This is a genomic window from Bradyrhizobium sp. 132, from assembly GCF_023074185.1.
In the GTDB taxonomy this organism is placed as follows: Bacteria; Pseudomonadota; Alphaproteobacteria; order Rhizobiales; family Xanthobacteraceae; genus Bradyrhizobium.
On sequence record NZ_JADPKY010000097.1, the window covers coordinates 1 to 55042 of the forward strand.

Below are 55042 nucleotides of genomic sequence, written 5' to 3' on the forward strand. Positions count from 1 at the left end.
TGGCAAAGCGCGAGGCGGCAACGACACGTTCCGTTTCAATTTCAACAGCGGTCACGACAGGATCGAGGATTTTGGTCAGGGCGCACAAGGTGTGGCAGGGTCAAATTCGGGGACCGACCACATTGATGTGAGCGCCTTGGGCATCACAAATCTCAGTCAGCTCAGCATCTCTGCGTTCGATCCAACAACTCACGAAAGCACGATCGCGTTCAGTCCTGGCAACGACGTCATTGTGCATAGCCAAGTCGCACTCACGTCGCACGATTTCCTTCTTGCATAGAGCTTTTGGGGGCTGCACCTGATCCCATGGCAGTGCACGCCGCGTCGCGCGCGTTGCGAACGTTTCGACGATGGCGAGCAGAAGAGCGAGGGGACTAAAGATCCGACCCGACAGCCTGACCTGCACGACGACCAAGTTCGCCCTCGCCCTTTACGCGCTGGCTGTGCTGGTACTGCTCGGATGACGCGATCGTGAGATCGCGGGCCTGACAATCGCGGCGCTATGCCGCGCGCTCCGGTCGGTGCATTTACCAGAAATTTACCCCTGCTCGCGAGCGCCGGTATCATTTGCTTAGAATTTGATCGCTACCGTGGATCTACGGAAATATTCCGAAACACGATTGGCGCCTATGTCCGTCGCAGACTTCCTCAGGCAGCGTGCAGTGCAAGTCACCGTGAGCGGCAGCTACTCGCTGCCGCGCTGGTACGATTGCGAGGGCAAGCTCCGCACCTTCGCCTGCCGCACCAGCCGCGTCTCGCCCTTCCGCATGATGGTCGACGTTCCCGTGGTCGGCAGGATCGGCGAGCGCGTGACCTCCTACTTCCAGGATTTTGGTGAATTCCAGTGCACCATCAGCGCGACGCTGAAATCGGGTTTCCTGATGGAGCTCGACATGACGCGGGCCCGGCGCGCCTGGATGTCGGAAAAGCTGACCTGGCTCGAGAAGAAGCAGAAGGACGCCAGCGTCCTGGAGCTGCGGAATGACGCGCGCTTCGTTCCGCAGGTCGCCCATACTTTCCTGGCGCTTGCCGACGGCAGCACCCATGCCTGCTTCATCATCGACGTTTCCACGGCCGGCGTTGCGATATCCAGCGAGTACGACCCGCCGATGGGAACGCCGCTTGCGGTCGGCGCCTGCGGCGGGCGCATGATCCGCAAATTCGAGCACGGCTTTGCGGTCAAATTCGCCGAAAGGCAGTCGCGGGACGACCTCGTCCGGCTGATTGTCCGTACGCCCATGCTGCAATCGGCCTGATCCTCCGCCTCGCTGCCCTATCGCGGCCCCATTCCGGGATCAGCTTTTGAGGGTCCGCCCTCGTGCCGGACATCATTTGCAGACCTGCGATCGGGGGACCGAATGGCAGTCGACAAGATCGGACTCGGCAAAACCAGACTCGACAAGATCACTTGGGACAGGGTCGGCCGGGTCACCGAGCCCGGACGCTACATGTACACGTTCGGCTGGCTCACCATCACCGCCGGCGATCTCGATATCTGGAAGCAATACCCGCAGGCTGCGTTCACGCTGATGGCGGAACATTCCGAGCCGAACGCATCCATCGGCGAGGAATTCCACCTCGGCGCCTTCGACATCGCGCCCAACGCGCCGCCGCCGTTCACCACCCACTGAAGGCCGCAATGGCGGCCACCGACGGAACGGGAACGCATGGCATGGCCGTTGCTTTATCAATGCCATGGTACAGACCCCCGCCGTTGATCAGGCCTTCCTGCTGCTGCTCATCGTGTTCTGCCTGGGCACGTGCCTCGTGCGCGCCTTCTGGGAGCTTGAGCAGGTCCGGGCACGCCGGATCGCGTCGCCACCCCCGCGCACGCACGACGAAGCGTGACCAGGCCGGCCGCCCGGCCCCGCGTTGCTCTGGACTTCCCGCGGGGACACGTGCATCGTGAATCGAAGAAACCTGCGCATTTCGTTGATCTGGCTCATCAATCGCGCCGCGATATCTGGCGCGCGACCGTTGCCATGGATAACGAACATGTCCTGCCATGCAATTGATTGCGCTCCGCATTCTTGACCTCACCAGCGACGCGGATGAACGCAGGCTGTCACGCCTGTTAAGCGAGCCGACAGCAGGCGCATGACACATGGTCGCATTGGTGAATGTAGATAAGCGGATCAAGGGGACCTATTTTCGGCGCCGATGTACCTGATTGAAGCGTTACCCACGGTCATCGGAACGGCCGCCATCGCCCCGGCGCTGCTGATGCTGTGGCTTGTCATTGCCGCCGAGGAACGGCCGGGACCGCCGGCCCAGGTCTGGACCGCGTTCCTGCTCGGCGCAGCCAGCATTTCGCTGCTGGGCCTCGCCCGCGCCCCCTTCGCCAAGATGGTCGCGGCCCCCGACAATCCCTGGGCGGCGCTGGCCATGCATTCGATCTTCGGCGTCGCGCTGCCGGAGGAAGCGGTCAAGGTGATCGCCATCGTGCTGGTCGCCTCGACCAAGCGGCGGACCTTCGCCAATCCGATGGACACCGTGGTCTATGGTGCCGCGGTTGGCCTCGGCTTTGCCGCCTACGAGAACCTCGCCTATCTCGTCCAGCACGCCGAGATGTGGCGCTCGCTGGCCGCCTTGCGCAGCGTGCTGACCGTGCCGTTCCACGGCGCGCTCGGCATCATCGCCGGCGCCTATCTGACCATCGCGCGTGCCGGCACGGCGCTGGGTGCGAACCGCCATCATCGCGACTGGGCCCGCCTCTCCAGCCGCCTGCTGATCTTCGCAGGCCCGCTCGCCCTGCATTCGGCCTTCGACTTCCCGCTGCTGACCCTGCAGCGCATGCCGGATCTCGATCCGACACTGCGGATGTGGCTGGGCGGCGCGAGCCTGCTGATAGGCTTCAGCTCGATCGCCTTCGCCATCCGCCTGGTGCGGCGCGTCGCGCGCCATCACGCGCCCCGGACCGACGTCGCGCGCGAGCGGCTGAGCCAACTGCGCCGGATGTGGGCGCTGCTGCTCGCCGGCGGCGGCGTCGGCTTTCTCGGGCTCGCCTTCGTGCTGACCTCGATTCATCACTGGCTCGTCAACCCCGAGCGCAATCTGACGCTGGCCCTGATCCCGATCGGCCTGGTCTCTATCCTGCTAGGCCTCGCACTTCTGATCGTCACGACCGCGATCTATGTTCTCGGCCGCAACCGCATCCGCACCAGCGGGGAAGGTTTTTCGTCAGCGCACGGCGGCGGCTGAACCGCGGGATGGCAAGCGCGATGTGCGCGTACTAGATTGAGCGCACGCCTGTCGATCTGGAGCCCGCCGATGACATCACCTGAGGATTTTTCCCGGCTGCAATCCGCCATGAGCCGAACGGTCAAGGCACATTGGAAAGCCTTCCTGTTCGAAGGCATCCTGCTTGTCGTTCTCGGCGTTGCCGCACTGATCCTGCCGCCGCTCGCAAGCCTTGCGATTACGATCTTCCTTGGCTGGATGTTCCTGGTCAGCGGCATCGGCGGATTGATCGCGACCTATTGGGCACGCAGCACGCCGGGCTTCTGGTGGTCGCTGATCTCGGCCGCGCTCGCCGTGCTCGCCGGCATGTTGCTGCTGGCGCGGCCGATGCAGGCGGTGCTGACGCTGACCATCGTGCTCGGCGCCTATTTCCTCGCCGAGGGCGTCGCCACCATCATGTACGCGCTGCAGCACCGGCGCGAGTCGGGCGGCCGCTGGTCGTGGCTCCTGATCGCGGGCCTCGTCGACATCGCGATCTCGTTCATGGTGATCACGGGATTGCCGAGCTCGGCGGAATGGGCGATCGGCATCCTCGTCGGCATCAACCTGCTGTTCGGGGGCGCCACCCTGATCGGCATGGCTTTGGCGGCACGCAAAAGCAACAGTTGAGGCGCCCCGTGGCCCTCACCTCGCTTGGGGGGTGACAACCCGCCGATCGCGCGCTATATGACTGACCATGATCACCGTCGCCACCAGCTTTTATTGGTACTTTAGCTACGACAGCTCGCTGGCGGTGGGAGGATCACGCTCAATCTGACAAATTGCAGCATCTAGTCCGAACAGCCGCCAGACCTGGCGGCTTTTTTATTGGCCGGCAGGTTCTCAAAATGACAGGAGCCCGCCGTGCTGAGCACGACCGACGATCTTCGTATCCGCGAACTGAAAGAGCTGAGCACGCCGGAAGAGGTGATGCGGGAAGTCCCGCGCACGCTCACCGCGACGCGCGTGGTGATGGCGGCGCGCAACGCCATCCATGCGATCCTCAATGGCCAGGACGACCGGATTCTTGTCGTGGTCGGCCCCTGCTCGGTGCATGATCCCAGGGCCGCGCTCGAATACGCCGAGCACCTCGCGAGCTTGCGCGAAGAGCTCGCCGACCAGCTCGAGATCGTGATGCGGGTCTATTTCGAGAAGCCGCGCACCACTGTCGGCTGGAAGGGCCTGATCAACGATCCTGATTTGGACGGCAGCTTCGACATCAACAGGGGTCTGCGGCTGGCGCGCAACGTGCTCTCTGCGGTCAATAATCTCGGCCTGCCCGCAGGCACCGAATTCCTCGACATGACGACGCCTCAATACATCGCCGACCTCGTGTCCTGGGCCGCGATCGGCGCCCGCACGACCGAGAGCCAGATCCATCGCGAGCTGGCCTCGGGGCTGTCCTGCCCGGTCGGCTTCAAGAACGGCACCGACGGCAACGTGCGAATTGCGGCGGACGCGGTGAAGTCGGCCTCGCATCCGCATCATTTCATGGCGGTGACCAAGCTCGGCCGCTCGGCGATCGCCTCGACCGCGGGCAACGAGGATTGTCACATCATCCTGCGCGGCGGCAGCAAGCCGAACTACGATGCGGCAAGCGTCGCGGAGGCGTGCAACGATCTGGCGAAAGCGAGCGTCGCGCCGCTCGTGATGGTCGATGCGAGCCACGCCAATTCGAGCAAGAAGCCGGAAAACCAGCCGCTTGTGACGGCCGACATCGCCGGGCAGATTTCCGGCGGCGAGAACCGCATCATGGGGGTGATGATCGAGAGCAATCTCGTCGCCGGGCGCCAGGACGTGGTACCGGGCAAGCCGCTCACCTATGGCCAGAGCATCACGGACGGATGCATCGACTGGGCGACCACGGCAATCGTGCTCGAGCAGCTCGCTGACGCGGTCGAGATCCGCCGCAACACCAAAAGCGCCGGACTGCACGAGCGTACAGCGTAGGGCCAAAGCAAACGCGGGCGGGGTGAGGCTGTCGCACCCTGCCCGCTGCTCCGGCGCCTAGCAGCCGCGGCAGATGCTCTTGATCTTTTTGTCGAGCGCCTGATTTTCCTTGCTGAGGGGATCGTTCGGGTCGCTCAGGTTCTTCTCGTTCGGTACGTCGCCGGCGCGCGGCTGGCGATGGCCCACCGGCGCCTGTGGCACCGATCCGGAGGCCGCACCCCCAGACGTGGATCCCTTGGTGCCGCCGGTCTGCGCAACCGCCGCGCCGCCGAGCAAGACCACGAGCGATACTGCCATCATGATCTTCTTCATGTCTCTCCTCCATTCCTCAAGCCGGCGTCTCCTCTGCCACCGCTCAGGTCTCGGGCGGATAGAGATGACTGTCGCCGCAATAATCCACGATACGATAGCGCGTTTCCGACGCCGCATCACCCGCATCAGGTGCGGTATTTTGCATCGGCAACACGTAATTCGGCCCCACCGGCGACTTGCCGGCGCCGCCGGGAATGTCGATGACATAGTCAGGCTGACACAGCCCTGACACCCGTCCGCGTAGCTGCCGCATGAGGTCCTGCCCCTCGGCGAGCGTCGTTCGCAGATGCGCGGTGCCGGGCGCGAGATCGCCGTGATGCAGATAATAGGGCTTGATCCGGCATTCGACGAAAGCTCGCATCAAATCCGACAGAGCGGTCAAATTGTCATTGACGCCGCGCAAAAGCACGGACTGGCTCACCATGGGAATTCCGGCATCGATCAGCCGCGCGCAGGCGGCGCGCGCCGGCCCCGTCAGTTCGCGCGCATGGTTGGCGTGCAGCGCCACCCAGGTGGTCGCGCCCTGAACCTTCAGCGCCGCGACCATCTCGTCGCTGATGCGCGCGGGATCGGCCACCGGCACGCGGGTATGAAGGCGGATGATCTTGACGTGATCGATGCCGGCAAGATCGGCCATGATCTCGCTCATTCGCCGCGACGACAGCATCAGGGGATCGCCGCCGGTCAGGATCACCTCCCAGACCTCGCTGTGCGAACGGATGTAGTCGATCGCCGCGCGATAAGCGCCGTCCGAGAGCGCGTTCTCCTTGCCGGGCCCGACCATCTCGCGGCGGAAGCAGAAGCGGCAATAGACCGCGCAGACGTGAACAAGCTTGAACAGAACGCGGTCGGGATAGCGATGCACGATCCCGGGGACCGGCGAGTGCGGATGATCGCCGATCGGATCGGCGTTCTCGCCCGGTTGCATCTCCAGCTCCGCGGCAGTCGGAACGAATTGCCGCGCGATCGGATCGTCGGGACTGGATTTGTCGATCAGTTCGACCAACGCCGGCGTAATCGCAACTGCGTAGCGCGCGGCGACACGTTCGAGCGCGGGTAGCGCTTCGGCAGATACAAGCTGCTCGGCCACAAGTTCGGCCGGCTCGCGCAATGTGCGTGCAAGGTTGGTCTTCGTCATGTCTCACTTAACGTTTCATTTGCAGGCGGCGTCCAGACCACCTGATCAATTCGCGATGCGCCGCTCGCCAGCATCACCAGCCGGTCGAAGCCGAGCGCGACGCCGCTCGCCTCCGGCATTGCGGCGACCGCGGCCAGAAAGTCCTCGTCCAGCGGATAGGCCTCGCCGTAGCGGCGCTGCTTCTCAGCCATGGAGTCCGTAAAGCGCTTGCGCTGCTCGTCTGCGTCGGTCAATTCGCCGAAGCCGTTGGCGAGTTCCACGCCACAGGCATAGACCTCGAACCGCTCGGCAACGCGGGGATCACCGGCCTTCACACGCGCCAGCGCCGCCTCTGGAGATGGGTATTCGAACAGAATGGTCAAACGCCCCTGCCCCAGATGCGGCTCGACATGCTCGACCAGGACCTTGCTGAAGATGTCCGACCAGGTGTCGTCCCCGGCCACACGGACCTTGCCGGCAGCCGCCTGAGCGAGCGCGGCGCGGTCGCCTTGGTCGCCGGAAATGGTCGCAAGCAGATCGATCCCCGCAAACTGCTCGAAGGCGCCGGCAACCGTCATGAGCTCCGGCTCGGCGAAGGGATCGGCGGTGCGGCCGCGGAAGGCGAAGGTGCCGATACCGGTCGCCTGCGCCGCGCGGGCGATGAGAACGACGCAATCGGCCATGATGGCGTCATAGGGGGCGTCTGCCCGATACCATTCCAGCATAGTGAATTCGGGCAGATGCAGGTCGCCCCGTTCGCGGTCGCGGAACACCCGGGCGAATTCGAAAATCCGGGTCTCCCCGGCCGCCAGCAGCTTCTTGCAGGCGAATTCCGGCGAGGTCCGCAAGTATCGGCTGGCATGGCTGCCGTCGGGCCGCATGATCTCCGTCCGGGGGGCGTGCAGATGGGTCTCGTTGCCCGGGGAGACCTGCAGGACGGAGGTTTCGACCTCGACAAAGCCCTGCTCGACGAAAAAGCCCCGGAGAGCGCCGGTGATGGCCCCCCTGGCCTGAAGGAACGGCCGGCGGTCGAGATGCCGCCCGGGCGACCAGAACGGTGAGATCGGCTTGTCCCCAGCCATTAACCGGCCGCCCCCGCTTTGAGCAAAATGCTGGCATCCACCGGCAAAATCAGTATGTTGCGGCCCGAAACGGTCGCCGAGGTCCGATTTGAGACCCCGAGTCCCCCCGAGATTTGATCACGTCCTGGCCGGAGCCGGGCCAAGCAAGCAGGAAATTTAGCTTTGAGAGTCATCGCCAGTTCTATTCGCAAGGGCAACGTGATCGAGCAAGACGGCAAGCTATATGTCGTCGTGACCGCCGAGAACATCCATCCCGGCAAGGGCACCCCGGTCAGCCAGATCGAAATGCGCCGAATCTCGGACGGGGTAAAGATCTCGGAGCGCTACAAGACCACCGATCAGGTCGAGAAGGCCACGATCGAAGAGCGCAACTTCACCTTCCTCTATGAAGATGGTGAGGGCTTCCACTTCATGAACCCGGAGACCTATGACCAGGTCCAGGTGTCCAAGGACGTGATCGGCGACGCCGCGGCCTATCTTCAGGAGAGCATGACGGTCAAATTGTCGACGCATGACGTCAACGTGGTGTCGATCGCGTTGCCGCAGCGCGTTACGCTGGAAGTGGTCGAGACCGAGCCCGTGACCAAGGGCCAGACCGCCTCTTCGTCCTACAAGCCCGCGATTTTGTCCAACGGCGTGCGCACCACCGTTCCGCCGCACATCGCGGTCGGCACCCGCATCGTGGTGATGACTGAAGACGGCTCCTACTCCGAGCGCGCCAAGGACTGACGGGGAACAGAGCGAGCGCAACAGGTGCCGCCGGGAGGCGAGACAGTGGTTGGGAAGGGTTTCCGCTTCGTCTCGCAACTTCTGGCGTCGCTTTCGCTCCTCATTGCCTCTCCGCTCGCTGCGGATGAATTCCGCAGCCCCTCGCTCACGGCCCTGCGCGTCGATTGGCGGGCGGCGCTCGACCAGCTCCGCACCGAAATCAACGCCCGTCGCCGGGCCGCGGACGATTTCATCTTCGCGCCTCGTCGTTCGGTGCCGCGCTACGATCCGCGCGCGATGCCGGCGCTGGTGCAGCTCAACGCGATCTCCTCACAATTCTTCACCGGCATCGCCCGCAGCTCCGTGCCCGTGCTGCTGCCGTTCGACGCCGCCGCCTATTTCGAGGCGCTGCGCAATGGCGCGCCGGCGACTCTCGCGCTATCGCGCTACCAGGCTGACTTCAATTCTGTCGACATGTTCGATGCCGGCCCCGCCGGCTACAGCGCAACCTTCTCGTTCGAGCCCGGCGCCGGCGACGGCATGCCGAGCCGGGTGTTCGCAAGGCCGGTCGAGGTGCAGATCACGGGTTCGGCGCTCGTCTACGACGTCGCCGATCCCTCGGGCGGCAAGGGCGAGCAGGTCAAATCGCTCGCAGCGCTTTATCCGGACCTGCGCAAGTTCATACGGGAAGGCTATGTGCGCTACGCTTTCACCCGTTTCGGCGTCGCCTATGTGGTGTCGATCCAATGCCTCGACAGCGTCGCCAAGCCGCGGCGGCTTGCCTGCAAGGAAGCCTATCCGGTCGCCGAGCGTTTCCTGAAGGCGCTGCACGTTGCCGGCGGCCAGCGCATGCGGCCGCTGACGGACATTGCTTCCAACATTCTCGATCGTCCCACGCAGCGTTCCCCGGACTTCACCTATCGGCCAAGCGGCGACATCATCCCGAACACCGGCTATCGCAAGCAGGGCGGACATCCCGACGTGATGGCCTATGCGCAGATCCGCTTTCCTCTCGAGAAGGCGCCCGCGTTCGTACGCTCGCAATCCTATGCCAAGCGCGACAAGATGGAGAGCACGACCGGCTATCCCTGGCGCGACAATTTCTGCGAATCTCGCAGTTTCGAGGTCTGGCAATGCGGCGGGGGGTTTGGCCACCAGGGCGAGGACATCCGCGCGGCCGAATGCCCACCGCCCGGCGAAGGCCGCGAAGCCTGCGATCCCAAGCAGCGCGGCGTCGTCGCCGTGCGCGATGCGATGGTCATTCGCGCCTCGAAGGACCAGGCCGTCACGCTTCAGGTCAACAGCCGGAACGAGCACATCCGCTTCCGCTATATGCATATGAACCCCCAGGCGTTGAACGCTGACGGCCTGCTCAATGGCCGCATCGTCTCGGAGGGCGAGAAGATCGGCGTGGTCTCGAACTATCTCGACCATCCCGCCGGCACCTCGATGCACCTGCATTTCGACGTGCAGTTGTTCACCCGCGACGGCTGGATCTGGGTCAGTCCTTACGTCACGCTGGTCTCGGCCTATGAGCGCCTGATCCGCGCCCGCGGCCGTGAGGTTGGCCCGGAGATCGCGGGTGCTCCGCAGCCGGTCGCACATGCGCTGCCGGAGGACGTGATCAAGCCGGACCTGCGCGAAGGATCGGGCGGCGAAGAGAATTGACGGCTTGCTCGTTCCAATGCCGGGCAGTGCAAAAGCGTGATGTCGCACACCTCGCCGGCTCGAAGGCCGAAGGAACAGGGTTGATGAGTGTCGGACTGATTGGTCTTCTCGACGATATCGCGGCGATTGCAAAGGTGGCAGCAGCCTCGCTCGACGATGTAGCGAGCCAAGCGGCCAAGGCGGGAGCAAAGGCGGCTGGCGTGGTCATCGATGACGCAGCCGTCACGCCGAACTACGTGATCGGCTTTGCCTCGAAACGCGAACTGCCGATCGTGGGTAAGATTGCTGTTGGATCGCTGCGCAATAAATTGCTGATACTGTTGCCCATTGCCCTGTTGCTGGGTTATTTCCTTCCCGCCGCGGTGACGCCGCTGCTCATGCTGGGCGGAGCCTTTCTCTGCTACGAGGGTGCCGAGAAGGTGCTCGGAGCCGTGATGCCGCATCATGCGCGCCACCACGAAGCTCAGCTCCAGCCGATTGCGTTGAACGCGCGGTCGGTCGAGGACGAGAAGGTCGCGAGCGCCATCAAGACGGATTTCATCCTGTCGGCGGAGATCATGGCAATCACGCTGGCGGCAATTCCGGCGGGCAACATCTGGACGCAGGCGCTCGTGCTGGCGCTCGTCGCCATTTTCATCACAGTTGGAGTCTACGGCGTGGTTGCCCTGATCGTGAAGGCGGACGATGTCGGCGTGGCCCTTGCGCGGTATGACGGCGCATCGGTCATTGGCAGCGCAATCCGCTTGCTTGGACGTGCGCTCGTCCGCGGCATGCCTACTTTCCTGGCGGTGCTGAGCACCATCGGCACGGCGGCGATGATCTGGGTCGGCGGCGGCATCATCCTGCACGGCATCGAGCAATACGGCCCACCCGTGGTCGGCCACACGGTCCATGCCGTGACCGAGGCTGCCGCGCACCTCCTTCCCTCCATTGCCGGTATCGTCGAATGGTTGGTCGTGGCAGCCATCTCAGGCGTCATTGGACTCCTTGTCGGCGCAGCTGCGATTCCTGCCGTCGAATACGGTCTTTCACCGGTATGGAAACGGTTGAAGCGATCGCAGCCGACTTGAACAACGGCGGTTGCGGATTGCGAGTGCCAGCTACTCCAGCAACGTCGTCAGCTGCGCGCCCTCGTCCGCCACGAATACCGCGATCAATTCCGCCGGCTCCGTGGTGCTGGCATTGGCCGAGACCAGATGGGTCGAGCCGGGCGGCTCGAAGAAAGACTGGCCGACGCCAAACGTTTCGACCGGACCGCCGCCGAGCTGGGAGCGGATCTCGCCCTTGGTGATGTAGGCGGTCACTGAGCCTGCGTGACGATGCGGCCGCGAGAACCCGCCAGGACCATAGAACACACGCACGATGGTGACGCGCTTGCCCGGCACGTTCGGCAGCGCGTAGGAGCCAATCGGTTCGACTTTGTCGAGCGGCGAACTTTCGGCGGCGGTGGCACAAAGCGGCGCCAGCGCGCCTGAAACAGCATCCATCGTCACCGGTAACGCCTTGCCGATCGCAAGCGCGCAGGCAAGCCCGCCGGCGACGGTAATCGCGATCGAACGCGATGGCACCCGGCACTGCATGGTGGCCAAATTCATTGCAGTCATGACAACCTCCCCTCTTTGCAATCAGGACGCCGCGGCATTCGCTGCAACCGGCCGCTTCGCCGGCGTCCAGCGAAACGCTGCGCCAAAACGGTTCCAGACGTTGATCGAGGCGACCGCCGAGGTCAGGTAGGTCAGCTCGGTCTCGGAGAATTCACCGCTCGCTTCGGCGTACACGTCTTCGCCGACGCCATCAGGCAGCAACGTTAGCGCCTCGGCCCAGGCCAACGCGGCGCGCTCGCGCGCGGAGAAGATCGGCGCCTCGCGCCAGACCGCGACCAGATTGAGCTTGTCGACGGGCACGCCGATCCGCTCCGAAAGCAGGATGTGATGCTGCACGCAGAACGCGCAGCCGTTGATCTGCGAGGCACGCAGCTTGACCAGCTCGAGGAGCTGCCTGTCGAGGCCGGCCTTGGCCGCGAGCTGTCCCAGCGCCAGCACGAGATCATAGACGTCGGGCGCGATCTGCTTGAAATCCTCGTATTCGCTGCGGGCGTGTGACATTGCCGTTCACCTCGTGATATTGTAAGAGCGCTGACACATTATAAGAGCTCTTACATGACGCGCAAGCCGGCCGATATCACGAGATCGCAACCCCGGCGGAAGGCACCCACGACGGCCGCCCCGGTGGTGCGCGTGCCAGCCGCGGGGGAAGGCAAGCGCGGCGAGCAAGGTTATCTCGGCTATCTGCTGCGCCAGGCCCACGCCGCGGTCCGTCTGACGACGGAACGGTCGCTGGCCGATCTCGGCGTGACCTCGCCCCAATTCGCGGTGCTGACCATGCTCAATGCCTATCCGGGACTGTCCGGCGCCGATGTCGCCCGTCTCACCTTCCTGACGCCCCAGACTGTGGGCGTCATCATCCGTAATCTCGAACGTGACGGCGCGATTGTGATGACGCCGCATCCTGTCCACGGCCGCATCCAGCAATGGACGTTGACGCCGCGCGGGGCGACGCTTTTGAAGGCGTGCCGGGAACGGGTGATCGCGCTGGAGAAGCGCCTCGCTCGGGATTTGGATACTAAGGCGGAAACCGCGATCCGGCGTTGGCTTGCGGGAATCGCGACGGATCTACAGGAGGATTAAGCGATCTGCGATTGCCGCGGGCGCGTCTAGTCGCCGGTCTCCCTCGCCGCAGCCGCCATCGGAATCCGAGAAGTTGCTGACGGCGCCGTCGCCTCGAATGCAGCGGCCAAAATTCTCGACAATGATCATCAGGATCACGACGAATAGCCCCGCGCCAAACGGCCAGGGATTGGCGCGGATGATGTCGAACAGCTCTCGCATGTTCGTATTATGCGCAGATGGAAACGAACCGACCGTAAAGTGACAGGCTCAAAACTGGGTATATCCGACCCGTTGCAGGAACGCTCTACCTGCCCTTCAACACTTTCTTAACCTCGCCATCAGACCAGGTTTCGCCCGCTGCAATCACCCGCACGCGGCTTTGGTCCGCCGCGTTCACCAACTCATGCGAACTCACCCGGTGGCCGCTTGGCTCCAGATGCAGATCGGTCTCAGGCTTCCAGCTCAGCGTGGTCGCGAGATCGCCGGGAAAGATCTGCCATTGTGATCCGTCATCCAGCTCGACCACATGGCTTTCCGTATGCGCGTTTATCTTCATTCCACCCCAAATTCTCGATGAACGGACTGCGTGCGGCGGCGGGCCCCGGCGATCGGCCGGGGCCCCGCTCCGTCAGTCATTGTCGTGATGAATCACGGTCTTGCTGCGGTTGCCGAGTTCATCTTCCTTCTTGATCACCGTGGTGCGGTCGGCAGGCTCGCGCTCCTTGACGACCGTGGTGCGGTCGCGGTCGCGGTCCCGCTCCCGATATTCGTGAGATTGTCCGACCGTCACGCCGGCACCGACCGGACCGACGTGAACGCCGACTTCGTCGGCAAATGCAGGCGCGGCGATGGCGGTGACCATGGCGGCGGCAAACAGATATTTCCTCATCTTCTCCTCCTCAATTTGGTGCGGGGAAAATGCGGGAGTGCGACAGTTTGTTCCGGCGAACGCATGGAAGGCGGCTTGTTCCTCCAGTTCCAGGAACCGGGTCACAAAGCGCCATGTTTCCCGCTAGACTACGTTCATGAAACAAGCTGATTCCTCGGCCCATCGCAGCCGCCGCGCTCTGCTTCGATCCACGCTCGGCGCAGCCGCACTCATCGCCATTCCAACGCGCATCCTCGCCGCGCCTTCGGGCTTCGAGGAATGGCGGGAGGGTTTTCGCGCTCGTGCCATGGCGAAGGGAATTTCGGCCGCGACCTGGCAGCGCGCGATGGCGCGGGTCGAGCCCGACATGAGCGTGTTCAAGCAGATGCGCAACCAGCCCGAATTCCATGAGCAGGTCTGGCAATACATCAACCGCCGCGTCTCCGACTGGCGCATCATCAACGGCAAGATCGCGCTGAAAAACAACGAGGCGCTGCTCGCGCGCATCGAGCGCGATTTCGGCGTCGAGCGCGGCACGCTGCTGGCGCTCTGGGGCGTCGAGTCAGCGTATGGCGATCCGCTGGTGCAGCAGAACCACATGACGCCGGTATTTCCCTCGCTCGCCGCGCTCGCCTGGAATGAGCCGCGGCGCAAGGCTTATTGGGAGACCGAGCTGATCAACGCGCTGCGCATCATCGACAAGGGCTGGAGCACGCCCGAGCAGATGCAGGGATCCTGGGCCGGCGCGATGGGGCATTCGCAATGGATGCCGGAGGTCTGGCTCAATGTCGGCATCGACTATGACGGTGACGGCAAGGTGTCACCGTTCGGCAAACCCGACGACGCGCTGGGCTCGACTGCAAAATATCTGGTCAACCGCGGCAAGTGGCACCGCGGCGAGCATTGGGGCTACGAGGTGCGCGCATCCGGCGAGGCGAGCGGCACCCGGACCTATGCGGCCTGGCAGGCGGCCGGCGTCACCCGCGCCGACGGCCAGCCGTTTCCGCAACCCTCCGCGTCCGCGCGGATGTGGACGCCGGTTGCGGGCGGACCGACGTTCCTGCTGGGACCGAATTTCAGCGCGGTGAAAAGCTACAATCCCTCGATGAACTATGCGCTGGCGATCTGCCATCTCGGCGACCGCTGCCTCGGCGGGCCGCCCTTCATCCAGCCCTTCCCCGGCTCCGAGCGCGCGCTGACACTCGCAGAAGTGCAGGAGATGCAGACGCGCCTGACCAAGGCCGGTTTCGACACCGGCGGCACCGACGGTCGGGTCGGCAACGACACCATGAAGGCGATCAAGGATTTCCAGCAGCGCGCGGGGATCGCGCCTGCGGACGGCTATGGCGGGCTGAAGGTGCTGGCGAAGCTGCGCCAGGGGTCGTAGCCGGCTCAGTGCCGGTACTGCGGCTCCTCGGCATCGAGCTGGCGGCGGATCGCGGCAAGATGCAACCGCGCGGATTCGGAATCGCCTTCGCGCATCTGCCTGTAGGTTTCGGCCGCAATCGCGGCATCGACCGGCAGCACTTTCCTTCCCGTCGACATCGCCAGCACCTGTACCTCGGCGGCGCGTTCGAGGTAGTAGAGATCGTCCCAGGCTTCCGCGATAGTCGGCGCCAGCACCATCACACCGTGATTCTTCATGAAGACGATGTCGGCATCCCCGACGGCTGACGCTATGCGCGCGCCTTCGCTGTTGTCGAGCGCGAGGCCGTTGTAGTCGCGGTCCACCGCCGTGCGACCGTAGAATTTCAGCGCGGTCTGGCCGGCCCAGATCAGGGGGTCGCCCTCGGTCATCGACAGCGCCGTGGCGTAGGGCATGTGGGTGTGGAAGGCGACCTTGGCGCGCGGCAGGCGCTTGTGCATCTCGGCATGGATGTAGAACGCGGTCGCCTCGGGCACGCCCTCGCCGTCGAGCACGTTGCCGTGGAAGTCGCAGATCAGCAGTTTTGACGCGGTCAGCTCGCGGAAGGCGTAGCCGTAAGGGTTGACGAGAAACAGATCGTCATGGCCCGGCACCACGGCCGAGAAGTGGTTGCAGATGCCCTCCTCGAAGCCGTTGCGCGCCGCCATGCGGAAGCAGGCAGCGAGGTCCTCGCGCGCGCTGCGGATCGCGTCGCTGACGAGATCCGGCCGGTTCGAGCGGAATGGCGCCGGCGTGGATGACGAAGAGTGAAGGCTGTGCGCCATGGCGGGAGGACACCTCTGTCGGTCGGGAGAGCTGCCCGCGTTGTACAGCGGCTGCGCCTGCGCGTCAGCCCCTGCGGGCGCCACCCTGCCCTTCGCAGCCCGCGCGGCGGCTTATTGCCGCCGCGGCACGCCGCCGGCGTTCATGCCGCCGTCGATGACGAGCTCGCTGCCGGTGACGTAGCGCGAGGCATCGGAGGCCAGATACAGCACGCCAGAGGCAATCTCGGCGGCCTGGCCGGCGCGGCCGAGCGGCGTGACGACGCGCGCACGCTCGTCCGGATCGATCGGCGCGTTGCCCTGGTTACCGGTCGCGCCGGTCGGGATCTTGCCCCAGATCGGCGTGTCGATGATGCCGGGATGGACGGAGTTGACGCGGATGCCGTCACCGGCGGCCGCACACTCCATCGCGATCGATTTTGCGAACAGCCGCACGCCACCCTTGGTCGCCGAATAGGCCGACAGCCCGGGCGAGCCGCGCAAGCCTGCGAGCGAGGACATCATGACGATCGAGCCGCCGCCGGTTTTGCGCATCAAGGGCAGGCAATGTTTGACGGAGAGAAACACGCCGTCGAGATTAATGGCGTTCTGCTTGCGCCAGTCACCGAGTGTCATGTCGACGATCGAGGGCACGGCAATGCCGATGCCGGCATTGGAGACCATGATGTCGAGCCGGCCATAGCGCTTTGCGATCTCGGCGACGATCTCGATCCAACGCTCTTCGCTGGTGACGTCCTGCTCCAGGAAAATCCCCTTGCCGCCGGCCTTGGTGATGCGACTGGCGAGTTCGGGGCCGCGCAACTCGTCGATGTCGGTGGCAATGACGGTGGCGCCCTCGCGCGCGAACAGCTCGACGATCGCTTCGCCAATTCCGGATGCGCCGCCGGTCACCAGCGCGACCTTGCCCTCAACCTGCCCTGCCATGTTCACTCCCTTTTTCGTTGTTTGCTTTTTGGTTGTTTGCCGGACCTATCTAATCATGGATGGCCCTTGGTCGGGTAGCGCGACGTCGATGACGCGGAATTGCACGCGCTCCGCGCCCTGGTAGCGATCGACCGACAATGATCCCGCGACATGCAATTGCTGGCCGCGATTGGCAACAAGCGCGTTGCCGAGCTTCTGTCCGATCGAACGGAACGCGATGCCGTTGACGATAGCACCGTCGCCCGACTTGAAGCGCAGCCTCAAATGCGCCTGTCCGACCTCGTCGGCATAGACGAGCTGATGCGCCGGCAGCGCCAGCACGGCTTCCGGATTGCCGCTGCCGAAGGGACCTGCACGGTTGAGCGTGGCGGCAAGCTCCGTCGTCACCGCGCGCGCGGAAACCGCGCCGTCGATGTAGAGCTCGTTGACGTGGCGGGCCTCGGCAACATCGCGTGCCAACGCATTCTCGAGGTAGGCACGGAATTCGGCGAGCTTCTCCTTCCGCAGCGTCACGCCCGCAGCCATCGCGTGGCCGCCGCCCTTGAGCAGAATACCATCGGTCACTGCCTGCCGAACCGCCTTGCCGATGTCGACGCCGGCGATCGAGCGACCCGAGCCGGTACCGATGCCGCCGGGCTCCAGCGCGATCGCGAAGGCGGGTCGCGAGAACTTCTCCTTCAACCGGGACGCGACAAGACCGACCACGCCGGGATGCCAGCCTTCGGAGGCCGTGACGATGACGCCGAGTTTGTCCTCGAAGCCGATCGAGGCGAGTGCCTCGGCTTCGGCCTGCGCTTCGGCGCCCTGCTCGATGACGCGGCGCTCGCTGTTGAGGCGGTCAAGCTCGGTGGCGATCCGCGCGGCCTCGACGCTGTCACCTTCGAGCAAGAGCCGCACGCCGAGGTCGGCGCGGCCGATGCGACCGCCAGCATTGATGCGCGGCCCCAGCATGAATCCGAGATGCCAAGCCTCCGGTGGGCCGTTGAGCCGCGACACGTCCATCAGCGCGGTGTGGCCGACATGGTCGCGCCGCCGCATCGCGATCAGGCCCTTGGCGACGAAAGCGCGGTTGAGACCGATCAGCGGCGCGACGTCGGCAACCGTGCCGAGCGCGACGTGATGCAGCATGCCGAGCAGATCAGGCTCAGGCAGCCCCGCACTCCAGAAGCCGCGCCGGCGCAGCTCGCGATTGACCGCGACCAGCGTCACCAGCACGAGGCCAACGGCGGCGAGATGACCGAGGCCGGAGAGATCGTCGAGCCGGTTCGGATTGACCAGCGCATCGACCTCCGGAAGCACGTTGCCGGCCTGGTGGTGGTCGATCACGACAACGGACATGCCGAGACGTTTTGCCTCGGCGAGCGGCTCGATGCTGGTGGTGCCGCAATCGACGGTGACGAGCAGCGTGGCGCCCTTCGCGGCCAGCCCGCGAACCGCTTCGACGTTGGGGCCGTAACCTTCAAAGATGCGGTCGGGAATGTGGATCAGCGGATCGAGACCGCAATGGCGCAGATGCCAGCTCAGCAGCGCCGCCGAGGTCGCACCGTCGACGTCATAGTCGCCGAAGATCGCAATCTTCTCGCCATTCGCGGCGGCATCCGCGATCCGCTTCGCGGCGGCTTCCATCTCGGTCACCGTGAACGGATCCGGCATGAGCTTGCGGATGGTCGGATCGAGGAAATCGGCGACCGCATCGGTGTCGACGCCGCGGCCCGCCAGCACCCGCGCCAGCAGCTCGGGCAATTGGTGCTGCTGCACGATGGCGAGCGCCTTGGCCGCCCCGCGCGCGTCCAGCCGGTCGCGCCAGAGCTTGTCGGTGAGCGAGCGTGCCACTCCCAGGAACGCCTGGGGTGCTTCGACAGGCAAGGCGGTGGCGGGCGGCGTCATGAATAGCTGTCGGTTTGAGGAACCTGGGAGCCGGAGCCATCGCATCGCCCGGCCAGCGGGACGATTGACCCGGAATCGCCCGGGCTTGGCAATGTCTGCGCCGCACAAAGCGGTGGATTGCTGCTTTGCTACGCGGACTGACTATCATTTGAGCATTCCGCAAAACAGCAAATTAAGCAGGCGTTAGGCGGAATCTTCGAAAAAGACTCGTATTCGATCTGTCAGTGATTGTTCCGGGTTCGTTGCAGATCAGACCTCATTGCCAAGGGAAGTCCCCCGATGTCTGCTGCGCTGGGTCTCAAAGCCAAGCCGATCGCGACCGAACCCGCCGACGATGATTCCGACATCTCCGCGCTGATCAACCGCCTCACGGCGGAGGTCAACCAGATCGCGGTCGACAAAACCAAGGCGATCCAGCAGATCACCAACCAGATGAAGATGCTGGCGCTGAACGCGCTGATCGAGAGCTCGCGCGCGGGTGCGCAGGGTGCGGGCTTCGCAGTGGTGGCGCAGGAGGTACGCGGCGTCGGCCAGCAGGTCGAGACCATCGCCCGCGAGCTCGAAAGTCAACTGACGAAACGCACCGGCGATCTCGTCGCCTCGATCGACCGGATGAGCCAGCGCTCGCGTGGCGAGCGCATGGTCGATCTGTCGCTCAACGCCATCGAGCTGATCGACCGCAACCTCTATGAAAGGACCTGCGACGTGCGCTGGTGGGCGACCGATTCCGCCTTGGTCGATTGCGCGGCCTCGCCCGGCGCCGCTGCCGTGTCCCATGCCTCGCAGCGCCTCGGCGTGATCCTCGGTGCCTACACCGTCTATCTCGACCTCTGGCTCTGCGACCTCGACGGCGATGTCATCGCCAATGGCCGCGCCGACCGCTTTCGCGCCGTCGGCCAGAACGTCGCCCACACCAAATGGTTTCGCGAAGCGAAGACCTTGCGCTCCGGCGACGACTATGTCGCCGGCGACGTCGAGAACCAGCCGCTGCTCGGCAATGCGCAGGTCGCGACCTATTGCGCCAGCGTCCGCGCCGGCGGTCAGGCCAACGGCGCGCCGATCGGCGTGCTCGCCATACATTTCGACTGGGAGGCACAGGCCCGCTCCATCGTGCAAGGCGTGCGCGTCGGCGACAGCGACAAGGCGCGCGTGCTGCTGGTCGATTCCAATCTTCGCATTATCGCCGCCTCGGACGGCCAGGGCATTTTGAGCGAACGTATCTCGCTCTCGCTCAACGGACAGCGGTCAGGCTTCTACCAGGATCGCTCCGGCGCGCTGGTCGCCTTCCACGCGACGCCCGGCTACGAGACGTATCGGGGGCTCGGCTGGTACGGCGTGATCGTCTGCGGGGCGTAGTGCCGATCGGTCAAGCCGACGACGGTCCGGCTCGCCTGCCAGACAAAAAACCGGAAAACAACCCCATGCAAAGTAGCGCAGGGTGCAGGCATGATGCATGCTCACGCTGCATAAGCGTTTGACACGTCAGGCAGAACGATGGCAGCTGCGCATCGCCCGCGAGGTGCGGCGATCATATGCCTTCATCAGTTGAAGTGACCGATGCATGGATCACGACACCATGCTGCTCGGCGATCGTCGCGACGGCCTGGACAGGCGGCATGCCTCCGCTGCGTCGTCCAAGCTCGTCGAAGGCGGCAAACATGCGATCGAGACCGGCGCCCGGCATCGCGAACACCAGCAGGCGCGCCGTATCCGTGCCGACATTGCGATAGCCGTGACGCCGATGGCGCGGAGCGAAAAGAAATGCACCGGTGCCAAGACGCAACGGACCGGTCGCACCTTCGATGTCCATAACCACCTCGCCGCTCAGCACATAGAATGCCTCGTCCTCGCGGCTGTGCGTATGCGCTGGCGCCCCGCGACCCGGCGGCACGATCGATTCCCACACGGAGAATTGTTGGCCGGTATCGCTCGCCATCGCCTTGTAGCTATGCGTCACACCGAGCACGTCGAGCGTGGGTCCGCTCCCCGGCGCCCGGAACAACGCGCTCAATGACGGATAATTGCGAGTTGCATCGCTGCTCATGGCAGTTCCCTCCAAGGATCGGGTTGCGATGCGCTGTCTTCCAGCGAAAACGAACCCGCCCGACGCCATAACGTTCCGCACCCGAAGATGGGCTTCGCCCACCGATATCGCGCAGCGGCGGAACCGGCGTATCCCCTGCTGGAACGACACTTGCCGCAACTCCAGCGCTTCCCAAATGAACGGGTGGTCGCACCGCTTGAATTCCGAAAAAGCGGGAGGCCCGTCTCAGGATCTCCTCCGAGGAGACCAACATGCCGTCACCGGCGCCCACAAACGAAACAGAACGGCTCGCCGCCCTGCGCGCACTCGACATCATCGACAGTGCGCCGGAGGCCGCTTACGACGAAATTACCGAGCTTGCGGCGCAACTCTGCGGCTGCCCGATCTCCTATATCAGCTTCATCGATGACGACCGGCGGTGGCTCAAGGCGAGATATGGCCTGCCGGCCGAAGTCACCGACGCACCACGCGAGAGCGCCATCTGCGCAACGACAATTTGCGGCGCCGAACTGCTCGTCATTCCCGACTTGAAACAGGATCCGCGATTTCAGAACAGTCCGATGGTCGCGCTAAGGCCATCCTGCCGGTTCTATTGCGGCATGCCGCTGATTACCGATGAAGGCTATGCGCTCGGAACGCTCTGTGTGATGGACTTCGAGCCGCGGCAGCTGTCCTTCGAGCAGACGGAAGCGCTGCGAATGCTTTCGCATCAGGTGCTGGCGCAACTGGAGCTCCGCCGCAAGCTGCTCGAGTACGGCCAGACCATCAGGGAGCTCGAGCAGGCACGACTGGAGGCCGCTGCTGAGCGCGCGCGTGCTGAAGCCCTGCTGCGCAATGTCCTGCCGACGCCGATCGCCGACGAACTCAAGCGCAGCGGCAGGGTCCAGCCCAGATACACGCGATCGGCGACCATCCTGTTCGCAGATATTCAGGGCTTTACGCTGCTGGCCGAACGGACCGAGCCGGCCCGGCTCATCAATCTCCTCGATGAGTATTTCTCGACCCTGGACGAAATCGGCGCCCGATATGGTCTGGAGAAGGTCAAGACCATAGGCGACGCCTACATGGCGGTGGCCGGCGTGCTATCGCCCGGCCGGCGGCACTCGATTGATGTTTGCCTGGCGGCGCTGCAGATGCGCGCCCGGCTTGATCGCCTGAAGGCGCAATACGAAGCAGTTGGCGAACATGGCCCGCAACTGCGCATTGGTATCCATACCGGGCCCGTCATTTCTGGCGTCGTCGGCCTGCGCAGGATGACCTTCGACATCTGGGGCGATGCGGTCAACACCGCATGGTTCATGGAAGCGTCTGGAGTCGCAGGACGGATCAACGTGTCGGAAACCGTGGCCGGACATGTCCACGGGCTGTTCGCGCTGGAGTCACGCGGCGCTGTCGAAGCCAAGCACGAACGCGCCCATCAGATGTTCTTCCTCAATGGCTTGAAGACGGAGTATTCGCGCGATGGCGACGGCCATTTGCCGAATGACCAGTTTCTTGCCGAGTATCACCGTATCGGCGGTTCCCGGTTGGCGCCGGATTGACGGGAGCGCGCATGGTCCGTCTGACACGTGGGGCAAAACAGCGGCAACCTGAGATTGTCGTGCAGTCCGCAAACGCGGCCGTTCACCTCGTCTAAAGTCAGGCGCCTGCGTGGACACCCCGACGATGCGACGCTTATGTGCGCTTCTCCGCGAGGTGGGCTGACGTCGCCAAAAGGGGAACAATCCCTTACCAATTGTCGTATCGCGACGAAATCTCTGGAGCATTTTCCGGCAAGGCAGGCCCGTTACAGGCAAGAGCTTGCCCCATTGCTCGGGTAAGAGTCGCTTCGCATTGCGTTCATCGACGTGAGAGCGTGAGTACCCGTTGGCTTTGACCATCCCACACTCGCAAAATACCGAGGAGACATGCCATGAAGATCGTCGTGATCGGCGGGACCGGATTGATCGGATCCAAGCTCGTAGCGAAGCTCAAGCAGCAGGGCCACGAGGCCGTGGCAGCTTCGCCGAAATCAGGCGTGAACGCCGTGACCGGGGAAGGCCTCGCAGCAGTGCTGGCGGGCGCGGATGTCGTCGTTGACGTCGCTAACGCGCCGTCGTGGGAGCCTGCCGCCGTGCTGGAATTCTTCGAGCGTTCGAGCAAGAACCTCGCCGCGACCGAGGCGGCCGCCGCCGTGAAGCATCACGTGGCGCTCTCGATCGTGGGAACCGATCGATCGCCCGACATCGCCTATTTTCGTGCAAAACTCGCGCAGGAGACCATCGTCAAGGCATCTCCGGTGCCCTACTCGATCGTCCGCGCCACCCAGTTCTTCGAATTCCTCGGCGCCATCGGCGATATGGGTGCGACCGAGGACCGGATTGTCGTTCCATCGGCGTTGTTTCAGCCGATCGCGGCCGAGGACGTCGCCGATCGCCTCGTGGAGGTCGCGATGGGCGAGCCGCTCAACGGCACGATCGATATCGCAGGGCCCGAGAAGGCTCCTTTCAATGAATTTATCGCACGGCGCCTGAAGGCGTCTGGCGACGCCCGACCTGTGGTGGGAGATCCAAAAGCAACCTATTACGGCGCTCCCATCGACGACAAATCGCTGAACCCGCTCGGCGAGGCGCGGCTCGGAAAAATGCCGCTCGCGAAATGGCTCGAGACGCTCTGAAGACTCGCAAGTCCCACAGATCACGACAGAAACGGCAATAAAGGGAATCCCATGCGCAGATTGCTGATCGCAACCGCGATTTATACCGCATCTCTCCTGACGGCACACGCCGCCGAGACCGCTACGCCATCGGCCAAAGTGACGGTCGTGTTCGATCAGGCGCTGCCGAATGTCCCCGGCAAGAGCATGAAGGGCGTGCTGGTCGAATACGGCCCTGGAGGCTCCTCGCCGGCCCACATGCACCCGCGCTCCGCATTCATCTATGCCACCATCCTGGAAGGAGCGATCCGCAGTCAGGTCAATGACGAGCCTGCCAAGGTTTATCACAAGGGAGAGAACTTTTCCGAAAGGCCCGGCGACCGCCATGCCGTCAGCGCCAACGCCAGCGACACCGAGCCTGCGAAGCTGCTGGCGGTCTTTGTGGTGGATACAGCGGACAAGGAGCTCGTGACGCCTGTCGCGAAGTAACGCCAGGTCAGCGCGTGCAATCAGGCAGCACGCGGCGCGGCCATCTCCGCCGCGAGCAGCACCGCGGCGCGACTGGCGCCGATCGACGCGGTGCCCTGGCCTGCGATGTCGTAGGCAGTGCCATGCGCCGGTGTGCAGATCGGGAACGGAAAGCCGCCGAGCAACGTCACGCCGCGATCGAAACCCATCAGCTTCATCGCGATCTGGCCCTGGTCGTGATACATCGTCAGCACCGCATCGAAGGCGCCGCCCTTGGCGCGCAGGAATACGGTGTCGGCGGGAAACGGTCCCTCCACGGCGATGCCATCCCGCTGCCCGGCTGCGACGACCGGCGCAATAACATCGATCTCCTCACGGCCGAAATTGCCTCCGTCGCCGGCATGCGGATTGAGCCCGGCGACCGCGATGCGCGGCCGCGCGAAGCCCGCATTGCGCATGCAGGAATCGGTCAGCTTGAGCGCGCGATGGATGCGTTCGCTGGACAGTCGCGCGGCGACATCCTTGAGGGGGATGTGGGACGTCACGCGTGCGTTCCAGATCCGGTCCAGCACATTGAATTCGCTTGCAGGGGTTTTGAGTCCGACCACTTCCGCGGAGAACGCGATCTCGTCGTCATACTCGGCGCGGGCGAGCCGCATCGCCTGCTTGTTGAACGGGGTGAAGCAAACGGCATCGACGCGGTTGTCGCGGCCGAGTTCGAGCGCGTGCTTGTAGTTGGCAAGCGCGAACCTGCCGCCGGCAAGGCTGGCAACTCCCCGCTGGACGTCGTTGGGATCGAGGTGGCCGAGATCGACGAACAGCGTCTCGCCCTTCGCTGCGCGGAAGTCGGCTCCCTGCTCCATTGTCTTCAGCTCGGGCTTGACGCCGGCAATGCGCGCGCCCTGGTCGAAGATGCGGCGGTCACCGACCACGACGATCCGGCTGCAGGCGCGGATATCGTCCTGCACCACGAGCCTTGCAGTCAGCTCCGGGCTGATGCCGGCGGGATCTCCCATTGCCAGTGCAATGAGCGGCTTTGCGGTCATATGATCACCTTCTCTCGAGCTGTCTCTTGAGCTGTCTCTTGAGCTTTCTCTTGGGCCGTTGTCCCGGTCGCGGCAGATGCGGGTTTGCGCCAGAGGCGCGGGAGCTGCAGCACGAGCGGAAGCAGCAACAGCGTGATGCCGGCCACGATCAGGCACGTCACCAGCTTGTTGGCAAAGAAGATTCCGAGCGATCCCTTGGACATCAGCATCGACTGCCGAAACGCGTCCTCGGCCTTGTCGCCGATGACGATCGCGAGCACGAGTGGCGCCAGCGGATAGAACAGCTTCTTGAAGAGATAACCGACGATGCCAAAGCCGAGCATCATGACGACGTCGAGATAGGAGTTCGACACCGAATAGGCGCCGACGACGCAGATGATCACGATCAGCGGCGCGATGATCACGAAGGGAATCCGCATCAGGGCGGCGAAGACCGGGACGGTCAGCAGCACCAGCGCGACGGCGACGATGTTGCCGACATACATCGAGGCGATCAGGCCCCAGACAAAGTCCTTCTGGTCGACAAACAGCATCGGCCCGGGATTGAGACCCCAGATCATCAGCCCGCCCATCATGACTGCCGCGGTCGCCGAGCCGGGAATGCCGAGCGAAAGCATCGGCAGCAGCGCGCTGGTGCCGGCGGCGTGATCTGCCGTCTCCGGCGAGATGATACCTTCGACCTCTCCGGCGCCGAAGTATTTACCACGGCGCGAGAAGCGGCGGGCGATGCCGTAGCTCATAAAGGATGCCGCGGTCGGGCCGCCCGGCGTGATCCCCATCCAGCACCCGATCGCCGCGCTGCGCAGCAATGCAACACTATGCCGTGGCAGGCGGCCGATCGCGCGAAACACCTCGCGCCACTCGATCTTCGTGGAGACCGCGCGGGCATGAAATTCTTCCTCGACCGCGACCAGCAGCTCGCCGATGCCGAACAGGCCCATCACGGCGACGACGAAGTTCACGCCCTTGACCAACTCGTCGACGCCCATGGTGAGGCGCACGCTGCCGGAGACGGTGTCGATGCCGATCGCGGCAATGGCAAAACCGATCGCGAGCGCCACGAGGGTCTTGCTCGGCGCCGCGCCGCCCATGCCGACGAAGCTCGCGAAGGCGAGGAAATAGACCGCAAAATATTCCGCCGGCCCGAAGGCAAGCGCGACCTGCGCCACCCATGATGCGAGGAAGGTGATCAGGATGACGCCGACCAGCGCACCGAACGCCGCCGAGCCGAAGGCGGTCGCGAGCGCCGTGGTCGGCCGGCCGTCGCGGGCCATCGGATAGCCGTCGAAGGTGGTCGCGACCGACGACGGCTCGCCCGGAATGTTGAACAGGATCGAGGTGACCGAGCCGCCGAACAGCGCGCCCCAGTACATGCTGGAGAGCAGGATGATCGCCGATACCGGCTGCATGCCGAAGGTCAGCGGCAGCAGCAGCGACACCCCATTCGGCGCACCAAGCCCTGGCAGCACGCCGACGAGAATGCCGAGCAGCACCCCGACCACCATCAGCACCAGATGCGGCACTGTGATCGCGATGCTGAAGCCGTGAAGGAGTTCCCCAAAATTGTCCATCGGCCTCTCCGTCAGAAGCCAAGCGCCGCGGCGAGCGCGCCGTGCGGCAAGCTCACTTGGAACATGCGCTCGAACACGGCATAGAGCGCGAGCGCCGTTGCCGCAGCCATGGCCAGAGCACGCGGCACGGATTGGTACTTGGGGATCGCAAGCACTGCGAAGACATAGAGCGACGAGGCGACATACATCCCGGCCAAGGGGATTGCGGCGACGAAAATCGCGGCCGGCACGAACAGGCCGGCAAGCCGGCGCAGCTCGATCGGCGTGATTGCGATGGGAACATTTGCGAGCGCCGTGGCCGGCAGAACGCCTCGCACCAGATTGTAAAGGCTTCCGAGCACGATGATGATTCCGGTCAGGAACGGGAACGTCCCGGCATCCACGCCCGCGCTGGACCAGCCGATGCCGTTGTCGAGGCTGGAGACAACGACGGCCACACCAAAGCTGCCGGTGAGGATGGCGGTCGCAAGTTCAAGCGCACGGCGTGAGATCATCGAGGGCTCCGGTCCGTCACGAGATGTCAGAACGTCATTGCGGTGTCACCGCCTTACTTGACCAACCAGCCCTGCTCGCCCGCAACCAGCCTGACGCGCTCAAGGTCCTCCTTGATGAAATTGTCGAACTCGGTGCCGGTCAGGAACGTGTCGATCTGGGAGCTCTTCTCAATGTAGTCCTTCCAATCCGGCGTCGCCTGCACCTTCTTCATCAAGTCGATATAGAACGCGGCCTGGTCCGGAGTGACCTTGCCAGGCAACCACACCGTCCGCGGCTGCTCATATTGCTTGATGTCGAGGCCCTGTTCGACACAGGTCGGAACGTCGCCCCAGCCTTCGGTCGCGGTGATCTTGGCGCCCTGCGGCAGTCGCTTCGGACTGAAAACGCAAAGCGGGCGCTGCGTTCCACCGCGCCATTGCCCGAGGCTCTCGCTGGGATTGTTGACGTGGGAGTCGAGGTGTCCGCCGGCGAGCTGCACGGCAGCTTCGGCGCCGCTCTTGAACGGAATGTAGGTCATCTTGACATGACCTGCCTTCTCGATCATGCGGGTCAGCACCTCGTCGGTATCCTTCGACTGAGCGCCGCCCATCTTGAATTCGCCCGATGCGGCCGCCTTCAGATAATCGCCCGCCGTCTTGAAAGGCGAGTCCTGCTTGACCCAGAGCAGGAACTCGTCCTGCGCCATCGCTGCGATCGGGGTGAGATCGGTGTAGTTGAAGGCGACCTTGGAGACGAGCGGCTGCTGCCAGGCATTCGACGTGCCGAAGATCACCTTGTAGGGATCGCCGGCGGACGCCTTGCCGTAGACATAGCCTTCCGCGCCGCTGCCGCCGCCCTTGTTGACGACGACGACCGGCTGCTCCGTCAGCTTGTGCTTGGTGATGATGTTCTGCACGGCGCGCGCGAGGTTGTCGGTGCCGCCGCCGGGCCCGGCGGTCGCCACGAACTCGATCGGTTTTTGCGGCTGCCAGGCCGAGAGCGCCGGCATCGTGCCGGCGAGCAGGATTGCGGCTGCGGAGAGCAGAAATGTTGACGTCCGACCCATGATGTCCTCCAGCTGATTTTTGTCTTTTGTTCTTGTCGTTTTGACGTTCCGTCAGGCGACGCGTTCCTCGCGTCTTCCTGCTGCCAGGACGATTGCGCCTTCTTGTTCGAGCGCTTCGATCTGCTTCTGGTCGAACCCGTGCTCGGCCAGCACCTCGCGCGTATGCTCGCCGTAGACCGGCGCGCCCGTACGCACTTTGCCTGGGGTCTCCGAAAACTTGACCGGAAGACCGATCGTCTTCACCGGACCGAGCGTGGAGTGCTCGACCTCGACGACCATCTCGCGCGCCAGCGTCTGCGGATCGCTGAGCGCCTCCAGCATGTCGTGCACGGGTCCGCACGGAACACCCTTCTCGTCCAGCGCCGCGAGCCAGTGCGCCCGGGTCTGGGTGCGGAAGCGCTCGCTCAGGACGGCTTCGAGCTCCTTCAAATGCGCCATCCGGTCGGCCCCGGTGACGAAGCGCGGATCGGCGGCGAGTTCGCTCGCGCCGAGGGCCTCCAGCATCAACAGCCAGTGCTTCTTGTTGGCGCCGCCGACCACGAGCCAGCCGTCCGAGGCCTCGAACGCCTGATACGGCGCGTTGAGCGGATGAGCAGAGCCCATCGCGCGCGGCGCGGTGCCCGCGGCCAGCGCAATGGTCGATTGCCAATAGGTCTGCACCAGCGCGGCCTCATAGAGCGAGGTCTCGACCCACTGCCCTTCGCCGGTCTTGAGGCGGTGCGTATACGCCGCGAGGATTCCCATGCTCGCGAGCAGTCCGGCGGTGATGTCGGACAGCGGCGGACCGCACTTCACGGGCGGACCGTCGGGACGTTCGCCGGTAAAGCTCATGATGCCACTCATGGCCTGGGCGACCAGATCGAAGCCGCGGCGGTGCTTGTAAGGACCGGTACGGCCGAAGCCCGACAGCGAGCAATAGATCAGCGTCGGGAATTTTTCGTGCAGCGCCTCGTATCCGAAGCCGAGGCGCTCCATCGCGCCGGGCGCAAAGTTCTCGACCAGCACGTCGGCGTCCGCAATCAGCCGTCGCAGCACCGCTTTGCCGCCGTCGGTCTTGAGGTCCAGCACGATGCCGCGCTTGTTGCGGTTCATCATCAGGAAGGAGGCCGCCTCATCGCCGATCTTCGGCGGCACCGAATGGCGGGTGTCGTCGCCATTCGGCGATTTCTCGATCTTGATGACGTCGGCGCCCATGTCGGCCAGCATCAGGGTGCAGGTCGGCCCGGCCATGACATGGGTGAGATCGATGACCTTGAGGCCGGCAAGCGGCCCCGAACGGCGGGAGATTGATTGCGATCGATCGCTTTGCATCGGCCCGTCCTATTGGCCGCGCCATTGCGGCGCGCGCTTGGTGAGGAAAGCATCGAGCCCTTCGCGAAAATCCTGGCTCGTGTAGCACATCAGGATGAGGTCTTCGCCCTCGTCCCGCGTCAGCCGCCTTTGCAGGCGCGCCACGGCCTGCTTGGTCGCATTCAGCGTCAGCGGCGCATGACTGGCGACGAGCCGCGCGACCTCGTCGGCACGCCGGTCGAGCGCGGCAAGATCCTCGACGACCTCGCCGAGCAGCCCGACGCTGGCGGCCTCCGTGGCGTCAACGAGGCGCGCGGTGAAGATCAGGTCCTTGACGCGCGCGGCGCCGATCAGCGACGTGAGACGGCTGACATTGGACATCGACAGGCAATTGCCCAGTGTCCGGGCGATGGGAAAGCCGATTTTCGCGCTTCTGGTGCCGATGCGAAGGTCACAGGCCGCCGCAATGCCCGCACCGCCGCCGGTGCAGAACCCGTTGATCGCCGCGATCGTCGGCACCCGGCACGCCTCGAGCGTGGTCAGCACCCGATCGATACGGTTCTCGTAGTCGATCGCGTCCTGCGACGACTTGAACTCGCGGAACTGATTGATGTCGGTGCCCGAGGCAAACGCCTTGTCGCCGGCCCCGCGCAGCACCAGCACCTTGATCGCATGATCGTCATTGACCTCTTCGCAGATCGCGGCGAGCCGCTCGTACATCGCGAAGGTGAAGGCGTTGCGCGCCTGCGGGCGGTTGAAAGTGATCCGCCCGATGCCGTCCTGGCGCTCGAAAACGAGGTCTTCCGCCTCGACCTGCTGGTCCATTTCCTCATGTCCTTCTGTTTTTTACATTTTTGAATGCAAAATTATCGCTTTTCAAGCTAAAACTTGCAATACTGCGCATGTATCTTCGATTTTGCATTCAAATGGACCTGAGACCCATGCTTCATGAGGACGTCGTCGGCCGTATCCGCGCCATCCTGCTCGACGGCGAAATCCCGCCGGGTGCGCGGATTCCCGAGCGCGAGCTGTGCGAGCGGCTCGAGATTTCGCGCACACCGCTGCGCGAGGCGCTCAAGGTGCTCGCAGCCGAAGGGCTCGTGCAGCTCCTGCCCCATCGCGGCTCGCGCGCCGCGAAACTGACCGACAAGGACATGCGCGACCTGTTCGAGGTCTGCCAGGGTCTCGAGGCGCTCGCCGGCGAGCTCGCCTGCGAACGCATCACCGATGCCGAAATCGACGCGATCGCCGCCGCGCACGCGGACATGGTGCGGCATTATCGCGAGGGCGATTTGATCCAGTACTATCGCGGCAACCGCGCCATTCACGAAGGCATCGTCGCAGCGGCCGGAAACCCAGTGCTTGCGGGGCTGTATACGTCCGTGACCGCGCGCATCCGCCGCGCGCGCTATGTCACGCCGATGACGCCGCAGCGCTGGGCATTTGCCGTCAGCGAGCACGAGGCGATCCTGAACGCGCTGCAGCGGCGCGATGGCGCCGGCCTCTCGCACATCCTGCGTGCGCATCTGCGCCACAAGCGCGAAGAGGTCTTGCAGGCGGGCTTTGCAGAGACGGAAGGCAATGACCTCACGCTGAGAATTGCGTAAGACAGCGTTCGCGACCTAAAAAAATCTTACCGTCCCATCGCATCGCGTGGTTAGACGACATAATCGCGACACAATCATTGATTGCATTGCGGCAGGCTTGACCGGATCGTGCTGACGACAAAAGTCAGCAACGAACGTCTTTTGTCGCGCGCCGGAATTGCACCGCCAACTGCGACAAGCCGCGATCATCCGCAGACCAATTCCACTTGCTAGCGTGTCTGAACCGGCGCAGCATCTCACCGCTGGCTTCAGGCCGACTTAACGCGCGACAAATTCGCGCAGCTCAAAAGAATAAAGTGGAGGAAACGAATGACACTCAATGTCTCACGTCGATCCCTGCTGTCGCTTGGCGCCGGACTTGGTGCCAGCGCCATGTTCGGCAGCAGCGCGATGGCGCGCGCTCCCAAGCTCGGCACGCAAACGCCCTACTGGCACCGCTTCGTGCTCGGCGACGCAGAAGTCACCGTCGTCTCCGACGGACCGCTGCCGCTCGGCGATCCCTCCGGCACCTTCACCGGCGTTTCCAAGGAAGAGGTGAAGAAGATGCTGTCCGACAATTTCCTGTCGCCGGACAATGTCGTGCTGGAGCAGAACTCGCCGATCGTGAACACGGGCGACAAGCTCATCCTGTTCGATACCGGCATGGGCTCATCCAAGATGTTCGGCGCCACCACCGGCCGGCAGCAGAAGAGCATGACCGAGGCCGGTATCAAGCCTGGTGACATCGATGCGGTGGTCTGCTCGCATGCCCATATCGACCACATCGGCGGCATCGTGGACGACGGCGGCAAGCCGCTGTTTCCGAACGCGCAGATCTACATTTCGCAGACCGATTTCGACTTCTGGACCGACGAAAGCAAGCTGGGGAGTCCGGTCAAGGACTTCGTCGTTCACGCCCGCAAGAACCTGCTGCCGGTCCGTGACCGCATCGTCTTCTTCAAGGACGGCCAGGAATTCCTGCCCGGCATACAGGCGATCGCAGCGCCCGGTCACACCGTCGGCCACACCATCTTCATGGTCTCGTCGGCCGGCAAGTCCTTCGCCTTCCTCGGCGATCTCTCACATCATCCCGTGCTGCTGCTCGAGCGTCCCCGGATGGAATTCTCCTACGACACCGACCCGAAGCAGGCGGCCGAGTCGCGCGTGAAACTGCTGACCATGCTTGCGGCGAACAAGACGCCTGTGATGTCCTATCACTTCGCCTGGCCCGGCTACGGCCATGTCGGCAAGGTCGGTGAAGGCTTCCACTATTATCCCGAACCGATGCAGATGACGTTGTAGATCGTCGGATCAGGTCCGGGTGGCGCACGCGCCGCCCGGACCATCCGAACGATCACTGCCGTCCGGCCGACCGGCAAAGAACTGCAATTCGTGAGGCCTCCGGCGGCGTTGGCAAACGGGCATTTTGGGGCTGTTGAACTACACTTACTAGATGCAAGTGAAACTAATTTCACGCGGTTGTGTTTGGGAGCGTCAATGTCCCGCGAGAACGATTGTTTTATCTTCCATCGTGACCTGCTCCAAGGGGTCCAGGACGTTGTCTATCGGGCCATCAACTTCTTTGTCACATGGGACAAACTGCCGACCCTGCTCGGAGCTGCCAATCTTTCGGCGTTCCGCGACCGGCTGCGGAAGCACAATCTGCACCATACCGGCTACGGCACGACATTGCCTGGCTGGAGCACGGGCAATGACCGGTGGCGTTCCGCCGACGGCTCCTTCAACAGCCTCGACCATCCGCGCATGGGGATGGCTGGTGCCCGGTTCGGACGCAATTTCGCGCTGCCGGAATGCGTGCCGGACAGCGTAGACGATCTGCTCGAACCCAATCCGCGCGTGATTTCGGAGGAGTTGCTGGCGCGCGACGAATTTATTCCCGCGACCAGCCTCAATCTGCTGGCTGCGGCCTGGATCCAGTTCGAAACCCATAACTGGTTCAGCCATGGGGTACCCAAGCGGGGAAACGAGTTCAAAATCCCGCTCAGGCCGGGCGACACTTGGCCCGAGCGGATCGACGGCTGCATGAAGATCCGTCGCACTGTTTGCGACGAGACATCACGCGAACCATGGCTCGGCGCGACCCCCACATTCCGCAACCTCAACTCGCACTGGTGGGACGCCGGACAGATCTACGGCAGCGACCGCGCGAGGCAGATGCAGATCCGTTTCGGGGCAGATGGAAAGATCACGGTCGGCGATGATGGGATGCTTCCAGCCGATCCAGTCCATCCGGGCGCCGATCTCACCGGCTTCAATGACAATTGGTGGGTCGGGCTCAGCCTGCTGCACAACCTCTTCGCACGCGAGCACAATATCATCTGCGACGGCTTGAAGACGCGGTATCCGACCTGGGATGACGAGGAGCTATTCCAGCGTGCGCGCCTGATCAACGCGGCCCTGATCGCCAAGATCCACACCGTCGAATGGACGCCAGGCATCCTCGGCCATCCTGCGCTGGACTTCAGCATGCACGCCAATTGGTCGGGGATACCGTATCGGGTGCTGCGCGCGGTGCTCGGCAAGAACAGCGAAGCCGCCTTTGGTATCGTCGGTTCTCCGACGGAGCAGCACAGCGCGCCCTACGCCATGACTGAGGAATTCACCGCCGTCTACCGCCTGCACCCGCTGATCCCGGACGACATGGATGTGCGGCGGCTCGAAGCCGCAGAGGTCGAACACTGCAAGCTGGTCGATATGCAGGGAGGCGTCTCCCGCAAGTTCATGGAGACGCACGGCTTCGCCAACCTGATGTACTCCTTCGGCACCGCTCATCCCGGCGCTATTCGCCTCCATAATTATCCCAACTTCCTGCGCCAGTTCACGAAAGACGGCCAGCCGTTGCTCGATGTGGCCGCGATCGATATCATGCGCGACCGCGAGCGCGGCGTGCCGCGCTACAACCGTTTCCGCGAGCTGGTCGGAAAGAAGCGGGTCAAGACATTCGAGGAAATCACCAGCATCCCCGGCGCGGCCAGGAAGATGCGCGCGATCTACAAGGGCGACGTCGATCGCGTTGATCTGATGGTCGGACTATTGGCCGAGGACCTGCCGGACGGTTTTGGCTTCAGCGATACCGCCTTCCGCATCTTCATACTGATGGCATCGCGGCGTCTCAAGAGCGACCGGTTTTTCACCGACGACTACCGGGCGGAAGTCTACACCAACTTCGGTCTGGACTGGATCCACAACAACGGAATGAAATCGGTCCTGCTGCGGCATGTGCCGCAACTCGGACCGGCGCTCGAGGGCGTAAACAACGCCTTTGCTCCCTGGCACGTGCTGCAAGGCTGAGCCATGGCCTTCATATTCAGCATCCGGGCCTCGTCCGCCTCGCATGGGTGTCAGCCGCCCTAGCACCCGAGCTTGTCGGCGATGCCGCCAAAATCCTTCGCGACGATGTCCCAATTGCCAGTCGCCTCGAAGTCGACTTTCTGGAGCGGACCGTATTCGGTCGGCCGCGCCACGAAGGCGGTCTTCAGACCATTCTTCTGCGCGGCGGCGAGATCGCCGTTGTGGGCGGCGACCATCATCACCTGCTCCGGCTTGAGGCACAGCAGGCACGCGGCGCCGAGATAGGTCTCAGAGTCGGGCTTGTAGTGCTCGAACAGTTCGGCCGACATGATGAGGTCCCAGGGAAGCCCTGCGAATTTCGCCATGTTGGTCAGCAGCGCGACATTGCCGTTCGACAGCGGCGAGATCACGAATTTCGACTTCAGCCGCGTCAGACCGGCGACGCTGTCGGGCCACGGGTGCAGGCGGTGCCAACCCTTGGTGAGGTGATCGAGATCGGCTTCGGTCAGGTCTTTGATCGAAAATTGCGCGACCAGCTTTTCGAGCGAGCGGCGATGCAGATCATCTAACATGACATAGCCGCGCTCGGGATGTTTGCGCACGTCATCCATCGAGGCCATGTACATGCCGCGCCAGCCGTCGACCAAGGCGGTCCAGTCGGCGGAAATGCCGCGCCCCTTCGCCCACCACATGAAATCGGTGATCAAGCTCGTGCGCCAGTCCACGACGGTGCCGAACACGTCGAACACCAGGGCTTTGACGGCGGTGAGGTCAGACATCGACGCTTCCCTGTGTATTGCTTGTTCTTGGTCATGCCGGGGCGCCGCGAGGCGCAGGCCCGGAATGACGGCCGCACGTTGTGACTTAGTCCAGGTGGAACTTCGCCAGCTCGCGGTGCTCGGCCTTGATGTAGCGCACGGTGCCGGTGACGGAGCGCATCACGACCGTCTCGGTCTCGATCACGCCATCCTTGCGGAATTTGACGCCCGAGAGCAGCGAGCCCGTGGTGACGCCGGTGGCGGCGAACAGGCAGTCGCCGCGGGCCATGTCCTCAATGCCGTAGATCATCTTGGGATCGTTGACGCCCATCTTGGCCGCACGCTCGCGCTTCTCGTCGGAGTCGAGGATGAGGCGGCACTGCATCTGGCCGCCGATGCAGCGCAGCGCCACGGCCGCGAGCACGCCTTCCGGCGCACCGCCGGTGCCGAGATACATATCGACGCCGGTATTGTCGGGGTCGGCGCAATGGATCACGCCGGCGACATCGCCGTCCGTGATCAGACGCACGGCGGCACCCGTCGAGCGCACGCTCTCGATGATGCTGGCATGGCGCGGACGGTCGAGCACGAGAACGGTGATGCCGTCCGGTTGGACACCCTTGGCCTTGGCGAGGCGGCGGACGTTGTCAGCCGGCGTGGCATCGAGATCGACGACGCCCTTGGCGTAACCGGGGCCGATCGCGAGCTTCTGCATGTAGACGTCGGGCGCGTGCAGCAGCGTGCCGCCGTCGGCCATTGCCATGGTGGCAATCGAGCCCGGCATGGCCTTGGCGCACAGCGTGGTGCCTTCGAGTGGGTCGACCGCGATGTCGACTTTCGGGCCGGCGTTCATGCCGACCTTCTCGCCGATGAAGAGCATCGGCGCCTCGTCGCGCTCACCCTCGCCGATCACGATGGTGCCTTCGATCGGCAGCTTGTTGAGCTCGCGCCGCATCGCGTCCACCGCGGCCTGGTCGGCAGCCTTCTCATTGCCGTGCCCGCGCAGACGCGCCGAAGACACCGCCGCCCGCTCCGTCACGCGCACGATCTCCAGCGTGAGAATCCGCTCGAGCAACGCTTGCGGCGGGACTGAAATATGGGTCGACATCGGCTAACTCCTTCGCAACAGTTTGGACGGAAATCTCCACCCGCATCAACTCGTAACACCCACAGTTCGTTCGAACCGTGTCATTGTTTAAGCATGCTCTTTCCGGAAAACCGCTTCACACTTTTCCGGAGCATGCCTTAGTTCTTCTCGATCCGGATCACCTGCGGCCGTCCGCTGATCACCTTGTCGCGCTGCACGGCCGCGAGCGCGCGGCGCACGGCGTCCTCGTGCGTGGCATAGGTGATCAGGATAACGGGCACCGGGACCGCCTTGCCGTTTGCCGGCGCAGCGCCGCCATTGGGGTGGCGCTGCACGATCGACTCGATCGAAATCTTCTGCTCCGCGAGCCGGGTCGCGATCGCAGCCGCGGTGCCCGGGAAATCGCGTGCCAGAAGACGGATGTAGTAGCCGCCCTCGTGGCGCTCCATCGGCGCCTTCTTGGTGACGCGCAGCTGCGAAATCGGCCGGCCGAACGGATTGGCGCGAATGCCGCGCGCGACATCGGCGATGTCGGCAACGACGGCGGATGCGGTCGCCGCGCCGCCGGCACCGGGGCCGACCAGCGTGATCGGCGGGATGCCCTCGCCGTCGATCGTGACCGCATTGGTGACACCCATCACCTGTGCGATCGAGGAGGATTTTGGAACCATGGTCGGATGCACGCGCTGCTCGATGCCCTTGGCGGTGCGAACCGCGACGCCGAGCAGCTTGAGCCGGTAACCGAGATCGTCAGCGGCACGGAGATCTTCCGGCGCGATGGAGGAGATGCCTTCGACATACACCGCGCTTTGAGCAACTTTCGTGCCGAAAGCGAGGCTGGCAAGAATAGCGAGTTTTTGCGCGGTGTCGTGGCCGTCGACATCGAAGGACGGATTGGCCTCGGCATAGCCGAGCCGCTGCGCATCCTTCAGGCATTCGGCGAACGACAGGCCCTCCTGCTCCATCCGGGTCAGGATGTAATTGCAGGTGCCGTTGAGGATGCCGTAGACGCGGTTGATGCCGGTTCCGGCAAGACCCTCGCGTAACGTTTTGATGACGGGGATCGCGGCGCCGACCGCTGCCTCGAAATTCAGCGCGCCGCCGTGCTTTTCAGCGGCTTTTGCCAGCTTGAGGCCGTGCTTGGCGAGCAGCGCCTTGTTGGCGGTGACGACGGACTTGCCGGCGCTGAGCGCGGCTTCGACCGCCGCCAGCGCGGGATCGCCCGAGCCGCCCATCAGCTCGACGAAGCAGTCGATGCCGGGATGCATGGCGAGGGCAAGCGGATCCTTGACCCATTCGACACCGCGCAGATCGACGGCGCGCTTCTTGGCCTTCGAGCGCGCGGTGACGGCGACGACGCGGATGCCGCGTCCGCTGCGGCCCGCGAGCACGCGGGCCTGTGTTTCAATCAAACGGACAACTTCGGCGCCCACGGTGCCGAGCCCCGCTATGCCCACTTTCAGGGGTGCAACCATGATGCTTCAGAAAACCTGCGGAAGAGAACTTAACGCCGATTGGCGAGCGGAACGACGTTGTGCAACGTTTCGATGCCGCTTTCAAGGAAGCGGCGCACGCCGCGCGCGGCCTGCCTGATCCGTTGCTCGTTTTCCACCATGGCGATGCGGATATATCCTTCACCATGCTCGCCGAAGCCGGCGCCGGGCGAGACCGCGACGCCGGATTTCTCCACCATCAGGGTCGCGAACTGCATGCTGCCGACGCTGCGGAAGGCTTCCGGCAGCGGCACCCAGGCGAACATCGAGGCCTCCGGCGGCGGGATCTCCCAGCCGGCACGGCCGAACGATTCCACCAGCGCGTCGCGCCGCTTGCGGTAGGTGTCGCGCATCTCCCTGATGCAATCGTCGGGGCCGTTCAGCGCGGCGGTCGCGGCGACCTGCACCGGCGTGAACGCGCCGTAGTCGAGATAGGATTTGACGCGCGCGAGCGCCGCGATCACGCGCTCATTGCCGACCGCAAAGCCCATGCGCCAGCCGGCCATCGAATAGGTCTTCGACATCGAGGTGAACTCGACGGTGACGTCCATCGCGCCGGGCACCTGCAGCACCGAGGGCGGTGGGTTGTTTTCGTCGAAATAGACCTCGGCGTAAGCGAGATCGGACAGGATCAGGATTTCGTGCTTCTTCGCGAACGCGACCAAGTCCTTGTAGAAGTCAAGGCTCGCGACATAGGCGGTCGGGTTCGAGGGGTAACAGACGACCAGCGCCAGCGGCTTCGGAATCGAGTGGACGATCGCGCGCTCCACCGCCTCGAAGAACTGCGGGGTTGGCTCCGAAGGCACCGAGCGGATCACGCCGCCCGCCATCAAAAAGCCGAACGCGTGAATTGGATAGCTCGGGTTCGGGCAGAGGATGACGTCGCCGGGCGCAGTGATCGCCTGCGCCACGTTGGCAAAGCCCTCCTTGGAGCCGAGCGTCGCCACGACCTGGGTGTCGGGATTGAGCTTCACGCCAAAGCGGCGGGCGTAGTAGCCGGCCTGGGCCTTGCGCAAGCCGTTGATGCCACGAGAGGCCGAGTAGCGGTCGGTGCGCGGCTTGCCCAGTGTCTCCTTCAGCTTCTCCAGCACGTGCGCTGGCGCCGGCAGGTCCGGATTGCCCATGCCGAGGTCGATGATGTCGGCGCCGGCATTCCGCGCGGCCGCCTTGGCCCGGTTCACCTGCTCGAACACGTAAGGCGGAAGGCGGCGGATGCGGTAAAATTCTTCCATGGCTCTCTCGGCTCCGGGCAACCGGTCAGGACAGAATCGACAGGCCATAACGACCATGCGAAAAGGCGCCCGCCTCGTTCACGAAAATCACTCAAAATCAAATGCTTAGAGCAATCATCGATGGCGGTGACTGAAGTCGTTCGCCCTGACTCTCGGCTGAACTGAGGTCTTTTAGCACGGCAAGGCGGAGGCGCCAGCGATTACCTTGCAGCGCCTTACTTCGCGTCCTTGCCGGCAACGGCCTGACGGTCGCGCGCGGCAGCGAGCTCGGCCTCGATCTTGGCGCGTTGGTCCGGCGGGATGACCGCCTGATCGCGATCCGGCGGGAGATCGTGCACCGGCAAATAGCTGCCGGGCTCCCTGGGATGCGCTTGCGCATCGGCGGGCGTCATATCCGCGAGTTGGCTCGAGCAGCCGCCCAGGGCAAGCGCCGCCATCAGCAGCGCGCCACAGATCAGCCGCGACTTTTGCAGGTCCCTCAACGCCAACACTTGGGAAATCCCCTACTCGTCCCAAAGCACGGCCCCGACAACCTTACCGAAGTCCGCACGCAAGCTCAAACCATTGCTGCCCAAATGGCGCGAGCGAGAAAACAGCCCGGGACCACCAAGCCGAGCGGTGCGGCTCGATTGTGACGGAACCAAGAAAATTTGTCGCACTGCAACACATCTTCGAGAGTGTTTAACGCCAAACATGCGAGCTTCGCGGTGACGAATACGGAATGAATCGTTACTGTTCTGCTCATGAGCATGGCCACGACCGACACGCCCAAACCCGAGACGAAGTTCGATGCGGAAGCCTTCGCGATGAATGTCGCGCGGGCGATGGAAAGCGGCGGCAAGGCGCTCGCTGCCTACCTCAAGCCCCGCGAGAGCGGCGAGGTGCAGGATCGTCCGCCGGCCGAGCTTACCGAGGTCGTCAAGACCTTCACCGCGGTCGCCGAATACTGGCTGTCGGACACATCACGCGCGTCCGATCTCCAGACCAGGCTCGCCAAGGACTATCTCGACCTCTGGGGCTCGGCGGCGCGCCGCATGGCTGGCCAGGACGCTCCGCCCGCGATCGCGCCCTCGCCGCGCGACAAGCGCTTTGCCGATCCGGAATGGAAGTCGAACCAGTTCTTCGATTTCGTGATGCAGCTCTATCTGCTCACGACGAAATTCGCGCATGAGCTGGTGCGCGACGCCGAGGGGCTCGATCCACAGACCCGCCGCAAGGCCGAGTTCTACATCCAGCAGGTCACCAACGCGCTGTCGCCGTCCAACTTCGTGCTGACCAATCCGGAAGTGCTGCGCGCGACGTTGGCCAGCAACGGCGAAAATCTCGCGCGCGGCCTGAAGATGCTGGCCGAGGACATCGCAGCCGGCAAGGGCGTCCTGAAGATCCGCCAATCCAATCCGGACAATCTCGTCGTCGGCGTCAACATGGCGACGACGCCGGGCAAAGTGATCTACCAGAACGAGATGATGCAGCTGATCCAGTATTCTCCAACCACGGAGAATGTGCTGCGCACGCCGCTCCTGATCATCCCGCCCTGGATCAACAAGTTCTACATCCTCGATCTCAAGCCGGAGAAATCCTACATCAAGTGGTGCGTCGACCAGGGCGTCACCGTGTTCGTGATCTCATGGGTCAATCCCGACAAGCGGCTCGGCACCAAGAGCTGGGAAGACTACATGAAGGAAGGCCCGCTCACGGCGATGGACGTGATCGAGAAGGTCACTGGCGAGATGAAGGTGCACACCGCCGGCTATTGCGTCGGCGGCACCATGCTCGCGACGACGCTGGCCTGGCTCGCCGAGAAGCGCCGCCAGCGCGTGGCGTCCGCGACGTTCTTCGCGGCACAGGTCGACTTCACCCATGCGGGCGACCTTCTCGTGTTCGTCGACGAGGAGCAGATCGCAGCGCTGGAGCAGGACATGAAGGCGGCCGGCGTGCTCGAAGGGTCCAAGATGGCGATGGCCTTCAACATGCTGCGCTCCAACGATTTGATCTGGTCCTATGTCGTCAGCAATTACCTCAAAGGCCAGCAGCCGAGCGCGTTCGACCTGCTGCACTGGAATTCGGACGCCACGCGCATGACGGCGTCGAACCATTCCTACTATCTGCGCAATTGCTATCTGGAGAACCGGCTGTCGACCGGCACGATGGTGCTCGACAACACCCTGCTCGACCTCTCCAAGGTCATGGTGCCCGTCTACAATCTTGCCACCCGCGAAGACCACATTGCGCCGGCCGAATCGGTGCTGTACGGCTCGCAATTCTTCGGCGGTCCGGTGAAATATGTGCTGTCCGGCTCGGGCCACATCGCCGGCGTCGTCAACCCGCCCGCCTCGAACAAGTACCAGTACTGGACCAACGACAACGTCAAGGACGTCAACGTCGCCGAGTGGATGAAGGGCGCGGTCGAGCACAAGGGCTCGTGGTGGCCGGACTGGCGCCAATGGCTTGGCACACTTGATCCCGCGGAGGTGGCGGCGCGCGCGGTCGGCAGCGAAGCGCTGCCTCCGATCGAGGACGCCCCCGGCAGCTATGTCAGAGTTCGCGCATAGTGGAGAATTCTTTGCGCATGGCGCAATCTTGCGCGCTTGTATAAGCTCGCTCTCAACACAGCGACGACAGAGGGGACCGGGTTATGACGCGTGAACTGTTCTGGCTGACACTGACGGTGGTCCTGACCGGAATCCTCTGGATTCCCTACACCATCAACCGCTGCCAGATTCGCGGTCTCGGTGGCGCGATGGCCAATCCCTCGCGCGCCGACAAGCCGCAGTCGGAATGGGCGAACCGCCTGATGTTCGCGCATGACAACGCCGTCGAGAACCTCGTGCTGTTCGCACCGCTGGTGCTGATCCTGAACGCCATCGACTATTCCTCGAAATGGACGGTGCTTGCTTGCGCCGTCTATTTCTGGTCGCGCGTCGCGCATCTGATCGTCTATGCGCTCGGGATCCCGATCTTCCGCACGTTGGCCTTCACCGTCGGCTTCGTCGCACAGGCGGTGCTGGCGGTGGCGATCTTCAAGGCGGTTTGAGCTCAGGCCCTGCTTTGAGATCAGGCCTTGCGAACGACGAGATGCAGCATGTTCGCCGGTGTCTCGTCAAAGCTCTGGATCACGTTCCTGTCCGACGACAGCGTGATCCATGGCCCCGCGGTGGCGTAGGCCGCCTCGAGCCATTCTGCCGACGCATAATTGTAATAGCGCCCGAGGCTGTCCCGGCCGTCGCCCTCGCCCATCTTGTAGCTGGCATAGAACACGCCTGACGGCCTGAGCGCGCGATGAATCCGCGCCAGGATGCCGGCGAGCTCGTCGCGCGGCACGTGCAGGAGACAGGCGCTGGCCCAGGCGCCGTCATAGGCCTCGTGCGCGTCAAGCTGGTCGAACCGCATCGCCTCGACGGGATGACCGAGCCGCCGCGACGCGATCTCGGCCATTTCAGGCGAGCCGTCGGTAGCGCGCACCGAAAAACCTTCGACCAGCATCACCGCCGAATGATTGCCGGCACCACAGCCGAGTTCGAGGATCGAGCTACTGGGTTGCAGCAAAGCCAGAAAACCGCGCAGCCGCGTCGAGGGCGCCTTGGCCCATCCGGCATAAGCCTCGGCGTTCTCCCGGTAGAACTGCAATGTGGTCTCATCCATGGCGTCACTCACTTCGGCAGGTCCTCGACCAGCCTGCCTACTCTGCAAGCAGCCCGGCATCAACCGGCGGTGTTGCCGAAGGATGACACTGCGGCAAAAACAACCGGCGCTCCGGATTGCCTCTACAGGTTGTCACCCGTCCGCAGCTATATTCGCCCATCGCAATTGATTGATTCGGGGCAGACATGAATTGGAAGATGATATCTGCGCTCGGCGCGATCTCACTCGCAGCCGTCGCGACCCAGGCCAACGCCGCTGATCTCGCCGCCCGCCCGTACACCAAGGCGCCGCCGATGATCGCTGCGGTCTACAATTGGAGCGGCTTCTACATCGGCGCCAACGGCGGCTATGGTACGTCGCACAAGTGCTGGGACCAGACGGTTGGTTTCTCCCCCGCAACTGCCGAAGGATGCCATGATGCGACGGGCGCCGTCGCCGGCGGCCAGATCGGCTATCGCTGGCAGAGCAACGCCTTCGTGTTCGGTCTCGAAGCGCAGGGCGATTGGGCCGACCTCTCCGGCCGGAATACCAGCACCGTGTTCGGCGTCGCGAACCGCACCCGCGTTGATGCCTTCGGCCTCTTCACCGGCCAGGTCGGGTACGCCTGGAACAACGTGCTGCTTTACGCGAAGGGCGGCGCCGCGGTCACCCGCGATCGCTACGCCGGCATCGGGACCGGCGGTCTGGCCGGGGCCGAGTTCGACGGCGCCAAGGAGACCCGCTGGGGCGGCACGGTCGGCGTCGGCTTCGAATACGGTTTTGCCCAGAACTGGTCGGTTGGCCTCGAATACGACCACTTGTTCATGGGTCGGCACGACGTCAACCTGCTGGCAACTGGCCTCGCAGCGCCCGCTGCCGGAACGTTCTCGCGCACCGAACGCATCGGTCAGGATGTCGACTTGATCACCGCACGCATCAACTACAGGTTCGGCGGACCGATCATCGCGAAGTACTGAGGTCTCCTGTCCCGGACGCGCGAAGCGCGAGCCGGGACCCATAAGGCTGCAGCAAAGTAACAATGGGCCCCGGCTCTGCAGCGCACCGCCAAGAGGCGCTGCGCTGCGTCCGGGGCACTACCGTGCCCTACTTCTCCGGTAGGCCCAGCATCAGCCGCATGTTCTGCACGGCGGCCCCCGAGGCGCCCTTGCCGAGATTGTCGAGCCGCGCGACCAGCACCGCCTGATGGTACTTGTCGCTGGCGAAGACGTAGAGCTCGAGCATGTTGGTCTCGTTGAGCGCTTCCGGCTCGAGCTTGCCGCCCTTGGTCGTCTCGTTCTGAAGCGGCATCACCGAAACATACTTCGAGCCGGCGTAACGCTTTGCCAGTGCGGCTTGCAGGTCTGCACCATCAGGCTTGCCGGGCAGCGTGTCGAGTTGAAGCGGCACCGAGACCAGCATGCCCTGCCGGTAGTTGCCGACAGAGGGAATGAAGATCGGCCGTCGCGTCAGGTTCGAATAAAGCTGCATCTCCGGCAGATGCTTGTGCTCGAAGCCGAGGCCGTAGAGCTCGAAGGGCGGCGCGCTGCCGTCTTCGAAGCTTGCGATCATCGACTTGCCGCCGCCGGAATAGCCGCTCACCGCATTGACGGTGACGGGATAGTCCGAAGGCAACAGGCCGGCATCGACGATCGGCCGCAATAGCGCGATCGCGCCGGTCGGATAGCAACCGGGATTGGACACCTTCTTCGCCGCCTTGATCTTGCCGGCCTGGTCGGGCGTGAGCTCCGGAAAGCCATAGGCCCAGTCGGGCGCGACCCGGTACGCGGTCGAGGCGTCCAGCACCTTCGGGCCCGACGGTCCCATGCTGTCGATGAGCGCGACGGTTTCCCTGGCAGCATCATCCGGCAGGCAGAGGATCACGAGATCCACCTCCTCCATCAGCGCCTTCTTGGCTGCGGGGTCCTTGCGCTTGTCGTCGGCGATCGTCTTCACCGCAACGTCGCTCTGGAGCTTCAGCCGCTCGTTGATGCCGAGGCCGGTGGTGCCCGAGCCGCCGTCGACGAAGACGGTGGCCGGCTTCTTCGTAGCGCCAGTGGTCGGTGCTTTCGTCGTTTCAGTGAGGCTCATGGCGCGCTCCTTTCGAGCATGTTCGTTTCGTTCGCGAAGGCTTCCGGCCTCACGTCCTGCATCAGTTGCGCGATCTCTCTCGCGTCGGCAGCAGGCTGCGCGCCGAGCGCATTGGCAATCGCCGTATAATCGGCGTCGGACTTGTGCTGGTTGAGCTTGAAGCTGCCTTCGACCTCCTCAACCGTCATGACCAGCCCTACAATTCCCTTCTTCAACGCTTCCAGCCTGCCGGCCGTCATCTTGCCCGACGTCCACGGCGTCTTCGGCAACAGCCAGTTTTCGAACTTCTCGCTGAGCGTGTCGATCTGCACCGCCAGCTCGTCATCCGACAGGAGCCGCACCGGCCCGCTCAGATGCACCGATTGGTAGAGCCAGGTCGGCACCTGATCCGGCGAGACGTACCAGTCCGGCGACACATAGGCATCGGGGCCGTTGACCGCGAGCAGCCAGGACGCCGCGTCGCCTGCCAGTTTTAGCAGCGGATTGTGACGGGCGACATGAAAGGCGGCCTGCGGCGTGCCGTCAGCGGCATAGGTCAGGTAGAACGGCAGCGGCGACGCGACAGGCTTGTGGCCGTCGAAGGCGCACATGGTGCCGAAGCCGCGCTCGCCTGCGAATTTCAGGCTCGCGGTGCGGTCCTGCTTGAAAAAGGGTGGCGTGTACATCGTGGTCTCCCGTTGGCCTCCTTGGGGCCGCCGGATCAGATCGCGCTGACAGGAGAAAGAATGCCGCGGATCGGATCCAGCGGCAAAGACGATGATCTCAAACGCGATCGACCGCCCAAACCGCAAGACTGCGGCGGCGGCGACGGGCGAACAGAATGGTCGCGGCGTTGATCATGGCGCGCGGCTATAAAGCCATATCCGGATTTCGTCAAGGTTTTGGCGTCAGACCACCCGCCAGAGCCATTCCATGAACTTCGCAAGCACGTCGCCAAACAGAAGGAGCGCGGCCGACCAGACCAGCGCCGAGACGAAATTGGCGGCCTGGAAGCTCCAATAGGGCATCTCGAAGATGCCGGCTGCGAGCGGCACTGAGGCACGCAAGGGGCCGAAGAAGCGGCCGATGAAGATGCTGGGCACGCCCCAGCTCCGAACGAAGGCCTCGCCCCTGGGCAGGAGTTCCGGATAGCGCGAGAGCGGCCACATCTGGGCGACCCGCTCCTTGTAGCGATAGCCGAACCAGTAGGAGACCCAGTCGCCCAGCGCCGCGCCGATGCCGCCGGCGATCCAGACTGGATAGAAGCTGATGCCGCTGGCGCCGATCAGCGCGCCGATCGCGACCAACGCGCCCCAGGCCGGGATCAAGAGCGAGATGAAGGCGAGCGACTCCCCGAAGGCCAGCAGGAACACGATCGGGGCCGCCCAGGCCTGGTGAGCACGCACGAAGTCGGCCAGTGCGTGCGCATAATGCTCCATTCCAGATCGCCTTCCCGCCCCACCTTGAGGTCTGCTCGATGAAAAAGACTGGTAAGGCAATGGCTTGTGTGACATCAAGTCACAAATCCCGACCCAGACCGGCCGCAGACGTCAAATTGCCGGGAATTGGTGGGCCTGTGGCGTAAAATCGCTGGCATCGGCTGCCGCGCAGACCGGCCAGCCGGCACGCGATGACCTTTTCAAACGAGCCGTGGCATAGTCGGCGTAACCGATTCGCCGCCTCCGCGGCCCTGAAAGCACATCAAGATACATGTCCAAGCAATTGAAACCGAAAGCCAAAGACGACTTTTTTGGCGGTGACGAGCCCAAATCCCGCGCGCCCGCCAAGGCAACCTCGCGTGCGAGCGGTGCGGAGGCCGACTACACCGCGGCCGATATCGAGGTGCTCGAAGGCCTGGAACCGGTGCGCCGCCGGCCCGGCATGTATATCGGTGGCACCGACGAGAAGGCGTTGCATCACCTTTTCGCCGAGGTCATCGACAATTCAATGGACGAGGCGCTGGCAGGGCATGCGACCTTCATCGGAGTCGATTTGAGCGCGGACGGCTTTTTGACCGTCATCGACAACGGGCGCGGCATCCCCATTGATCCGCATCCGAAGTTTCCGAAGAAGTCGGCACTCGAAGTCATCATGTGCACGCTGCACTCGGGCGGCAAGTTCGACTCCAAGGTCTACGAGACCTCGGGCGGCCTGCACGGCGTCGGCATCTCCGTGGTGAACGCCCTCTCCTCGCTGCTCGAGGTCGAGGTCGCGCGCAGCCAGAAGCTCTATCGCATGACGTTCGAGCGCGGCCACCCGAAGGGCAAGCTCGAGGATCTCGGCAAGGTCAACAATCGCCGCGGCACGCGTGTGCGCTTCAAGCCCGACACCGACATCTTCGGCGCCAAGGCCGCGTTCAAGCCGCAGCGCCTGTTCAAGATGACGCGCTCGAAGGCGTATCTGTTCGGCGGCGTCGAGATCCGCTGGAACTGCGCGCCCGAACTGCTCAAGGGCGTCGAGGACGTGCCAGCGGAAGCGACGTTCCACTTCCCCGGTGGCCTCAAGGATTATCTGGCGGCTGCGATCCACGCCGACACGCTGGTGCATCCTGACGTCTTCTCCGGCAAATCGGGCCGCAACGGCGCGCATGGCGCCTGCGAATGGGCCGTGGCCTGGACCGCCGATGCCGACGGCTTCCTCTCCTCCTACACCAACACCGTGCCGACGCCGGACGGCGGCACGCACGAATCCGGCCTGCGCAGCGCGCTTCTGCGCGGCCTGAAGGATCACGCCGAGCGCGTCGGCCAGGGCAAGCGCGCGTCGTCCATTACGTCGGAAGACGTGATGGTGGGTGCAGCCGTGATGCTCTCGGTGTTCGTGCGCGAGCCTGAATTCCAGGGTCAGACCAAGGACCGTCTCGCCACAGCGGAAGCGCAGCGCATCGTCGAACAGGCGATGAAGGATCCGTTCGACCATTGGTTGTCGGGCAATCCGAATATGGCCAACAGGCTGCTCGACTTCGTGATCGACCGCGCCGAAGACCGGCTGCGGCGGCGCCAGGAAAAGGAAACCGCGCGCAAGACCGCCGGCAAGAAGCTTCGCCTGCCCGGCAAGCTCGCCGACTGCAGCGATGCGGGCTTGGACGGCTCAGAACTCTTCATCGTCGAGGGCGATTCGGCCGGCGGCAGCGCCAAGCAGGCGCGCGACCGCAAGACCCAGGCCGTGCTGCCGCTGCGCGGCAAGATCCTCAACGTCGCATCGGCCGGCAAGGACAAGCTGACGGCAAACACGCAGCTCGCCGATCTCGTGCAGGCGATCGGCTGCGGCATGCTTGCGCAGTATCGCGAAGAGGACCTGCGCTACCAGCGCATCATCATCATGACCGACGCCGACGTCGACGGCGCGCACATTGCCTCGCTGCTGATCACCTTCTTCTACCGGCAGATGCCGCGGCTGATCGACGAGGGCCACCTCTTCCTGGCCGTGCCGCCGCTCTACAAGCTGACCAACGGCACGAAGTCGATCTATGCCCGCGACGACGCGCACAAGGCGGCGTTGATCAAGAGCGAGTTCAGCGCCAACGCCAAAGTCGAGGTGAACCGCTTCAAAGGCCTCGGCGAGATGATGCCGGCGCAGCTCAAGGAAACAACCATGGATCCCGCCAAGCGCACCATGCTGAAGGTGGTCCTGCTTGCCGACGACCGCGACACCACGGCGGATTCGGTGGAGCGCCTGATGGGAACCAAGGCCGAGGCACGCTTCGCATTCATCTCGGACAAGGCCGAGTTCGCCAATGAGGAATTGCTGGACGTCTGACCCTCAGACGCTGCACGCTCCGCGTCCCCATCAAGAGCCCCGGCGTGATGCCGGGGCTCTTTTGCTTGTGGGGACGACAACCGCCCTTCCCCAACGATCCCGCCAACGATTCGCCTCGACTTCGTGATTCCGGCGCCGCAAGCCGACTCAGCCAACGACTCAGCGGGCCAAGGCTGATGCAGGATTGCCTCGATTTCGGACAAAGCCAGATTTGCTAACCAAAAGTTACCGGGATCAGAAACTCGGAAATTGACGTAACGCACTGGAAATGTAGCATTATTTCAAGCTTCAGCGACGGTGCTTGGATTCCCTGCCGTGAGGCGTTTCCCGGCGACTGTGCCTGTCCTGCAACAGCATTTCGACGGGAAGCGTCTATAGTCCGGGCATCAGATCACTCGGACTTCAGTGCGCTCGCGCCTGCCAGACAGACCAAAGCTTGGGGATTTAAAATGAAGAAGATTTTGCTCGCACTGACCGCGGTTGCCGCGATGACCGGTTCGGCCTCGGCCGCTGACCTTGCTGCCCGTCCCTACGTGAAGGCCCCGATGCCGGCGCCCGTCGCCAACTGGACCGGCTTCTACATCTTCGGCGGCGGCGGCGGCGGCATCTCGGCCTCCGACCAGCACGTGCAGACCACGGTTGGCGCAGTTCCCCTGACGATCGATCAGCGCCAGGGTGGCTCGGGTTGGTTCGGCACCGTCGGTCTCGGCTACGACTGGCAGTTCAGCGGCACCTGGGTCGCCGGCGTGTTCGCTGACGGTCAGTTTGGCAGCATCCGCGCTACCATCCAGGATCCGATTCTTGGCATCACCGGCAACCAGAAGCTGGAAGACTCCTGGGCCGCCGGTATCCGCCTCGGCTACCTGGTCGCTCCGAACGTTCTCTCCTACGTCAACGGCGGTTACTCCGGCGCTCACTTCGGCCAGACCAACTTCATGACGCTGGCCGGCGTTCCCGCTGGTGTCCATCTCAACAGCTACAACCGCAACGGCTGGTTCATCGGCGGTGGCGTCGAGAACAACCTGAACATCTTCGGCATCCAGTCGCCCGGCTGGTTCATGAAGACCGAGTATCGTTCGGCCTTCTACAATGCGAAGTCCCAGGACACCCTCACCGACGTTGGTAATCTTCCGATCGGCACCAGCATCCGCGCCAACAGCTGGAACCAGACGATCTCGACCTCGCTGGTCTACCGCTTCAACTGGACCGGTCCGCTCGTCGCCAAGTACTGATCTGATCTAACCTTTCAGACGTCAAAGCCCCGGCATCGCCCGGGGCTTTTTCGTTTTGCGGTAGCTGCTGATGCCTGCTTTCAGCGATCGGTGCCCGTCTCGGGTTGTAGCCGCAACGCCCTTGGATAATCTTGCATACGGACATGCATCCTCGCTGCGGCCTGCATCAACAGCCATTGTATCCGAACCACAGCTACGGCTAGTCTTCCGGCAAGTTTTCGGGCCGCGGCAATCGTTCATGCCGCGTCGCGACAGAAGCCGACCAACGGGGAGGAATGCATGCGCAGATTTCTGCTGATCGCAGGCCTGTTTGCTCTCGCCGTCGGGCTGCTCTGGATCGGACAGGGCACGGGCACCATTGCCTGGCCGCGATCGAGCTTCATGGTCAACCAGCTGCAATGGGCCGGCTATGGCGCAGCCATGGCCGGCTTCGGGCTGGTACTGATCTGGCAGAGCAACCAATAGAAGAAACCAGGGAATAGCAGCATGACATCCAGTCGTTTCGATCTCCGCGGCAAGGTCGCGATTGTCACGGGAGGCAATGGCGGCATCGGGCTCGGCATGGCCCGCGGCCTCGCCGATGCCGGCGCCAACATCGCCGTGGTCGGACGCAACGAAACCAAATCCGCCGCCGCCGTCGCCGATCTCAGTCAGCGCGGCGTGAAGGCGATCTCGGTTCCCACCGACGTCACCGACAAGGCGGCAGTCGCGGCGATGATCGATCGCGTCGTCGGGGATCTCGGCCGCATCGACATCCTCATCAACAATGCCGGCATGAGCATCCGCAAGCCGCCGCACGAGCTCGAGCTCGACGAGTGGAACAAGGTGATCGACACCAACCTCACCAGCGCCTTCGTGTGCTCGAAGCTGGCCTATCCGGCGCTGAAGGCGTCCGGCAACGGCAAGGTGATCAACATCGGTTCGATGATGTCGATCTTCGGCGCGAGCTTCGCCGCGGCCTATGCAGCGAGCAAGGGCGGCATCGTGCAGTACACGCGTGCCTGCGCCAATGCATGGGCACCCGACAACATCCAGGTCAACGCCATCCTGCCGGGCTGGATCGACACCGACCTGACCCGCGGTGCGCGGCAGCAGGTCTCGGGGTTGCACGAACGGGTGCTGGCACGCACGCCTGCGGGGCGTTGGGGCGACATCGACGACTTCGCCGGCATCACCGTGTTCCTGGCCTCGTCCGCCTCGAACTTCGTCACCGGCACCGCGATCCCCGTCGATGGCGGCTTCTCGGTGATGGCGTAGGCACTACGCGAAAAACCTGCACACGAAAAAAGAAGCCCCGGACAATGCCGGGGCTTTTAAATTTGGGCAGTGATCGTCTTTTATAGCTGCTTGGTCGTTCGTTGACGCACTCAGTAGCGCGCGATGACCGGCGCGTCGAACTTGTAGCTCGCGCGCACGACGGCCCACTGGATGTCGCGCGGCTTGGCGTCGAAGCTGTAATTGCCCGAGGTACCGCCGAGTTGATAGGTCTGGCTGGCGAAGGCTGCGTAATTGTACTCGAGGCCGACGATCCAGTTGCGGGTGATGCCGTACTCCCAGCCGGCACCGACGGTCCAGCCATTGGCCCAGTGGGTCTGACCGCCAGAACCGGTGGCCGGGCCGACCGTGTCGGTGACCGACAGACGGTTGTTCACGCCGGCGTAGCCGCCCTTGATGTAGAACAAATTATTCTGCACGGCGAAGCCTGCACGGGCGACGACGGTCGCGAGCACGTTGGCGCGCCAGGAGAACACATCGTCACCCGCACCGAACGCGGTGTTCAAGAACGAGCCCTTGTTGTCCAGGCCGGAGATCGTGCCCTCCATGCCGAACACGTAGTTGTTGGCCTGCCAATTGTAGCCGATCTGGGCGCCGCCCAGGACGCCCGAGTTACGCTGACGGTAACCCTGGCCCGGCACCAGATCGCCGAACGGCGCGCCGATTCCGTTGTTGACGAACTGCTCGTTGGTCCATGCGCCGCCGATGTGGCCGCCGACATAGAAGCCGGTCCAGTTGAACATCGACTCCATATAAGCCGGCGCCTTCGTGTAGCGCGCGCCGAGATCGGCGGCGGAAGCAGCACCGGTCGAAACCAGAGCGGTCGTGCAGGCGAAGGCGGCAATCAATTTGTTACGCATGGTACACCCCGTGTCCTTTGATGGGTGCACGCTCACACGCAGTTCTTACTCAAATTTGAATCAAGAAAGTTAAGACGCCGGATTGGCAAGCAGCGCGGCTTGAATCCGTTTTCGCTGTTGCACGCAGGCAACGCAACGGTGCGATTTAACGCGACATTATCCCTACCGGGTCCTTGCACTACGATGCCGGCGCCGCCTTCGACTGGACATGCTCGGGCCGGACGCCAAGCGCCAGCAGGCGCGCCGGAATGCCCTGGAGCCACGGCAGCGCGGTGATGAGGCGCACGATCAGCGGCACTTTCGGTGGCCGATCGCCGCCCTGCAGGGCGCCGCTGATGATGTTGTTCTGCACGATCATCTGCATTCGCTGCGTCATCTTCACCGGGAATTCGCGGCGACGGCGCACGGCATCGAGCTCCTCCTCCGACGGGCAGCCGTGCTGCATCTTGTCCGCCAGCAGGTTTGCGGTCGCGACTGCATCCTGCACGGCGAGATTGACGCCGACGCCGCCGACCGGCGACATCGCGTGCGCGGCATCGCCAATGAGAAGCAGGCCCGGTCGCGTCCAGCGCGTCAGGCGGTTGATCGCGACGGTGAGCAGCTTGAGATCGTCGAAGCTCTTGACGTCGGCAATGCCAGTTTTCAGGATCGGCGCCATGGAAACGACATCGTCGCGCAGCGCCTGCAATCCCCTCGCCTTCACCGCGTCGTATTGTCCCTTGGCGATGACATAGGCACATTGCCAGTAGTAGCCCCGGTCAAAGGTGATCATCATCTTGCCGCGCTCGACGCGCGCGAACAGGTTCTCGCTCTCGTCCGCCTTGCGGCCGACGCGGAACCACAGCACATCCATTGGCGCGCCGATCTCCTCGACCTCGAGACCGGCCCGCTCGCGCACGGTCGAATGCCGGCCGTCACAGGCAATCGTGAGATCGGCTTCGATGTCCACGATGCCGTCCGGCGTCTTCGCCCGCACGCCGGTGACCGTCTCGCCGCGGCGGATCAGGTCGACGGCTTCCGTGTTCATCATCACCTTCAGCGAGGCGAAGCGCTTGCCGGCCTCACGGAGGAAATTGAGAAAATCCCATTGCGGCATGAAGGCGATGAAGGGGTACTTGGTGCGGAGGCGGCTGAGATCGGCGATACGAACGGGCGTGCCGCCGAACAGGCCGTCCATCTTCTGCAAGCGCTGATGCGGCAACTTGAGGAAGCCGTCGATCAGGCCGAGTTCGTCCATCACCTGGAGCGTCGAGGGATGCACGGTGTCGCCGCGGAAGTCGCGGAAGAAATCCGCGTGCTTCTCCAGCACCACGACATCGATGCCGGCGCGCCCCAGGAGATAGCCGAGCATCATGCCGGCCGGGCCGCCGCCGACGATGCAACAGCGCACTTTTACAGTGGAACCTTGCGGAGCCTGTGACGCATCTGGTTTCACGACGGGTCCCTCGTTTCTGACTTAAGTTTTCTGTGCGATGCAGCAAACAAGATTCATTTGCCGCAATTGCGAATGGCCGTTAGCGTCGCCACACATTACGATTGATTTCAGGAAAGTGCAGTGCGGACTATCCTTATCGTGCTCGGCGTCTGGATCTTGATCAACGCGCTCGTCGTCGTGATCATGATTCCGCCGCGCAAGCCGCGGAAGTCGGGTCCGCGGCAGACGGGTGCGCTTGCGCCGGTGCCGATCGACCAGAACGGCTATCCGTTCGAGGAGCAGGAAAAGCCCCTGCGGCACGTCATCATCTCGATTGCGATGGGCGCGTTCTTCTCGCTGGCTCCGCCCTTGATCGAAGCTGTCGATTCCGTCAAGCGCTTCATCAGGAAGCGCCGCGGGTAGCGTAAGCGACGCCTCCGCCCGCGTCATCAATTGTTGCTGCGGTTAGCACTGCGGAAGCTCTTGATCTCCGACACGCTGCCGTCGCGATAGGTCAGCTCCACCGAGATGAACTGCGTTGCCGGCGCGAGCTTCATGTAAAGCGGCATGCCGGCGCTGATCGCGCTGGGATCGCGCATGTCGCAGCCCGGCATCTTCAACACCTGATTCGGAACGGCGGTGTCGATGCCGATGCGCACCTCGCGGATGGCGCAGCGGTAGGACACGAGGTGCGTGTAGTAGACCAGCAGCCCGTTGAACTCGCGGAATGACAGCCAGCTCGTCGCGGTCATGTCGAGGATCTTGCGCTGGTCCCGGATCAGCGCGGCCTCGGGATCGAACCTGATCGGGAACGGCCCCTGCATGTCGCCGGACTGGTCGACATAGCGGATCTCGATGGTGCCGGCCACAGCGTCCGGCGGCAATTCGATCGACGGGTTCGGCAGCCTCTTGCGCGTGCGCGGGTCGAGCGTATCGATGAAACCGGTTTCGCGGAAATCGCCGTTGCCGGCCATGCGCCAGGAAATGCCGAGGGTCGGATCGGCGAAGGAGAACACCACGCTCCAGCCGCCGTTGTGCCGCGAGAAGCTCGCGATCGGCGCGTTGGTGGTCTCCTCCTTCGGCACGCGCGGCACCGACACCGGCGGCAGCGCCGCGAGCTTCTGCGCCGGCGGATCGGCGGGGCGCGCCGCAGCGGCGGCCGTGTCGTTGGCGACGCCGCTAAGGAAGACGTCGTCGACCATCTGATCGAAATAGACCGGTACCTGCCTGTGCTTGACAGTATCGGCCATCTCGCTGACCAGACGGCGCGTCCGCTGCGCCACCTGCACCAGGTTCTCGCCGGGCTGGAGCAGCTCCTTGGCGAAGGTGCGCGTGAACACCGAATTAGGATTGGCGTCGTCGTTGGAGAGGCGGTCGAGCGCGGTCTGGCGCGGGCCTGCGGAGAATACCGAGAACACGCCTTCGGGCAGCTGCACCATCGGGGCAAGCCCGCCACCACCGGAGACGGCGCGGGTGCCCTTGCGCTCGAACGGGTTGTTGCGGCAGGCGTCGAACACCAGGATCGAGGTTCGCGCCTTCTTGTTCTGGAGGCGCTCGACGATGCGGTCGGCCAGGATGGATGCGTCACGCACCAGCTCTTCCTGCCCTTCCGTCGCCGCCGGCACGTCGGTCGGCAGCAGATAGTTCTGGCCGGCGATCTCGAAGCCGTGGCCGGCATAGAAGAAGAACGCGGTGTCGCCGGGCTCGATCGCCCGATCGAACGCGAGCAGCGTCTCGGAAAATTGCTGCCTGCTCTGGTTCTCGGCGACCATCACCGAGAAACCGAGTTGCTTCAGCGTGTCACCCATGGTGCGGGCGTCGTTGACCGCCTTGAGCAGCTTTGGAACGTTCCTGTAGTCGTTGTTGCCGACGACGAGCGCGACGCGCTTCTCGGCATAGGCGGGAAGCGCGAAACCGCTGAGGCCGGCCGCGAGACCAAGCAATGCCAGAATTCTGAAAAGCTGACGCGTCATCGAAAATCCTTCAAGAACGGCCCACGCCGGCTCCCTCGAACGACGGTTCATTGGAACCCCGCCGTTGATGTGATAGTCGGCCCAGCCATACCACCGGTTCAACAGCCCTGAGGACTCAGGTTCCGTGTTCTGGCTATAGTCGAATCCGCCGAAATCTGCTTTTTCTTAGGCAATTCTTGTGGGCAATTCCG

56 protein-coding genes and 1 pseudogene are annotated in these 55042 nt (G+C 63.8%); 27 read left to right on the top strand and 30 right to left on the bottom strand.

All coding sequences use genetic code 11. The features are described 5' to 3' along the window. The 7 genes and pseudogenes from IVA74_RS18720 to IVA74_RS18750 all read left to right on the top strand — a co-directional run. Positions 1-280: pseudogene (locus tag IVA74_RS18720) on the top strand (calcium-binding protein); the annotation flags it as partial. A gap of 349 nt (positions 281-629) precedes the next feature. Further along, a complete protein-coding gene (locus IVA74_RS18725) occupies positions 630-1256 on the top strand; it encodes a PilZ domain-containing protein (protein WP_247347024.1) in 627 nt (208 codons plus the stop codon). A 102-nt stretch (positions 1257-1358) separates the two neighbouring features. Further along, positions 1359-1631 (top strand): hypothetical protein, encoded by a 273-nt coding sequence (locus IVA74_RS18730; RefSeq protein WP_247347025.1) that lies wholly within the window; start codon positions 1359-1361, stop codon positions 1629-1631. 64 nt (positions 1632-1695) lie between these two features. After that, positions 1696-1848: a hypothetical protein gene (locus tag IVA74_RS18735; RefSeq protein WP_247347026.1), complete on the top strand. Its 153-nt coding sequence runs from the start codon at positions 1696-1698 to the stop codon at positions 1846-1848. A gap of 312 nt (positions 1849-2160) precedes the next feature. Next, a complete protein-coding gene (locus tag IVA74_RS18740) occupies positions 2161-3201 on the top strand; it encodes a PrsW family glutamic-type intramembrane protease (protein ID WP_247347027.1) in 1041 nt (346 codons plus the stop codon). Between the two features lie 69 nt (positions 3202-3270). Then, positions 3271-3849, top strand: coding sequence for an HdeD family acid-resistance protein (locus IVA74_RS18745; protein ID WP_247347035.1), 579 nt, complete (start codon positions 3271-3273; stop codon positions 3847-3849). 234 nt (positions 3850-4083) lie between these two features. Next, complete coding sequence (locus IVA74_RS18750; protein WP_346730956.1) at positions 4084-5169, top strand: 3-deoxy-7-phosphoheptulonate synthase; 1086 nt, start codon at positions 4084-4086, stop codon at positions 5167-5169. A gap of 57 nt (positions 5170-5226) precedes the next feature. Here IVA74_RS18750 and IVA74_RS18755 read toward each other — a convergent pair whose 3' ends face one another. The 3 genes from IVA74_RS18755 to epmA are packed head-to-tail and all read right to left on the bottom strand — an operon-like array spanning position 5227 to position 7680. Next, positions 5227-5481, bottom strand: coding sequence for a hypothetical protein (locus IVA74_RS18755; RefSeq protein WP_247347037.1), 255 nt, complete (start codon positions 5479-5481; stop codon positions 5227-5229). A 43-nt stretch (positions 5482-5524) separates the two neighbouring features. Continuing rightward, positions 5525-6619 (bottom strand): lysine-2,3-aminomutase-like protein, encoded by a 1095-nt coding sequence (locus tag IVA74_RS18760; protein WP_247347047.1) that lies wholly within the window; start codon positions 6617-6619, stop codon positions 5525-5527. Next, on the bottom strand, positions 6616-7680 hold the full coding sequence (gene epmA / locus IVA74_RS18765) for an EF-P lysine aminoacylase EpmA (protein ID WP_247347049.1): 1065 nt from the start codon (positions 7678-7680) through the stop codon (positions 6616-6618). Before epmA ends, IVA74_RS18760 begins: the two co-directional genes overlap by 4 nt. A gap of 162 nt (positions 7681-7842) precedes the next feature. Between epmA and efp the strand changes: the two genes are divergently transcribed. The 3 genes from efp to IVA74_RS18780 all read left to right on the top strand — a co-directional run bounded on the left by efp (position 7843) and on the right by IVA74_RS18780 (position 11126). After that, a complete protein-coding gene (gene efp, locus IVA74_RS18770) occupies positions 7843-8409 on the top strand; it encodes an elongation factor P (protein ID WP_247347054.1) in 567 nt (188 codons plus the stop codon). A gap of 24 nt (positions 8410-8433) precedes the next feature. After that, positions 8434-10056, top strand: coding sequence for a M23 family peptidase (locus IVA74_RS18775; protein ID WP_247347055.1), 1623 nt, complete (start codon positions 8434-8436; stop codon positions 10054-10056). An 83-nt stretch (positions 10057-10139) separates the two neighbouring features. Beyond that, positions 10140-11126, top strand: a complete 987-nt coding sequence (locus IVA74_RS18780) for a DUF808 domain-containing protein (RefSeq protein ID WP_247347226.1) — start codon at positions 10140-10142, stop codon at positions 11124-11126. Between the two features lie 30 nt (positions 11127-11156). Here IVA74_RS18780 and IVA74_RS18785 read toward each other — a convergent pair whose 3' ends face one another. Together IVA74_RS18785 and IVA74_RS18790 are read right to left on the bottom strand one after the other, a co-directional pair. Next, complete coding sequence (locus tag IVA74_RS18785) at positions 11157-11660, bottom strand: cupin domain-containing protein (RefSeq protein ID WP_247347056.1); 504 nt, start codon at positions 11658-11660, stop codon at positions 11157-11159. Between the two features lie 21 nt (positions 11661-11681). Then, entirely contained in the window at positions 11682-12161 is a 480-nt protein-coding gene (locus IVA74_RS18790; protein WP_247347058.1) for a carboxymuconolactone decarboxylase family protein, read from the bottom strand. A 54-nt stretch (positions 12162-12215) separates the two neighbouring features. Between IVA74_RS18790 and IVA74_RS18795 the strand changes: the two genes are divergently transcribed. Further along, on the top strand, positions 12216-12743 hold the full coding sequence (locus IVA74_RS18795; protein ID WP_247347060.1) for a MarR family transcriptional regulator: 528 nt from the start codon (positions 12216-12218) through the stop codon (positions 12741-12743). On the opposite strand, the gene IVA74_RS18800 is transcribed toward IVA74_RS18795, so the two are convergent. The 3 genes from IVA74_RS18800 to IVA74_RS18810 all read right to left on the bottom strand — a co-directional run bounded on the left by IVA74_RS18800 (position 12729) and on the right by IVA74_RS18810 (position 13614). Then, complete coding sequence (locus IVA74_RS18800) at positions 12729-12944, bottom strand: hypothetical protein (RefSeq protein ID WP_247347061.1); 216 nt, start codon at positions 12942-12944, stop codon at positions 12729-12731. The two genes, IVA74_RS18795 and IVA74_RS18800, sit on opposite strands and share 15 nt — an antisense overlap. Positions 12945-13029: 85 nt before the next feature. After that, a complete protein-coding gene (locus tag IVA74_RS18805) occupies positions 13030-13281 on the bottom strand; it encodes a hypothetical protein (protein WP_247347063.1) in 252 nt (83 codons plus the stop codon). Between the two features lie 72 nt (positions 13282-13353). Further along, entirely contained in the window at positions 13354-13614 is a 261-nt protein-coding gene (locus IVA74_RS18810) for a hypothetical protein (RefSeq protein WP_345946913.1), read from the bottom strand. A gap of 136 nt (positions 13615-13750) precedes the next feature. On the opposite strand from IVA74_RS18810, the gene IVA74_RS18815 reads away from it, so the two are divergent. Beyond that, positions 13751-14980 (top strand): lytic murein transglycosylase, encoded by a 1230-nt coding sequence (locus IVA74_RS18815; RefSeq protein ID WP_247347067.1) that lies wholly within the window; start codon positions 13751-13753, stop codon positions 14978-14980. A gap of 5 nt (positions 14981-14985) precedes the next feature. Here the strand turns inward: IVA74_RS18815 and IVA74_RS18820 are convergent, their stop codons facing one another. The 3 genes from IVA74_RS18820 to recJ all read right to left on the bottom strand — a co-directional run bounded on the left by IVA74_RS18820 (position 14986) and on the right by recJ (position 18591). Next, entirely contained in the window at positions 14986-15783 is a 798-nt protein-coding gene (locus IVA74_RS18820; RefSeq protein WP_247347068.1) for an aldolase, read from the bottom strand. Between the two features lie 111 nt (positions 15784-15894). Beyond that, a complete protein-coding gene (locus tag IVA74_RS18825; protein ID WP_247347069.1) occupies positions 15895-16704 on the bottom strand; it encodes a glucose 1-dehydrogenase in 810 nt (269 codons plus the stop codon). A gap of 45 nt (positions 16705-16749) precedes the next feature. Beyond that, positions 16750-18591: a single-stranded-DNA-specific exonuclease RecJ gene (recJ, locus tag IVA74_RS18830; RefSeq protein ID WP_247347070.1), complete on the bottom strand. Its 1842-nt coding sequence runs from the start codon at positions 18589-18591 to the stop codon at positions 16750-16752. A gap of 279 nt (positions 18592-18870) precedes the next feature. On the opposite strand from recJ, the gene IVA74_RS18835 reads away from it, so the two are divergent. Further along, complete coding sequence (locus tag IVA74_RS18835; RefSeq protein WP_247347071.1) at positions 18871-19947, top strand: methyl-accepting chemotaxis protein; 1077 nt, start codon at positions 18871-18873, stop codon at positions 19945-19947. 172 nt (positions 19948-20119) lie between these two features. On the opposite strand, the gene IVA74_RS41180 is transcribed toward IVA74_RS18835, so the two are convergent. Then, positions 20120-20785, bottom strand: a complete 666-nt coding sequence (locus IVA74_RS41180; protein WP_247347072.1) for a cupin domain-containing protein — start codon at positions 20783-20785, stop codon at positions 20120-20122. 101 nt (positions 20786-20886) lie between these two features. On the opposite strand from IVA74_RS41180, the gene IVA74_RS18845 reads away from it, so the two are divergent. The 3 genes from IVA74_RS18845 (at position 20887) to IVA74_RS18855 (ending at position 23759) form a co-directional block, all read left to right on the top strand. Continuing rightward, positions 20887-22176, top strand: a complete 1290-nt coding sequence (locus tag IVA74_RS18845) for an adenylate/guanylate cyclase domain-containing protein (protein ID WP_247347073.1) — start codon at positions 20887-20889, stop codon at positions 22174-22176. 371 nt (positions 22177-22547) lie between these two features. Next, positions 22548-23291 carry an SDR family oxidoreductase gene (locus IVA74_RS18850; protein WP_247347074.1) on the top strand — a complete coding sequence of 248 codons (744 nt, stop codon included), beginning with the start codon at positions 22548-22550 and terminating at the stop codon, positions 23289-23291. Between the two features lie 51 nt (positions 23292-23342). Next, positions 23343-23759: a cupin domain-containing protein gene (locus IVA74_RS18855; RefSeq protein WP_247347075.1), complete on the top strand. Its 417-nt coding sequence runs from the start codon at positions 23343-23345 to the stop codon at positions 23757-23759. Between the two features lie 20 nt (positions 23760-23779). Here IVA74_RS18855 and IVA74_RS18860 read toward each other — a convergent pair whose 3' ends face one another. Genes IVA74_RS18860 through IVA74_RS18885 form a run of 6 tightly spaced genes read right to left on the bottom strand, consistent with a single transcriptional unit; the run spans position 23780 to position 30010 of the window. Beyond that, positions 23780-24784 (bottom strand): 4-hydroxythreonine-4-phosphate dehydrogenase PdxA, encoded by a 1005-nt coding sequence (locus tag IVA74_RS18860; protein ID WP_247347076.1) that lies wholly within the window; start codon positions 24782-24784, stop codon positions 23780-23782. After that, complete coding sequence (locus tag IVA74_RS18865) at positions 24781-26355, bottom strand: tripartite tricarboxylate transporter permease (RefSeq protein ID WP_247347078.1); 1575 nt, start codon at positions 26353-26355, stop codon at positions 24781-24783. Before IVA74_RS18865 ends, IVA74_RS18860 begins: the two co-directional genes overlap by 4 nt. Positions 26356-26366: 11 nt before the next feature. Beyond that, complete coding sequence (locus IVA74_RS18870) at positions 26367-26849, bottom strand: tripartite tricarboxylate transporter TctB family protein (protein ID WP_247347080.1); 483 nt, start codon at positions 26847-26849, stop codon at positions 26367-26369. Between the two features lie 53 nt (positions 26850-26902). Next, complete coding sequence (locus IVA74_RS18875; RefSeq protein ID WP_247347083.1) at positions 26903-27895, bottom strand: tripartite tricarboxylate transporter substrate-binding protein; 993 nt, start codon at positions 27893-27895, stop codon at positions 26903-26905. Positions 27896-27946: 51 nt separating this feature from the next. Further along, on the bottom strand, positions 27947-29206 hold the full coding sequence (locus tag IVA74_RS18880) for a CoA transferase (RefSeq protein ID WP_247347084.1): 1260 nt from the start codon (positions 29204-29206) through the stop codon (positions 27947-27949). A gap of 9 nt (positions 29207-29215) precedes the next feature. Continuing rightward, positions 29216-30010, bottom strand: a complete 795-nt coding sequence (locus tag IVA74_RS18885; RefSeq protein ID WP_247347085.1) for an enoyl-CoA hydratase/isomerase family protein — start codon at positions 30008-30010, stop codon at positions 29216-29218. 116 nt (positions 30011-30126) lie between these two features. Between IVA74_RS18885 and IVA74_RS18890 the strand changes: the two genes are divergently transcribed. The 3 genes from IVA74_RS18890 to IVA74_RS18900 all read left to right on the top strand — a co-directional run bounded on the left by IVA74_RS18890 (position 30127) and on the right by IVA74_RS18900 (position 34083). After that, a complete protein-coding gene (locus tag IVA74_RS18890; RefSeq protein ID WP_247347086.1) occupies positions 30127-30792 on the top strand; it encodes a GntR family transcriptional regulator in 666 nt (221 codons plus the stop codon). A gap of 309 nt (positions 30793-31101) precedes the next feature. Continuing rightward, the gene (locus tag IVA74_RS18895; protein WP_247347087.1) at positions 31102-32073 is read left to right on the top strand and encodes an MBL fold metallo-hydrolase; all 972 of its coding nucleotides are present in this window, start codon (positions 31102-31104) and stop codon (positions 32071-32073) included. 90 nt (positions 32074-32163) lie between these two features. After that, on the top strand, positions 32164-34083 hold the full coding sequence (locus IVA74_RS18900) for a peroxidase family protein (protein ID WP_247347088.1): 1920 nt from the start codon (positions 32164-32166) through the stop codon (positions 34081-34083). A gap of 59 nt (positions 34084-34142) precedes the next feature. Here the strand turns inward: IVA74_RS18900 and IVA74_RS18905 are convergent, their stop codons facing one another. The 5 genes from IVA74_RS18905 to IVA74_RS18925 form a co-directional block, all read right to left on the bottom strand. Continuing rightward, on the bottom strand, positions 34143-34862 hold the full coding sequence (locus tag IVA74_RS18905; RefSeq protein WP_247347090.1) for a haloacid dehalogenase type II: 720 nt from the start codon (positions 34860-34862) through the stop codon (positions 34143-34145). Positions 34863-34947: 85 nt separating this feature from the next. Then, positions 34948-35949: a class II fructose-bisphosphatase gene (gene glpX, locus IVA74_RS18910; RefSeq protein ID WP_247347093.1), complete on the bottom strand. Its 1002-nt coding sequence runs from the start codon at positions 35947-35949 to the stop codon at positions 34948-34950. 137 nt (positions 35950-36086) lie between these two features. Continuing rightward, the gene (locus IVA74_RS18915) at positions 36087-37403 is read right to left on the bottom strand and encodes a homoserine dehydrogenase (RefSeq protein WP_247347095.1); all 1317 of its coding nucleotides are present in this window, start codon (positions 37401-37403) and stop codon (positions 36087-36089) included. Between the two features lie 29 nt (positions 37404-37432). Further along, complete coding sequence (locus IVA74_RS18920) at positions 37433-38653, bottom strand: LL-diaminopimelate aminotransferase (protein ID WP_247347097.1); 1221 nt, start codon at positions 38651-38653, stop codon at positions 37433-37435. Positions 38654-38868: 215 nt separating this feature from the next. After that, on the bottom strand, positions 38869-39144 hold the full coding sequence (locus IVA74_RS18925; RefSeq protein ID WP_247347100.1) for a hypothetical protein: 276 nt from the start codon (positions 39142-39144) through the stop codon (positions 38869-38871). Positions 39145-39396: 252 nt separating this feature from the next. On the opposite strand from IVA74_RS18925, the gene phaC reads away from it, so the two are divergent. Both phaC and IVA74_RS18935 read left to right on the top strand, forming a co-directional pair. Further along, complete coding sequence (gene phaC / locus IVA74_RS18930; protein ID WP_247347102.1) at positions 39397-41205, top strand: class I poly(R)-hydroxyalkanoic acid synthase; 1809 nt, start codon at positions 39397-39399, stop codon at positions 41203-41205. Positions 41206-41288: 83 nt separating this feature from the next. Further along, complete coding sequence (locus IVA74_RS18935; protein ID WP_247347103.1) at positions 41289-41687, top strand: MAPEG family protein; 399 nt, start codon at positions 41289-41291, stop codon at positions 41685-41687. Between the two features lie 20 nt (positions 41688-41707). On the opposite strand, the gene IVA74_RS18940 is transcribed toward IVA74_RS18935, so the two are convergent. Then, the gene (locus IVA74_RS18940) at positions 41708-42295 is read right to left on the bottom strand and encodes a class I SAM-dependent methyltransferase (RefSeq protein ID WP_247347104.1); all 588 of its coding nucleotides are present in this window, start codon (positions 42293-42295) and stop codon (positions 41708-41710) included. A gap of 185 nt (positions 42296-42480) precedes the next feature. On the opposite strand from IVA74_RS18940, the gene IVA74_RS18945 reads away from it, so the two are divergent. Next, complete coding sequence (locus IVA74_RS18945) at positions 42481-43251, top strand: outer membrane beta-barrel protein (protein WP_247347105.1); 771 nt, start codon at positions 42481-42483, stop codon at positions 43249-43251. 127 nt (positions 43252-43378) lie between these two features. Here the strand turns inward: IVA74_RS18945 and argC are convergent, their stop codons facing one another. The 3 genes from argC to IVA74_RS18960 form a co-directional block, all read right to left on the bottom strand. Further along, on the bottom strand, positions 43379-44362 hold the full coding sequence (gene argC / locus IVA74_RS18950) for an N-acetyl-gamma-glutamyl-phosphate reductase (RefSeq protein ID WP_247347106.1): 984 nt from the start codon (positions 44360-44362) through the stop codon (positions 43379-43381). Continuing rightward, positions 44359-45027, bottom strand: coding sequence for an FMN-binding negative transcriptional regulator (locus IVA74_RS18955; RefSeq protein ID WP_247347108.1), 669 nt, complete (start codon positions 45025-45027; stop codon positions 44359-44361). Before IVA74_RS18955 ends, argC begins: the two co-directional genes overlap by 4 nt. Positions 45028-45249: 222 nt before the next feature. Next, positions 45250-45780 (bottom strand): DedA family protein, encoded by a 531-nt coding sequence (locus IVA74_RS18960; RefSeq protein WP_247347109.1) that lies wholly within the window; start codon positions 45778-45780, stop codon positions 45250-45252. Between the two features lie 271 nt (positions 45781-46051). On the opposite strand from IVA74_RS18960, the gene parE reads away from it, so the two are divergent. The 4 genes from parE (at position 46052) to IVA74_RS18980 (ending at position 50586) form a co-directional block, all read left to right on the top strand. Beyond that, a complete protein-coding gene (gene parE, locus IVA74_RS18965; RefSeq protein ID WP_247347110.1) occupies positions 46052-48097 on the top strand; it encodes a DNA topoisomerase IV subunit B in 2046 nt (681 codons plus the stop codon). 449 nt (positions 48098-48546) lie between these two features. After that, positions 48547-49329 (top strand): outer membrane beta-barrel protein, encoded by a 783-nt coding sequence (locus IVA74_RS18970; RefSeq protein WP_247347111.1) that lies wholly within the window; start codon positions 48547-48549, stop codon positions 49327-49329. Positions 49330-49608: 279 nt separating this feature from the next. Further along, complete coding sequence (locus tag IVA74_RS18975; protein ID WP_247347112.1) at positions 49609-49794, top strand: hypothetical protein; 186 nt, start codon at positions 49609-49611, stop codon at positions 49792-49794. Between the two features lie 21 nt (positions 49795-49815). Then, positions 49816-50586, top strand: a complete 771-nt coding sequence (locus tag IVA74_RS18980) for a glucose 1-dehydrogenase (RefSeq protein ID WP_247347113.1) — start codon at positions 49816-49818, stop codon at positions 50584-50586. 110 nt (positions 50587-50696) lie between these two features. Here IVA74_RS18980 and IVA74_RS18985 read toward each other — a convergent pair whose 3' ends face one another. After that, entirely contained in the window at positions 50697-51464 is a 768-nt protein-coding gene (locus IVA74_RS18985) for an outer membrane beta-barrel protein (protein ID WP_247347114.1), read from the bottom strand. Between the two features lie 178 nt (positions 51465-51642). Then, positions 51643-52899 carry an FAD-dependent oxidoreductase gene (locus IVA74_RS18990; RefSeq protein ID WP_247347115.1) on the bottom strand — a complete coding sequence of 419 codons (1257 nt, stop codon included), beginning with the start codon at positions 52897-52899 and terminating at the stop codon, positions 51643-51645. A gap of 120 nt (positions 52900-53019) precedes the next feature. Here IVA74_RS18990 and IVA74_RS18995 point away from each other — a divergent pair, with 120 nt between their 5' ends. Next, complete coding sequence (locus IVA74_RS18995; protein ID WP_247347117.1) at positions 53020-53301, top strand: hypothetical protein; 282 nt, start codon at positions 53020-53022, stop codon at positions 53299-53301. Positions 53302-53327: 26 nt separating this feature from the next. On the opposite strand, the gene IVA74_RS19000 is transcribed toward IVA74_RS18995, so the two are convergent. Next, positions 53328-54851 (bottom strand): caspase family protein, encoded by a 1524-nt coding sequence (locus IVA74_RS19000; RefSeq protein WP_247347118.1) that lies wholly within the window; start codon positions 54849-54851, stop codon positions 53328-53330. Positions 54852-55042: the final 191 nt, after the last annotated feature.

Bases quoted from the DNA above. Each gene is read 5' to 3' on its own strand.
- IVA74_RS18725 (WP_247347024.1), top strand. From the start codon at position 630: ATGTCCGTCGCAGACTTCCTCAGGCAGCGTGCAGTGCAAGTCACCGTG.
- IVA74_RS18730 (WP_247347025.1), top strand. From the start codon at position 1,359: ATGGCAGTCGACAAGATCGGACTCGGCAAAACCAGACTCGACAAGATC.
- IVA74_RS18735 (WP_247347026.1), top strand. From the start codon at position 1,696: ATGGTACAGACCCCCGCCGTTGATCAGGCCTTCCTGCTGCTGCTCATC.
- IVA74_RS18740 (WP_247347027.1), top strand. From the start codon at position 2,161: ATGTACCTGATTGAAGCGTTACCCACGGTCATCGGAACGGCCGCCATC.
- IVA74_RS18745 (WP_247347035.1), top strand. From the start codon at position 3,271: ATGACATCACCTGAGGATTTTTCCCGGCTGCAATCCGCCATGAGCCGA.
- IVA74_RS18755 (WP_247347037.1), bottom strand. From the start codon at position 5,481: ATGAAGAAGATCATGATGGCAGTATCGCTCGTGGTCTTGCTCGGCGGC.
- IVA74_RS18760 (WP_247347047.1), bottom strand. From the start codon at position 6,619: ATGACGAAGACCAACCTTGCACGCACATTGCGCGAGCCGGCCGAACTT.
- epmA (WP_247347049.1), bottom strand. From the start codon at position 7,680: ATGGCTGGGGACAAGCCGATCTCACCGTTCTGGTCGCCCGGGCGGCAT.
- IVA74_RS18780 (WP_247347226.1), top strand. From the start codon at position 10,140: ATGAGTGTCGGACTGATTGGTCTTCTCGACGATATCGCGGCGATTGCA.
- IVA74_RS18785 (WP_247347056.1), bottom strand. From the start codon at position 11,660: ATGACTGCAATGAATTTGGCCACCATGCAGTGCCGGGTGCCATCGCGT.
- IVA74_RS18790 (WP_247347058.1), bottom strand. From the start codon at position 12,161: ATGTCACACGCCCGCAGCGAATACGAGGATTTCAAGCAGATCGCGCCC.
- IVA74_RS18795 (WP_247347060.1), top strand. From the start codon at position 12,216: ATGACGCGCAAGCCGGCCGATATCACGAGATCGCAACCCCGGCGGAAG.
- IVA74_RS18800 (WP_247347061.1), bottom strand. From the start codon at position 12,944: ATGCGAGAGCTGTTCGACATCATCCGCGCCAATCCCTGGCCGTTTGGC.
- IVA74_RS18805 (WP_247347063.1), bottom strand. From the start codon at position 13,281: ATGAAGATAAACGCGCATACGGAAAGCCATGTGGTCGAGCTGGATGAC.
- IVA74_RS18810 (WP_345946913.1), bottom strand. From the start codon at position 13,614: ATGAGGAAATATCTGTTTGCCGCCGCCATGGTCACCGCCATCGCCGCG.
- IVA74_RS18815 (WP_247347067.1), top strand. From the start codon at position 13,751: ATGAAACAAGCTGATTCCTCGGCCCATCGCAGCCGCCGCGCTCTGCTT.
- IVA74_RS18820 (WP_247347068.1), bottom strand. From the start codon at position 15,783: ATGGCGCACAGCCTTCACTCTTCGTCATCCACGCCGGCGCCATTCCGC.
- IVA74_RS18825 (WP_247347069.1), bottom strand. From the start codon at position 16,704: ATGGCAGGGCAGGTTGAGGGCAAGGTCGCGCTGGTGACCGGCGGCGCA.
- recJ (WP_247347070.1), bottom strand. From the start codon at position 18,591: ATGACGCCGCCCGCCACCGCCTTGCCTGTCGAAGCACCCCAGGCGTTC.
- IVA74_RS18835 (WP_247347071.1), top strand. From the start codon at position 18,871: ATGTCTGCTGCGCTGGGTCTCAAAGCCAAGCCGATCGCGACCGAACCC.
- IVA74_RS18845 (WP_247347073.1), top strand. From the start codon at position 20,887: ATGCCGTCACCGGCGCCCACAAACGAAACAGAACGGCTCGCCGCCCTG.
- IVA74_RS18850 (WP_247347074.1), top strand. From the start codon at position 22,548: ATGAAGATCGTCGTGATCGGCGGGACCGGATTGATCGGATCCAAGCTC.
- IVA74_RS18855 (WP_247347075.1), top strand. From the start codon at position 23,343: ATGCGCAGATTGCTGATCGCAACCGCGATTTATACCGCATCTCTCCTG.
- IVA74_RS18860 (WP_247347076.1), bottom strand. From the start codon at position 24,784: ATGACCGCAAAGCCGCTCATTGCACTGGCAATGGGAGATCCCGCCGGC.
- IVA74_RS18865 (WP_247347078.1), bottom strand. From the start codon at position 26,355: ATGGACAATTTTGGGGAACTCCTTCACGGCTTCAGCATCGCGATCACA.
- IVA74_RS18870 (WP_247347080.1), bottom strand. From the start codon at position 26,849: ATGATCTCACGCCGTGCGCTTGAACTTGCGACCGCCATCCTCACCGGC.
- IVA74_RS18875 (WP_247347083.1), bottom strand. From the start codon at position 27,895: ATGGGTCGGACGTCAACATTTCTGCTCTCCGCAGCCGCAATCCTGCTC.
- IVA74_RS18880 (WP_247347084.1), bottom strand. From the start codon at position 29,206: ATGCAAAGCGATCGATCGCAATCAATCTCCCGCCGTTCGGGGCCGCTT.
- IVA74_RS18885 (WP_247347085.1), bottom strand. From the start codon at position 30,010: ATGGACCAGCAGGTCGAGGCGGAAGACCTCGTTTTCGAGCGCCAGGAC.
- IVA74_RS18890 (WP_247347086.1), top strand. From the start codon at position 30,127: ATGCTTCATGAGGACGTCGTCGGCCGTATCCGCGCCATCCTGCTCGAC.
- IVA74_RS18895 (WP_247347087.1), top strand. From the start codon at position 31,102: ATGACACTCAATGTCTCACGTCGATCCCTGCTGTCGCTTGGCGCCGGA.
- IVA74_RS18905 (WP_247347090.1), bottom strand. From the start codon at position 34,862: ATGTCTGACCTCACCGCCGTCAAAGCCCTGGTGTTCGACGTGTTCGGC.
- glpX (WP_247347093.1), bottom strand. From the start codon at position 35,949: ATGTCGACCCATATTTCAGTCCCGCCGCAAGCGTTGCTCGAGCGGATT.
- IVA74_RS18915 (WP_247347095.1), bottom strand. From the start codon at position 37,403: ATGGTTGCACCCCTGAAAGTGGGCATAGCGGGGCTCGGCACCGTGGGC.
- IVA74_RS18920 (WP_247347097.1), bottom strand. From the start codon at position 38,653: ATGGAAGAATTTTACCGCATCCGCCGCCTTCCGCCTTACGTGTTCGAG.
- phaC (WP_247347102.1), top strand. From the start codon at position 39,397: ATGAGCATGGCCACGACCGACACGCCCAAACCCGAGACGAAGTTCGAT.
- IVA74_RS18935 (WP_247347103.1), top strand. From the start codon at position 41,289: ATGACGCGTGAACTGTTCTGGCTGACACTGACGGTGGTCCTGACCGGA.
- IVA74_RS18940 (WP_247347104.1), bottom strand. From the start codon at position 42,295: ATGGATGAGACCACATTGCAGTTCTACCGGGAGAACGCCGAGGCTTAT.
- IVA74_RS18945 (WP_247347105.1), top strand. From the start codon at position 42,481: ATGAATTGGAAGATGATATCTGCGCTCGGCGCGATCTCACTCGCAGCC.
- argC (WP_247347106.1), bottom strand. From the start codon at position 44,362: ATGAGCCTCACTGAAACGACGAAAGCACCGACCACTGGCGCTACGAAG.
- IVA74_RS18955 (WP_247347108.1), bottom strand. From the start codon at position 45,027: ATGTACACGCCACCCTTTTTCAAGCAGGACCGCACCGCGAGCCTGAAA.
- IVA74_RS18960 (WP_247347109.1), bottom strand. From the start codon at position 45,780: ATGGAGCATTATGCGCACGCACTGGCCGACTTCGTGCGTGCTCACCAG.
- parE (WP_247347110.1), top strand. From the start codon at position 46,052: ATGTCCAAGCAATTGAAACCGAAAGCCAAAGACGACTTTTTTGGCGGT.
- IVA74_RS18970 (WP_247347111.1), top strand. From the start codon at position 48,547: ATGAAGAAGATTTTGCTCGCACTGACCGCGGTTGCCGCGATGACCGGT.
- IVA74_RS18975 (WP_247347112.1), top strand. From the start codon at position 49,609: ATGCGCAGATTTCTGCTGATCGCAGGCCTGTTTGCTCTCGCCGTCGGG.
- IVA74_RS18980 (WP_247347113.1), top strand. From the start codon at position 49,816: ATGACATCCAGTCGTTTCGATCTCCGCGGCAAGGTCGCGATTGTCACG.
- IVA74_RS18985 (WP_247347114.1), bottom strand. From the start codon at position 51,464: ATGCGTAACAAATTGATTGCCGCCTTCGCCTGCACGACCGCTCTGGTT.
- IVA74_RS19000 (WP_247347118.1), bottom strand. From the start codon at position 54,851: ATGACGCGTCAGCTTTTCAGAATTCTGGCATTGCTTGGTCTCGCGGCC.